Here is a 56,832-nt window from a genome sequence, read left to right on the forward strand (position 1 = left end):
AGGCGGCGCACCGGGCGCGGAAGTCGGCCTCGTCGAGGAAGTAGGCCGGGGTGCCCTCCCCGGCCACCGTGCTCACTCAACGGGTCTGCTCAGCGAGCTCAGATGCACCCGGCGGCGATGACGGGCGCGGTGCCGCCGACGATCTCGTCGAGCTCTTCGTCCGTGAGAGCATCGATTTCGACGGTCTCGAAGGAAACGTTCTCCATATGCCTACTCCTTTGTTGTGAAGGAATCCCCGATCGGTAATTCCGGGGCGCATGAAGAAAATATCAGCGCGGTGTCCGGGCCTTGCAGTCACGCGAGTTCGTGACACGCGGCCCGGAATACCTGACTCATCGAGTGACCTTCGCGTCGCGCGCGAGAATGTCCCGCTTGGACCGCAGGCGACGCATTGCCTCGGCGCGGGAAATGGGGTGCGCGTCGTCCCATTCGATGGTGCGGCGCATCATTTCACGCAGCGTCGGATGGACCGTTTCGAGATAACCGGGCTCGCGCATGAATCTCCACGAGGTCTGGCCGCCCACCGGTTCGTCCGCGGCCTGGAGGTTCATGTGGAGCGTCCGGCGCGGGCCGCCGTTCTCGCAGGAACCCCGGTGTACCGCGTGGTGGTTGAAGAAGAGGACGTCGCCCGCTTCGCACGGCACCCGCACCTCGCCCGGCAGCTCTCCGCTGCCCAGCCGGCCGATCTCCGCGCGTTCGGCGTCCGTGAGAGGCCTGCGGTGCGAGCCGGGCACCACCCGGAAGGCATCGTCCGCGGTGAGGCAGACGTTGAACTGGACATGGGTGGGCCGGCCCGACGCCTCGTAGTGCTCGTGCTCCTCGTTGTCCTTGTGCCAGCACAGCTCGTAATCCACGGTCTGGGGCGACCACAGCGCGTGCGCCGTCCAGAACCGCAGGCGCGGTCCGAGCACCTCCTGTACGAAGCCCAGCAGGCCCGGATGGGCGAGAACCTCCGCGAGCCTGTCGTCGTACAGCTCGGGCGTCATGATGTGGCTGACGCCCCACACGTCGATCGGGCCGGGCGGGCGCGAGCTGTAGCGGACTGCGTGCTTCTCGGGACCGGCCAGGACGGTGGCCCTGAGCTCCTCCAGGGCGGCCAGGGCCGGCGCCACCTCGGCGGGGGAGAACAGGCCGGGGACACGGACGAATCCGTCCCGTCGGAAGGCGTCCGCCTGTGTACTGGTCATCGGCTCTCCTCCTTGTCCTTGGTGCACACGAGCACCAGGTGCCGCGAGGTGGCGGTGCACGGCTCACCGGCGAATCCGCCGTGGCGTCGCGTCACCGTGAACCCGCCCTCGGCCAGCAGCCGTTCGGCCTGCTCCAGGGTGCGCATCCGGCTGTGCCTGGTCACCCGCTCGACGTGCTCGACGCCGTCCCTGCGGTACTCCATCTCGTCCACCAGGACCTGGCTGACCGGGTCGTAGTGCCGGGCCCGGCGCACCGCGACGCCCCGGCCGTCGCGCGGGTCGCGGTACTGGAAGGCGGGGCGCCACCGGCCGTCCGCCTCGGTCGTCAGGGCGGCCGCCGGGTTCACCAGGTCGAGGGCGAAGACGCCGTCGTCGGTGAGGTGTTCGCGCACCCGCGCCAGACACGCGGCGAGATCGCTGTCGTTCAGCAGGTGGCTGATCGAGCTGCACGGCAGCAGGACCAGCCGAAAACGCCGGCCCAGGTCGAAGTCGCGCATGTCGGCCTCGTGCAGCTTCAGCCGCAGCCCGGGGGTCCGCTTGTGCTCGGCCTCGCGCAGCATGGCGGGGGCGACGTCGATCCCCGTGACGTCGTGTCCGTCCTGTGCCAGCGGGACACTGATCCGGCCGGTACCGGCGGCCAGTTCGAGGACGTCGGGGCCGTGCCTGCGGGCCAGATCGCGCCAGAACGGCACGTCGTCGGCGTAGTCGGCGTAGCGCTGGTCGTACACCGCCCCGTCGTAGTACAGATTGTCGACCAGCGCGGCGGCCCGTACGGGGCTCGGCCGCCGCGCGCCCGGCGCGGACAGGAACCAGGCCAGCACCTGCTCGGAACCGGGAACGTCCAGGACCTTCTTGAGGTACTCCGCGCTCCCGGGCCTGCCGGGGTAGCGGTCGGGCAGCCCGATGCGGCGGAAGGGCACACCCCCTCCCGCCTCCGCGACCGTCTCGGCGACCGCGCTGCCCAGGCCACCGATGACCGAGTGCTCCTCGAACGTGGCGATCGGGCGTCCCTCCGCGACGAGTTCGGCCACCCGGGCGGTGTCCAGCGGCTTGATGGAGGGCATGCTGACAAGCCGTACGGCGAAGCCCTTGCGGCGCCACTCGTCGACCCAGGCGACCGCCTGCTCCAGCACGTGGCCGGTGGCGATGAGGGTGCCGAGGTCGCCCTCACGCAGCACCGTGGAGCGGCCCAGCCGGATGCGGGTGCCCGGCGGATGCAGGACCGGCAGCACCGTGCTCTCCGTCGGCAGGCGGATGTAGGCGGGCCCCGGCAATCGGTCGACCTCGGCCAGCAGGTCGAGGAGTTCGGTGCGGTCGCCCGGCGCGACTACGGTCATGTTCGGCAGGGCACGCAGGACGGCGATGTCCTCGACGGAGATGTGGGCGTTGCCGTACATCGCCCGGCTGAGGCCGGCGCTGGTGCCGATCAGCCGCAGCCGCGCGTTCGCGTGGGCCGCGTCCAGCCGGATCTGGTCGAACGGCCGGTACAGCAGGAACGTGCTGATGTTGGACAGGTAGACGTTCTTGCCGGACTGGGCGAGCCCGGAGCCGATGGACACGGCGTTCTGCTCGGCCATCCCCACGTTGACGAAGCGGTCCGGATACCGCCGGGGGAAGGGATCCGACTCGGACATGCTGTCCGCGGTGATGTAGTACAGGTCCTCGTCGACCGCCGCCCGGTCGGTGAGGAAACGCCCGAACAGGGCGCTGACCCCCTCCTCCTCCACCGCCGCCGTGGCGTCGGCCGCGGGTATCGCCGGGGCGCTCACCGCAGCTCCCGCAGGGCTTGCGCGAGTTCGGGCCTGGTGATCCTGCGACCGTGCCAGGTCACGTCGTTCTCCATGAACGTCAGTCCTTTCCCCTTGACCGTGTGAGCGACCACGCAGCGAGGGCCATGTCTGGGCCGCAGCAGGACGTCGGCGAGCGCGTCGCCGTCGTGTCCGTCCACGTCGTGGACGTCCCAGCCGAAGGCCGCGAACCGCTTGCCGGTGCCGGAGCGGGGCATCAGCGCGTCGGACGACGAGAACGCCTGGAAGCCGTTGTGATCGACGATGAGCGTGAGGTTGTCCAGCCCCAGCGCGGGGGCCAGCGTCGCCGCCTCCCACACCTGCCCTTCCTGGCACTCGCCGTCACCGGCCAGGACGTACACCTGGTACGGCCGCTCCCTCGACTGCGCGGCCAGCGCCATACCGATCCCCAGGGACAGGCTGCGCCCCATGGACGTGGTGGAGGCCTCGACGCCCGGCAGCAGTTCCGAGCGTTCCGTGACCGGGAACAGGCCGCCGTCGGCCTTGTAGGCGGACAGCCGCTCGGCGGGGAAGAACCCGCGGTCGGCGAGGACGGTGTAGAGAACGGCCGACGCGGTGCCCTTGCACACGAACCGGTCCCGGTCCGCCCAGTCGGGCCGGGCGGGGTCGACGTCGAGCACCTTCGAGTAGAGCGTGTGCACGATCTCCACCGCCGAGAGATTCCCGCCGATGTGCGCGCTTTCGGCCCGCGCGACCATCTTGATCATCGAGCGCCGGATGTCCTGTGGAGTGATCACACCATTCCTTTCTGTACGGTTCGGGGCCCGATCGGTCAGGGGGCCAGGTCGATCGGCTCGGCGGGCGCGCCGTCGGTGAGCAGGTCGACGAGCCTCGGATACAGGTCGTCGGGGACCAACCGGTCGGCTGTCGCGGCGAGTTCGGCGGGCGACCACCAGCGGTGACTGACGATGGAGGAGCGTTCGTTCTCGGTGAAGCCGTCGGTGCTGATGTCGAAGGCGGGGACGCGGGCCAGGTAGTAGCGCTCGTGGAAGAGGTAGGCGACGCCCCCCATCACTCCGGTCTTGCGGCGCCGCCACACCTCCGTCGCGAGGACGAGCCCGGTCAGCCCGGTCTCCTCCGCGACCTCTCGCGCACCGGCCTCCTCGTAGCTCTCGCCCTGCTCCACGCCGCCACCGACCGGGTACCAGAACGTGTGCCCGTCGCTCTCGTCCTGGCTGGAGAAGAGGAGCAGACGGTCGGCCTCGTCGAGCAGGAGCACCCGCACCGTGGGCCGCAGGACGAGATCCGCCTCTGCGGGCTCCGCGTGTGCTTCCTGCGCCGTTGTCTCGTGCATTCTCGAGTTCCTTTCCTTCACGAACCTGACGGTCTCGTACCTGACGCTCTCGTCCCGTGGGCCATGTCCCGCAAACGAGGGACGTCGTCCTCAGCGACGGTCAGGTCGGCCGTCCTGATACGGCGGGGGGTGTGCTCTGTGAACCCGGCCTGCGGTGGGCCCCCGAGCAGGGTGTGGCTCCACGGCGGCCGCGACGGGCCGTACCGGGGGAGGCGGCGGCCTGTGACAGGCGGGCCGCCCGTTCCGGGCCGAAGCCCGACAGGAAGTCGGCGAGGGGCCGGTCGAGGCGGACGTGGGCGCAGCGGGCGCAGACCTCGTCCGCCCCCTCCACCGCCACCCCCAGACGGCAAGCGGCCAGCAGACAGGCGTCGTTGAACGCGTCACCGAAGGCGGCCACCGCATCCAGGGCCGGTCGACCCGCCCGCTGCGCGAGATGGGCCGCGAGTCCGGACGCCTTGCACGTCCCCCGCGGACGGATCAGTAACGCGCCGAACGGGCCGACGCGGTCGGTGTCGTGCCGCGCCGCGCACCGCCGGGCGAGGTCTTCGGACGCGTCGAACGCCGTGACGGCCGTCAACTCGTCGCGAGCGGGGGTGGGGTGGGCGTCAACCGTGACGACGGAGCGGCTCAACGCGTACATGCGTGTGTACAGCAGGGCCGCACGCCGTGACGAGGCGACGAGCTCTCCGCCCGCCTCGGCCACGAAGTCCCGTGCGCCGCCGTCCGCCAGGGTGCGCAGGACGTCGGCCGGCAGCCACCGCAACGCCGTGACGCGACCGGTCGACCGCCGCAACACCACGGCGCCGTCCCCCAGCAGCACCTCGTCCGCCAGCACCGACGACGGCAGGCGGGCCAGTGCGAGTTCACGGAAAGAACGGACGGCCCGGCCGCTGACCACCAGCGGCGCCAGGCCGCTCGCGGCGAGTTCGGCAAGACGGTCGGCCAGGCCCGGCCGTAACCGGCCGCGTGTGTCGAGCAGCGTCCCGTCGAGATCGAACGCCGCGTAACGGACGGCGGGCAGAGATCCGGCTGCGGCGACGGCCATGGCGGGGGGACTCAGCCGATCCGGTACTGGCGCAGGACGCGCGTCGCCGCGTAACTGGCGGGCACCGGCCGTCCCGTCGACGGCGAGATGCTCGTGGTGCGGGCCACGCGCACCGGCTTGCGCCGGTCGGTGAGCAGGTGGTGACCGCCGAGCGCGCGGTCCAGCAGGGCGGCGCCGTCCTCTGCGCCGACGAGCAACCGGCCCGGCGGACGTTCCCCCGTGGAGTACGTGATGTCGCACAGGAGCGTGACCAGCACCGAGCCGCCCGCCCGGGTCCGGTCGGCGAGCAGCGCGACCGTCTCCTCGACGCGCTCGGGGTCGGCGCTGCTGTGGTGGACCGAGTCGAAGCAGACCACGGCGTCGAGCGTCGCCGGCGAAAGCCCGCGCAACCAGCCGAACGCGTCCCCCTGAAGGATGTCGCAGCCGTCGAGCCCCTCCTCGTCGACCGCGCCCCGCAACTCGGCGACGGCGTGGGCGCTGTGGTCGATCGCGGTCACCCGCAGGCCCTGGCGCGCGGCGTGCAGAGCGTGCCGCCCCGCACCGCACCCGAGGTCCGCCAGGTGGGGCCGCCGGCCGTCCGCCGAGGAGGCCAGCGCGTCGATCATCGCGCGCGCCGTGTCGGAGGGCGGCCGGATTCCCTCCTGGGCCCAGATGTCCCGGTACACCAGGTGGTCACGGGCCGTCTGGCTCGTCCCGGTCGGCCGGCCACCGGGCTCGGAGGCCGGGGCGGACCGGGCGGGGGTAATCAGCCGGGATTTTTCCATGGAAGTCCCTCGCATTGTGGGCTGAAAAGAGTGTGACGGTCTGCGTGCCTTCTGCCGAAGGGCCGTTCTCCTCGGCCTGGAATGACGGGGCCAGGAGATCGCAGCGGACGCCTTGCGTGCAATCTGCGGTGCCGTCGATTGTAGTCGGCGATGTGGAGCGGAACGCGCCGCGGGCCGTCACGAGATTTCGCTACTTCTGTGCCCCGTACCCCCTGTGACAGGCTGTTCGCCATAAGAAACGCGGTGTTGTCCGGCAGTCGCCCCACCGCGTGTGCCCCGGGACCGGGGCCGTCCATCGCGCCGCTCAGGCACCGTACTTGGGAGTGAAGAATGCGAGGGCTCGCGGGAAAGACCGTCATTGTCACCGGCGGTGCGCAGGGAATCGGGCGCGCCGTGGCCGACAGGGTCGTCCAGGAAGGCGGAAACGTGGTGATCGCCGACTCCCATGCCGAATTCGGAAAGTCGGCCGCCCAGGAGATCGACGAGACTGCGGGCCGGCCCGCCGCCCTATTCGTGCACACCGACGTGTCCGACGAGGAATCCGTCCGGAACATGACGGGACAAGCGGTCGACCATTTCGGCGGTGTCGACCAACTGGTGAACTGCGCCGCGGTGTTCATCATGCGCGGCCTGGAGGCCACCGTCGAGGAATGGCGCCGGATCATGGACGTCAACATCATGGGCCAGGCGCTGTGCGTGAAGCACGCCGCCCCCTACATGCGGGAACGCGGCGCGGGGTCCGTCGTCAACATCGCCTCGATATCCGGGCACATCGCGCAGCCCGGGTACCTCACGTACAACGCGACCAAGGCGGCGGTGGCCAACATGACCCGCTGCATGGCGATGGACCTGGCACCCGACCGCATCCGCGTGAACGCGGTCAACCCCGGCACGGTCTGGAACAAGAACAACGAACGCTTCCACCGCGAGCAGCTCGGGATGGACCGGGCCCAGGCCGACGCGGACCCGGAGATCGGCGGCCGGCACATGCTGGGCCGCACCGCGGACCCCGAGGAGATCGCGTCCGCCGTGGCCTTCCTCCTCTCGGACGAGGCCAGTTACGTCACCGGCGAGAACCTGATGGTCGACGCCGGCTACACGGCGATGTGAGGCGAGCGCGTTGATCTTCGATCTGCATACCCACCACCGCCGCTGCGGTCACGCCCGCGGCGAACTGAGGGACTATGTCGAGGCGGCGCTCGCCGCCGGCCTGGACACCCTGGGCTTCTCCGACCACTCGCCCTTCTTCGCCGAGGAAGCGGACCACCACAAACCGTGGGTGGCGATGGCCAGGTCGGAGTTCGGGGCCTACCTGGCCGAAGCTGCCCGGCTGCGCGAGGAGTACCGCGGCCGCATCCGGCTGCTCACCGGTGTGGAGTCGGACTTCTTCCCGGACCACGCGGAGCTCTACGCGCGGACGTACGCGGACCTCGAACTCGACTACATCATCGGCTCCGTACACGTGGTGGGCGACACGGACATCTTCCACCGGGACCGGTGGACCGGAGCCACCGAGGAACATCTGCTCGCGGAGAAGGAGCGGTACTGCGACCTCGTCGCGGCCTCGGCCCGGTCGGGCATGTTCGACATCCTCGGCCACATCGACGCCCTGCGGGGCAACTGCCCCCGCCTGGACGAGATCCGCACGCCGGCCGAGGACCGCATGGTCGAGGCCATCGCCGCATCCGGCGTCGTGGTGGAAGTCAACACCTCCGGAAGCACCAAGCGGTGCGGCGGCTGGTATCCGAGCGACCGTCTGCTCGGGCGGCTGCGGGAGCACGACATACCGCTGACCTTCGGTTCCGACGCCCACGACCCCGAACGCGTCGGGGACCAGTTCCATGAGGTCCGGCGGCGCCTGCGCGCCCTCGGCTACCGCGAATGGCACGTCTTCGAGCGCCGGGAACGCCGTGCGGTCCCCCTGTGACCGCACCCGGCACAAGGACGGGCACGACGGCCGGACGGCCGGTGGGCCGGTCGGCAACGGCCCGAACACCGGTGGAAACCCCCAAGAACTCTGCTTTCGCACTGAACGTGAGGTGTCTGATGACCAAACGCACCATCAGGGTCGCGCTCGCCGGAGCCGGCTCGTGCGCGTCGAGCTTCGTCCAGGCGGTGGCCGCCTCCGCCCGCACCCGCGATGAGGAACAGCCGGGCGTGATGTACGACCGGATCGGGGGCTACCACCTGTCCGACCTGACCTTCGTCGCGGCTTTCGAGGCGGACGCGAACAAGATCGGACGGGAGCTCGCCGACGCCCTGCGCCAGCGCCCCACCGTGGCCGTCCAGCACGTCCAGGTGCCCGACACCGGCGTGCTGGTCCGTCCCGGACCGGCGCTGGACGGCATCGCCGGACGGCTCGCCGGTGTCGTCGACGTCGCATCGGCCGCGCAGACGACGACGGTCGAGGACGTGACCGCCGAACTGCGCAGGACAGCCGCCGACGTCCTGGTGTGCTTCCTGCCCACCGGGGCCACCGACGCCGTGCGGGCCTATGCGCGGGCCTGCGCCGCGGCCGGCACGGCGTTCGTCAACGCCACGCCGGAGGCGGTCGCGGGCGACGACGGCCTCGCCGCCCTCTTCGAGGACAGCGGCGTCCCTCTGCTCGGCGACGACCTGCGCAGCCACCTCGGAGCGACCACGCTGCACACCGCGCTGCTCGATCTGCTCATCGGCCGCGGGCTCACGGTCAAGGACACCTACCAGCTCAACGTCGGCGGCAACACCGACTTCCTCAACCTCTCGGACCCCGCGCGGTCGGCCAGCAAGCAGGTCTCCAAGCGCCGCGCCCTGACCAACGCGGGGATCGACGCGACCGACGTGGCCGCAGGCCCCAACGGCTACGTGAAACACCTCGGCGACCGCAAGGTGTGCTTCCTGCGCATCGAGGCCGAGAACATCATCGGCGCGCCCGTCGCCATGGAAGTGCGGCTGGAGGTGGAGGACAGCCCGAACGCGGCGGCCGTGGTCGCCAACGCCGTACGGGTGGCGAAGGCCGCCGCCGACCGCGAACTCGCGGGCGTGATCGATCCGGTCTGCGCCTTCCTCTTCAAGAGTCCCCGTGAGGGCATGTCCGAGCCGCAGGCACTCGCCGCCTTCCGTGCCTTCGTCACCGCCGTGCGGTCCGAGCCCGGCGACGCCCACGCGCCTCTGCCCTTCACCGCTTCGGTGGACGACCACTCTCTTGTAAGGACGGCCTGACATGGACCGGAAGATCGTGCGGGACATCATCCGCACCGAGCTGGAGCGGCTCCTGGGCACCGCGGTGACGTTCGGTGACGACGAACCGCTCGTCGACCACGGACTCGACTCGCTCCTCAGCGTGGAACTCACCCTCAACCTGGAGGACGCCTTCGCCATCACTTTCGAGGACGACGAGCTGTCATTCGAGAACTTCGCCTCCGTGGGGGCCGTCGCCGACCTCGTCACGGCGAAGGACCCGGCATGACCGCCAAGGCCCCGGCCGGTTCCGACGCGGCGCCCGCCACGGCGCCACCGACCGCCCCCTCCGGGCCGGTGGACAAGACCGGCTGGCAGCCCTGCGCCGCCGACGACCCCGGCCCGGCGGTCCTGCGTACCGGCTGGGGCCTGGACGCCTCCCGCGCCGAGCGGCTCTGCCGCGAAAGCGTCAACGACCTCTGGCGGTTCCGCACCGACCGCGGTGAGGTCATCCTCAAGGCGCTCGGCCAGCCCACCACCGCCGCCTGGCTCGACTTCCAGAGGGCGGCCGGCGAACTGGCCGCCGAAGCCGGGCTCCCCGTCCCGCTGTCCGTGCCGACCCCCGACGGCGCCCCGGTGGCGCACCACCACGGCCGGCAGTGGCAGCTCCGCCCGTACCGGCCGGGACAGCCCTTCGCCCCCGACTCGCCCGCTCACCTCACGCAGACCGCACGGGCGCTGAACACCCTGCACCGGCTGCCGGTGACAGCGTTCGGGCACGCCCCGGCCAGCCCCGGCGACGAGACCGCGTTCTGGCGCGCCGCAGGCGAGGAGAGCTGGAACCAGCTCGACCGTGCGCTCGCGCCCGTGCTCACGGCGCCGCGGCGGACGAACGCCGTGGCCGCCTGGCGCGCCGTTCACCAGCGGGCCGTCGCCGAGCTGGACGGCGCCGGCTACGACACCCTGCCCGCCGTCCTCACCCACGGCGAGGTCGCCGGCTCCAACCTGGTCTTCGACCGGGAGGGCACACTGCGCGCGCTCCTGGACTGGGACGCCGTCCAGCTCCGACCCCGCGCGTACGACCTGGCGAAGGCGGCGCTGTTCCTCGGCCGCATCGCCCGTGGCAGCCTGGACATCGATCCCGACCGTGCCGCCACCGTGGTCGCGGGCATCACCGGCGGGCAGCCGTTGGCAGACCGTGAGGCGGCAGTCCTCACCCCGCTCCTCGAGCTGTACTTCGTGCCCACTCCCGACCGGCTGCGGCGCATGGCGCACACCGTCCCCCGGCACCTCGACTGGTACGTCCACTGGACCCTCGACGGAGCCCGGCGCGCGCGCAGCCTGCTGGACCCGGTGATCCGGCGCCTGTCCGGCGCCGGCACGTCATGACGGCCGTGCGCGGTCCGGGCCGGGCCGGCGCGCACACGGCGGTCCACCTGTCCGTCCCCGGCGCACGGGTACACCTGACGGGACCCGCGCGCCTCGTGAGCGACGCGGCGGTCCGGCTGGCTCCGTTCGTCGCCGTCTCGCAGCCGGACGCGCACCACCAGCCGGACAGCACCTGGTCGATCCAGCACTCGCCCGAGGCGGGGGCGGACCCGGCCGAACTCGAACACGTGACGATCACCGCCCCGACGGAGCCCACGGCCACGCTCACGGTGGACCACGCGCGCCGCCGTCTGCTCCTCGACCCCGCCTGCGCCCTCGACTTCGCCACCCACCTCGCCGCCCGGTACGCGAGAATCCTGCTCCGCCTGCAACGCGCCACGCGGGCCCAGGAGTTGTTCCTGCACGCCGGGATGGCGGCGCCCGCGCCGGACGCCGGCCGGGCCGACCGCGGCATCGCCGTGATCGGGCCCAAGCGTACGGGGAAGACCTCCACCGTCATGGCGGCCATGCGCGCCGGCGCCGCCTTCGTCGGCAACGACGACCTCAGCGTCACCCGGTCCCCGGACGGCTGGACCGGGCACGGCTGGCCCCGGTCGGTCTCGGTACGGTCCGACACCTTCACCGCCCTGGGTCTCGCGCCGCCCGAGCGCTCCGCCCACCCGGCCCGCCCACCCGGCCCGGGAGGACCGGCCGGGAGGGCCGCCCCCGTCATGCTGCTGCCCGCGGAACTCGCGAACCTGCTGGGCGCCCCCGGGGTCCGCCCGTCGGCACCGCTCACCGCACTGGTCTTCCCCCGCTTCGTCCCCGACGCCGCGGACACCGCACTGCGAGAACTGACCCCCGAGCAGACGGCGCGCCGCCTGCGCCGGGAACCCCCCGTCCAGGTGGTGAAGCAGGCCGACTTCCTGCTGCCCCACTTCCCGCGCCCCTCGCCCGCCGAGACGGACGAGGTGTGGCGGCTCCTCGCCGCCGAGGTACCAGGATTCGAGCTGGCCCAGTCCTTCACCGGCCTGACCGCGGGCGCCCAGCACCTGCGAAGCCTCTGGAACTGAGGAAGCCCGCCTCCTCCGCGACCCGCCCCACATGCGTTGCGCGCACCACCCGCACACGGTCGAGCCGGTCCACCGCCGAGCCCCGCACCGATCCGTTCCCGCCCCAGAACAGGGCCGTCCGGCCCACCCGAACGAGGAGCAGCCATGTCCGCAGCCACTACTCCGCACAGCGTCTCGGTCTACGCCGACCACGCCCAGCAGATCGAGGAGCTGCCCTACGAGCTCGTGGAGCGCAAGGGCATCGGACACCCCGACACGATGTGCGACGCGATCGCGGAGCGCGCCTCCCAGCTGTACTCCCAGTACTGCCTCGAACACTTCGGCCGGGTGGCACACCACTGGTTCGACAAGGTGATGATCTTCGGCGGGGAGGCCCACCTCGACTACGGCCGGGGCGAGCTGACCAACCCGTACACCGTGCTCTTCGCCGGCAAGGGCGCCTACCGGTGCGGCGACCGGCCCATCCCGCTGGAAGAGATCCTGCGACAGGCCGCCGCCGAGGTCCTCGACCGGGTGAGCACCGGCTTCGACGCCGAGCGCCACCTCGTCATCGACTGCCGGATCGTGGACCACCAGGGCGCGGGGCGCCGCAACTCCCGCTACCGCCCACGCTCCGCCGACGACCTGATCGCCATCGGCGACCCCGGCCTGGTGTCCAACGACACCAACCTCCTGCACGCGTACGCGCCCTTCAGCCGCCTCGAACAGGCCGTGCTGGACGTGGAGCAGTTCATCAACGGGCCCGACTTCAAGGACCGCAACGCGGACACCGGCTGGGACGTCAAGGTGTTCGGCAGCCGCAGCGGCGAGTCGTTCAACTTCGTGGTGAACATGCCCTTCCTCGCGGGCCGCATCACCTCCTTCGCCCACTACCTGGAGCGCAAGAAGGCGTGCCAGGCCGAGATCCTGGCGTTGCTCACGCGGAGCGTGGGCAGCACACCGACGCTCACGGTCAACCCCACGGACCGCAACGGGTTGCCCTACCTCACCGCCCTGGGTTCCGTCGCGGACACCGGCGACGTCGGCGCGGTGGGCCGGGGCAACCGCGTGACGGGGCTGATCACACCGATGCGATCCATGAGCATCGAGGCGCCGGCCGGCAAGAACCCGCTCGACCACACCGGCAAGCTGTACGGGGTGCTGGCCAGGAAGCTCGCACTCCAACTGCACGACCTGCTCGGCAAGCCGGTCGAGACACACATCTTCACGTCCAAGGAAGCCCCGCTCGACCGGCCCGACGAGGTGGTGGTCCGGGTGCACGGACTCTCGCAGGACCCGGCCGAGGAGGACCTCGTCCGCAAGACGGTGGACGACGCGCTGGCCGGCACCGCCGAACTGACCCGCGAGATCATCGTCACCGGGGTGACGATGTGGTGACGGCACACCCTTCGCTCGCCGCCGACCTCCTCGCCGCGACCGCCGCCGTCACCGCCGCCGCGGAAAGCGGCTGGGTCCGCCCCTACACCCCGCCGGACCCGGACGACGGCAGCCAGTTCCTGCTGATGCTGAAACCGGAACTGCTCGCCGAGGCCGCCCTGACCGGTGCGGGTCTGCTGGGCCGAGTACTGGACAGGCTGACCGCCGGCGGCCTGCGTCTGGGCGCCGCCCGCGTCGTCGGCGCGGCCGACATCACGGCGCGGCGCATGGTGGAGCACCACTACGCCGTACTCAACCGGGTCTCCACCCAGGGCCTCGACGCCCTGCCGCCCAACGCCCGGCCCCGGCTCGCCGAGCGGTACGCCCAGGACGCCGCCGAGCACCCGGACGCCATACCGGCCCGCATCCTCGGCGGACACCAACTGCTGGCGCAACGACCGGACTTGACGGCAGCAGCACTGGACGCGCTCGCCCGGAACCTGCCGGTCGTCAAGGCCGCTGCCGGGGTCTACACGACGGAACTCCTGCTCGACGGCGAGAGGTTCGTGGTCCTCAACGCCTTCCACCCCATGCAGCTGGCCCACTTCCAGCAGCCCGGCGGCGCGGTCGCCCTCCTGACCTGCACGACGCACCGGCCCACCGACCAGATGCGCCGCGACGTGATCGGCGCGACCGACCCGGCCCAGGCCCGGCCCGGCTCGGTCAAGCACATGCTGTACCAGGACCGCGCCACGTTCCGGACGTGGAAGGTCTGCACCCGGCTCAACGGCGTGCATATGTCTCCCGGTCCGGTCGAGGCGATGTTCACCATCCAGAAGTACTTCGCCGACGACTGGACACCGATGCCCCTCGCCCGTACGGCGTTGGGCAGGAGGCTGCTGGCCGCGGGCGCGGACGCGGACGCACTGGCGGCGCTCGGCGGCAACCCGGTGGTCGAGTACGGCGGCGGTGGGCACCTCTTCGACGTCACGGAGGACATGACCACGCAGGAGTGCGAGCACATGCTGCTGCGCCTGCTGGAGCGCCCGCGGGCCGTACGCCCGTACGCGGAACAGGAGACGACGGCGTGACGTGCGACCTCAGCGGCACGGACATGCCCGGACGTGCCCAGGCGCCCCGGCGGATCTGGCTGCTGGGGCCGCCCGGCGCGGGCAAGACCACGCTGGGCCGACGGCTCGCCGACCGGCTGGGCCACCCCCACCACGAACTGGACGCGCACTTCTGGCACCAGGGATGGACCCGTGTCGACAGCGACGCATTCCACGCCGTCGTGAGCGGACTCGCGGCGGGGGAGAGGTGGATCATCGACGGGCAGTACCAGGACACACACCCGCTGCTGGCCGCACGAGCCGACACCGTCATCTGGCTGGACGTCCCGCTGGGCGTCGCCCTGTGGCGGGTGACCCGCCGCACGCTGCGTCGTCTCCTCACCCGGACGGCGCTGTGGAACGACAACCGGGAAACCCTCGGCAGCGCCCTGGGACTGCTGGCGTGGACCGTACGCAGCCACCGCGCTGTCGCCGCCGTCAACCGGCCGCTGCTCACCCGCCTGGCCGCCCGCGACGTACGCACCCTCCGCGCCGCCTCGGTAAACGCCGCACTCACCGAACTGCTCGGCGCGCCCCCGCCGGACCGGCTCACCGCGCAGGGCCCGCCGGCCCCCGACGCAGCCGACCCCCTCCCACCCGGCAGGAGACCATGACCCCGCCCCCGCACACCACCACCCTGGCGCTCCTCGGCGGCGAACCCACGACCAGCAGGCTGCCGGACCCGCGGCCGAGACCGCCCACAGAAGAGGACCTGGCCCTCGTCACGGCGATGCTGCGCCGCGGCGAGGGGGCCTACGTCGGCGACGAGGGCCAGGTACACGAACTCGAGACCGAGTTCGGTCGCCTGGTCGGCGCCCGACACGCACTCGCCGTCAACTCCGGTACGTCCGCGCTGTACTCCGCGTTCTTCGGGATCGGCCTCGAACCCGGCGACGAGGTGCTCGCCCCCACCTACACGTTCCTGGCCACCGTGATGCCGCTGTTCGCCGTGAACGCCGTACCCGTCCTCGCCGACGTGGACGAGCGGACCGGGAACCTCGACCCCGCCGACCTGGAAAGGCACCTGACCCCCCGCACCAGGGCCGTCGTCGTCACCCACCTCAACGGCGTCCCCGCCGACATGCCCGCGCTGACGGCGTTCGCACGCCGGCACCGGCTCGCCGTCGTCGAAGACTGCTCGCAGGCACACGGCGCGATCTGCGCCGGCAAGCACGTGGGCTCGTACGGCGACGCGGCCGCGTTCAGCCTCCAGGCAAAGAAGACGGTGAGCGCCGGAACGGGCGGCATTCTGCTCACCGACGACCAGCGGATCCACGAACGCGCCGTGATGCTCGGCCACTTCCTCGACCGCGCCGAACAAGCCGTGACCAGCGACGAGTACGCCCGCTTCGCCGGCACCGGGTTCGGCCACAACCTGCGCATGCACCCCGTCGGTGCCGCCCTGGCCCGGGGCTCCCTGCGCGCACTCCCCGAGACACTGCGCCACCGGCAGGCCAACTACGACCTTCTGGACCAGCTGCTCACCGGCATCCCAGGCCTGCGCCCGCCCGCCCGCGCCCCCTACACGGACGCGCTCGGCTACTACAGCTACCAGCCGCTCTACGTCCCCGAGGAACTCGGCGGCCTCTCCGCCGAGTTGTTCGTACGCGCGGCGGCCGCGGAAGGGGTGCCGCTGTCGAGGCCGCGCTCGGCGCCCCTGCACTGCCAGCCCGTCTTCACGGACCGCAGCTGGCACTCCCGGACCTTCACCCCGCACGTCGGTGCGGGCCGGGGCTATCGGCACTACCACCCGAAGGAGTTCCCGGGCTCGCTGCGCTACCTGGAGCGCGCCCTGCGGCTGCCGGTGTACTCGACCGACATCCGCGACCACGTGGAGCGCTGGGCGCAGGCGTTGGCCAAGGTCGCCGCACAGGCACACGTGCTGCGTGCCCACGAGTCACGCTGAACCCGCGGCCCCGACCGCCGACGACCCCGGAAAGTCGGTGATAAGTACGGTCTTGCGCCCTATGTCTACTGTTCTTCATGCTGCCGGACCACTTGCTGAAGAGGAAGCGTGCTGGAGGCCGAAGTCGATGCGGTGACACTCTCATCGCATCGCACTGTCCCGAAGAACCAGGGAGCCACGGTGACTTCGACCGACTCGACACACGCCCCCATCACTCCTCGCGAGAAGCAGGTGCTCTCACTTCTCGCCGAAGGTCTCACCTACGGCAGCATCGCCAGAAGGCTCGGGATCAGCCCGCACACCGTGGACACGCACTTGCGGCGCCTGCGGGAAAAGACAGGGGCGGCCAACCGCATGCAACTCGCCGTCCTGAGTCACACCTTGGGAAACGACAGTATGCGGAGCGCCGGCTGACGGCACACCCCACGCAGGCGGCTGAGGTGAGGCACACACTTCTCACGAAACAGGAAACCCATGAATTCGACAGAGATGCATCGTTGGGTGGGCGATGTCGAGACGTTCGGCTCCACGTATTGGCGGCGGGAGCCCGCGGTCTTCGACACGGCGCCGCCCCCACCCATGGGCCTCGACGACATCGACGCCGCTCTGGCGCAGGGAACACTCAGGTCTCCGCACGTCGAAATGGTCCGAGCGGGCAAGGAAATGGCGCTCAAGGAGTACACGGAAGCCCGCGAAGTGGGCGCCAGACCGATCGTAGGTTTCGCCGACGGTCCAGCCATACTCGCCCATCTGCAGAAGGGAGCGACACTCCTCCTGCGGAACACCGAGCAGTGGCACCGCCCCACCGCCGAACTGGTGGCCCGCCTCGCGGACGAGACGGGCCGGCGTGTGGAGGCGTTCTTCTTCGTCACGCCACCGGGAGCCCAAGGGCTCGCGGTGCACCGGGACGACGCGGACGTGCTCCTCCTGCAAGTGGCGGGCAGCAAGCGGTGGACGGTCCGAAGCGGTCCGCCCGATCACCACTGGCAGGCGGGAGAGGTCGCGGGAGACGCCGGTCCCGTCCTGCTCCGAGCGACAGTGACCACGGGGCAGGTGCTCTACATCCCGCGCGGATACGCCCATTCCGCGGTGGGGGACGAGGGCTTGTCGGCCCATGTGTCCCTGACCGTCCGGGAGATCGGCGGGATCCACCTCACGCGCGCCGTCCCGCGCCTGCTCGTCGAGGGGGTGCGGCTGCCCGCGCGCCCCCTCGACGAGTCCGGACTGCTGGAGTCCGCGAGCAAGCTGCTCGAAACCGCACGCGAGCGACTGGCGGCCCTCGAACCGCAGGACCTGGTGCGGTACGCGCGAGCGATGCAGCGTGACCAGAAGCTCAACACCGCGGAACCCGCGTCTGTGGCCCGCTTCGCAGAACAACTGACCGCTGAGGCGGGGTGATGGCGCAGCCAGGACAACACGCGCCGGGCGCCACCCCTTGTCCGGCCCGCCCCTGACCGTGCGTTCCCTCTTCGGTCCCCTGATGGCGGCGCGCCGGCGGAGGAGGCGAAGGAGTCGGGGAGCGAGCCGGACGTCGTCACTTCACCACGACGTTGTCGCCGGACGAGGTCGAGGGGCCGGTGGTGGTGTTGCCGTAGTAGGCCCAGCGCCAGGTGCCCGTCTTGGTCGCCTTCACGGTTGTCCTGAGGGCGCCCGAGCCGTTTGCGTGCACCTTTTTCACCGTGGTGTAGGAAGAGGAACCGCTGGGCTTGAACTGGAGGCTCACCAGCCGGTCCGCATAGGTCGCGTACTTCTTGGTCTCCCAGTTGGCCCGCGTGACCTTGCCGGTCACGGTGATCGTCCTGCCCTTGACCACCGGTTCGGGTGCCGCGTCGACGGTCAGACGGCTGTTGCGCTTCAGGTAGACCGTGAGATCCGTGCCGTCGGTGTCACCGCCTCCGCCCGAGAACACCACCTGGGCCCCGACCTTCCAGGCCCCGGCCTGGCTGTTGAGCGTGTCCCACTCGCGGGGGTCGAAGTCCAACGCCCCGGTGAAGTCGCAGACGCCCGGACCGGCGTGGACGCAGTCGCTGGTCTCGACAGCGTGCCACAGCGTGTTGCCCGTGCTGCCCCGGTACAGGAACACCGCGGGCCACTTCCACTTGTGGGTGGTCGTCATACGGAACGAGGTGGGCGCACTGACCGCCCCCACGCCCATCACGATGGGCTTGCCGCCGTTCACCTTGATGCGGGTGAACGACACCCCGCCCTCGGCCGCGCCCGCCGGTGCCGCCGCAACGGCGGCGAACACTGCCGCCGCCCCGCCGGCCACAAGGACTCGCCAGACCTTCTTCCCCACCTGAACCCCAATCTCTGTACGGATACGTGCGCTGATCTGCACGGAAAGGCGCCGGAAGCCAATCGTCCGGCGCCTCTCTGACCATCAGACGGGGCGTGAAGTTGCGCAGCGCGGAGTCACGATCACGCATCGGCAGCGGGGGCGGTGGACCCGGGAGTGCTGGACCCGGCCGCAAGGTTGAGGGCCCGCTCGTGCTGCTGTGTCGTTCGGGGTCTCAGCAGGTCTGCCAGCGGGTGTCGAGTCTGGTTCGGGCAGGAGCGTTGGGGGCGTAGAAGGCGGTCCAGAGGTGGTCGGAGGAGCGACCACGGTAGGCGAGCTGGAGGCCGCCCTGCCAGGGGGTGAGGGCCACGCCCGCGCCGGCTTTGCCGTCGTTCTGCTCCGTGAGGAAGACGGGAGGCAGGGCGTGGCCGTCGCGTACCGCGCACAGGCCGATGCGGCGTTCGTCGTCTGCGTCGGACCAGGACAGGACGAGGTCGTCACCGAGACTTGCGAGGCCGGGCCCTTCGGCGGTCAGCGGCTCGACGTTCCAGGTCACAGCCCGGTCGTCGGACCATGTGGTGCCGTTGTAGGAGCAGATGCGCAGGTTCCCGACCCGCCCGGGCATGCGGTAGGCGAGGTAGAGGCGGTCGCCGTGCCGGGCGAGGGTCGGCCGGTGGCCGGTCGTCAGCTGCGACGGCGCCGTGAGCAGCACCGGCTGGCGCCAGGTCAGGGCGTCGGCGGACGTCGTATGGAAGAGGCGGGTGTCGGAGCCGTGCCCGCGATAGACGAGGTGGTGGAGCCCGTTGAAGCTCGCCAGGGCGGGTGCGGAGCCGGTGCGTGCCCCGACCTGCTCGGTGAGCGAGACCTCGGCGCCCCAGCGTCCCAGCCCGCCCCGGGTGACGTACAGGTTGCCGCGCTCGGAGCGGCCGGCGTACGCGAGGACGAGCGAACCGGCGTCCGCCGCGATCACCGGTGACCAGCGGCTCGCGGCGTCCTTGCCGTCGGGGCTGACACGCTGGGGGGTGGCCCAGCGGTCGCCGTCCTGGACGCAGGTGTACAGGAACGCGTCGTCGGAGATGCCGCGGAAGGCGGCCACGAGGCGAGGTGTCTCGATGCCTTCGGTGCGGGTGAGAGAGGGGGCGCAGGGGGAGCGGGCCTTGTTGTGGGCGGTGATCTCGGTCTGCGGTGACACCGCGTCCCAGCCGACCTGCCGGCGGCTGTAGGTGCAACAGCCGTCGGAGGTGTCGTGGGACATCAGGCACGGGATCTTGCGCCCCGGGCACGCGACGGAGTTGCAGTTGGCGGTGTGGAAGAAGCCGCTGCGGTCGGAGCAGGTGTTCCGCTTCATGTACTCGTCCTGCGCGTGGAAGGCGTGCATGCTTTCGTGCACGAACGTCTCGGCCAGCTTCTCGGGCGTGTAGCCGCCGTTCTCGTACGACATCACCACCCAGCTCGCCTCCTCCTCGGGCCGGCAGTATGCGATGACCGGGGAGGGATACGCGGTGAAGAACGTGAGGTAGGCGCGGTCGGCTCCGGCCTTTTTGCCGACGGCGGCGACGAAGTCGCCCATGGGATCCCGGCCGGAGTAGCCGAGGCGCTGCATCACGGGGCCGCGCCAGACCTTCTCGCACGCGATGATGTCGTCGCACTTCTTCGGCGGGGTGGTGATCGGAACCTCGACGAAGGAGAGGGCGAAGGTCAGCTCGCCCATCGGATTCAGCGTCTGGAAGCGGCGCAGACCGCGGAGGATCTCCGACCGCGCCTTGTGCCGCAGGGAAGATGACGGCGTCAGGTCGCCGGGCCCGAGCACCATGACGACCTTGAGGGCGACGAGACCGTTCATATCGGTGGCCCAGCGCGGACCGCGCGGGGCAGCGGAGACGTCCTCATCGGGCTGCTCTGTGACGGCCGCGGTCGCCGGTTCGTCGCCTTCCAGGCCGAGTTCGGCCCAGGAACGCGAGGGCGCGTCCGCGGGACGCGCCTCGCTGCGGGACGCGGCGTCCGACTCGGCCCGCAGCATGTCGTACCAGGCGCGGACGAGTTCCGCAGTCGGCGGATCGGAGCGGACGGAGTCCGCGGCCTCCCCGGCCACCGGCTCACCTGCCCGCAAGGCCGGGTCGCGGTCAGGAGGCAGCCACACCGCAACCAGACCGTGCTCCAGTCTCAGGCCGATCCGGCCACCGAGTGCGGCGACCTCCGCGGCCAGTGCATCCGGGTCACTGGTGACATACAGGACATCGGTCATCGCGGCACTCCTCACAGGGCCCGGTCGGCGGTACGCCCCGTCCCAGCGGGTCCGCTCGCGCCCAGTACCAGGGTGAACCACACCGCGCGTTTCGGCGCGCCGACGCGGGACGCGGCCCGGGTGTCGGCAGGCACCGTGCTTGGAAGAACCGAACGGGCCCGGCGCGCTGGTGGTGCCACCCGTTGCGGTGGGATGCCCGGAGTGACTGCTTCCCCGGGCCCTCATCAGCGCCTTGGCTGCTGCTGCGGACCGGGCAGAAACTCCGCGCCCGAGTTCGCCAGCTCTTTCAGACGTCGGCGTGCAGTGCGCCCTGGCCGAGACCGTCGACGGCTCCCGGGTGGACCTCGACGAGGCCCCGCTCTGAGCCACCCCTGAACACCCTCCGGCCGACGGGCCGGGACACCTTCTCCACCAGGGCGTCCCGACCTGTTTCCGTACGGCTTTGTCCCACCCATTGAGATGTGATGTACCGGATTTCGCCATCCTTCGCGCCCGTCGGCAATGTCGATACACGCGATATGACACGTTTTATGGTGAAAGAACATGGCTATAGCACCGTGATTTGTTCCGGAATGTTCTATTCCCGCCGGTGGTCACCTGGGGGTATCCGTGGAACTCCTTCGTCCGCCCCGACCGGATCCGCACGGGTCGTTTCGCGCCAGCCACAAGAACTCGCTCGTCGAACATGTGCACCCGGCCTAGGGTCACCGACGGACCATTGCGGTCCAACTGGACCTCACCGAGAGGGAGTTCATGAGACTCAAACACCTGGCAGCTGTCGGCGCGGTCGCCCTGGCGACCACCGCGGGCAGCCTCGTCCTCGCTGCGCCGGCCAATGCGGCCGTCTCCTGCAGCGTCGACTACGCCTGCCTGCACTACAACTCCAACAACGCGGGCGCCCTGTACAAGCAGTACTACGCGATCCCGGACTACGCCGGCCTCAAGTTCTCCGCAAGCACCAGCACCAACGGCGGAAACGGCGCCGGACTGGCGGTCAAGAACAACGCCGCGTCCGTCGACAACTGGGACTTCGACCTCGGTATCCGCATCTACTACAACTCGAACTACAACGCCAGCTTCGCCTCGCAGGCCATCGCCAAGGGCGGCTTCGCGAACCTGAACTCCACGATGAAGAACAACAACGCGTCCGGCGACTGGTTCTGAGCAAGCCCATCCGCAGAACCGCGTGACAAGAACCGTGCCCCGAAGCGTCCTTGAGGACGTGGACGAGATTCTCCGCACGGTTGCACGGGCACTCCGCTCGCCGGAATCGGGCGGAGTGCCCTTCTGCATGCTCAGGCCCCAGAAGCCCACTCATCAGCAAGGAAGTGCCGCTCGTGAAGCAGCTCCGCTCCCGCTCCCTCCAGGGCGCAGCCGTTCTGACCGTTCTGGCTGCCGCGTTGGCCACTGGTTGTTCCGGTTCGTCGACGGAGAAAACCGTGGCATCCGACGGCGCCCCCGAGGTCTCGTCGACCCCCAAGATCACCACCCGGGTGGAGACGCCGGTACCGGTCGAGGCCTACCTCCTCACCGACGAGCAGTCGGCCGCGCTCGGCAAGGCCGAGAACACCCTGCGCGAGCGCTGCATGCGGCGGTTCGGTATCCAGTTCCACGAGCCCACCACGGAGCTGAAGGGCCCGAAGTACGTCCTCTCGCAGTACCGGTACGGAAAACTCGACCCTGCCGTCACCGCCCAGTACGGGTTCCAGGTGCCCGGCCAGCACACCGCGTCCGACCTGGCCAAGGCGAAGAACGCGGGGACCGCCTCCCGGTCGAACCTGTCGACGGCCCAGCTCGGTGTCCTCAGAGGCACCACCGATCCCTCGGTCAAGTCCGGTCCCGGCGGTCAGGACTACAACGGCCAGAAGGTCCCCGCGGGCGGCTGCTACGGCGAGGCGAAGAAGAAGCTGGGCAACTACCAGGACGCCCCGGTCGCCGTCGACGTCAACATCAACAGCTTCCAGAAGTCGACGGAGGACAAACGGGTCAGGGCGGCTTTCGCCAAGTGGTCCGGCTGCATGAAGAAGGAGGGCTTCGACTACCCGACGCCGATCAAGGCCGACGGTGACCCGAAGTGGGCGGGCACAAGCGTGAGCGCCGAGGAGAAGAAGGTGGCGACGGCCAGTGCCACCTGCATGGAGAAGTACAACGTGGCGGGTATCTGGAACGCGGTCGACGTCGCCTACCAGAAGCAGGCCATCGAGAAGAACGCGCAGCAACTGGACGCCGTCAAGAAGGACATCGAGCACGACGTCAAGCTGGCCGCACAGGTCACCGGTGAGTGACATGACGACGACCGGTGACATGCCGACGGCCGAGGACGACAACGCGTCCGTACTCGCCAGGCGGCGGCGCTGGGTGGCCATCGTCGCCGCGGGGGCGGTGCTGCTGGCCGGGGCGGGCGTCGGCGCCTCCCTGCTGATCAAATCCCCGGCGCAGGCCGCCGCCGACGCGCGGGCCCCTTCTCCGGACATCCTGACCTCACCGGTCGAGCACCGGGTACTGAAGGACTCGGTGATCCTGCGGGGCACGGTCACCGCCGGACAGTCCGTCGACGTGACCCCGGCCGACGCGGGCGGAGAGGACGGCGGCCGCCCGGTCGTCACCAAACTGCCGCTGCGTCAGGGGCAGACCGTCGCTGCGGGCCAGGTCGTTATGGAGGTGTCCGGGCGCCCGGTGTTCGCGCTCAAGGGCTCGGTGCCGGTGTACCGGGACCTCAAGCCGGGCACCGAGGGCGACGACGTCAAGCAGCTCCAGAAAGCGCTGACCTCACTCGGACACCGCACCGGGAACGATCGCGCAGGACACTTCGGAGCGGGTACCAAGAGCGCCCTCAACGCCTACTACGCCTCCATCGGCTACGACCCGCTGCCCGCGTCCGCCGACGAGGCCGACCAGATATCGGCTGCGCAGAGCGCGGTGACAGCAGCGGAACGCGCCCACGAGGACGCGCTGGACACCCTGCACCAGGCGACGGCGGCCACAGGGTCCTCGACCGCCTCGGGGTCCACAGCCGCACCGAGCCCCTCGGCTTCCGCGACACTCTCGGCGGCCGACCGGGCCGACGGCAAGACGGTTCCCGGCTCCGCCGGTTCGGGCGGCGGCGACGGCACGTCCGGTGGCGCGGAAACCCGTTCACTGCGCAAGGGTGTCAGCCGCGCCGCGGAGGACCTCGCCACGGCCCGGGAAGCCCTCAACAAGGTCAAGCAGAAGGCCGGGCCGATGCTGCCGTCCGGAGAAGTGGTGTTCATCCGCAGCTTCCCCGCCCGGGTCACCCAGGTCTCCGCGGTGGTGGGCTCCGGCGCCGACGGTGCGGCGATGAAGATTTCGGCCGGTCAACTGGTGGTCGACGGCTACCTCCAGGAACAGCAGAAGGGCCTGATCCGATCCGGGCAGAAAGTGCGGATCGACATCGAGTCGGCCGGCCTCACGGTGCCCGCCACGGTCACTTCGGTGGCCGACTCCCAGGACAACGGCCAACAGGCGACCGGGCAGAGCGGCACCGACGGCTCCAACTCGGGCGACACCGCGGGCAGCGGCACGGGCAGCGGCACGGGCGGCGCCGCCTCCGTCCCGCAGGGCTATCTGATGGTGGTCCACCCGAACCGGCCGCTGCCGTCGAACTCCGCCGGCGAGGACGTACGGCTGACCATCGAGGCGGCCTCCACATCGGGCGCCGCACTGGTTGTCCCGGTCACCGCCCTGTCGTCGGGAGCCGACGGAAAGAGCGTCGTCACCGTCCTGGAGGCCGGTGACGGACAACAGAGCGGCAGGCAGCGCAGGGTCGCGGTGCGGCCCGGCACCTCCGGTGACGGCTTCGTGGCCGTGACGCCCGAAGCGGGCGCGTCCCTCAAGGAGGGCGACCTGGTGATCACCGGCGTCAAAAAGGGCGCGGGGAGCGGCTCGTGACGCTGATCCAGCAGGACGCCGAAGCACGGGCCCCGGGCGTACCGCCTCCGGTCATCGAGTTCCGGCAGGCGGGCCTCACCTACCCGGGACCGCCGCCGGTACCGGCCTTCAGACCCTGCGACCTGACGATCCGCCGCGGTGAGTTCGTGTCCGTCATCGGCCCCTCCGGGTCCGGCAAGTCGACGTTCCTGAACATCGCGGGGCTGCTCGACGCACCGACCCACGGCAGCTATCTGCTGGACGGCATCGACACCGGCGCCCTGCGGGACGCAGACCGCACCGCGCTGCGCGGACGCCGCATCGGCTTCGTTTTCCAGTCCTTTCACCTGCTGCCGCACCGCTCGTCGCAGGAGAACGTGGTCCTGGGCATGACGTACAACGGCGTCGCCCGCGCGGAGCGCTCCGCGCGGGCGCGCGACGCGCTGGTACGGGTCGGGCTCGGCCACCGGCTCAACGCGCTGCCCACCCGGCTGTCCGGCGGTGAACGCCAGCGCGTCGCCATCGCCCGCGCCGTGGCGTGCCGTCCCTCGCTGCTGCTGTGCGACGAGCCGACCGGCAATCTCGACACCCGTAACGCCGAAGCGGTGCTGGAACTGCTGGACGAACTGCACGCCGACGGCATGACGGTGGTCGTCATCACCCATGACCCGCTGGTCGCCGCCCGCGGCGCCCGTACCGTCGCGATCCGCGACGGCGTGCTGCACGAGGACCGGGAGAGGACCGCGTGAGCGACACCGAACGGCCGGACCGGGCCGTCGAACCGTCCTCCTTCAGCGTGCGTGACCTGCTCGCCGAATCACTGGCCGGACTGCTCCAGCGACCGGCCCGTTCCGCCCTGACCGCGCTGGGTACCGTCCTCGGTGTCGGTACCTTCGTCGCGATCCTCGGCCTGACCGCCACCACCTCCTCGCAGATCGATGCCCGGTTCTCCGTACTCACCGCCACCGAGGTCACGGTCGAGGACGTGGCACGGGAGCAGGACCCGTACGCGCCGATGGCCTTTCCCCGCAACGCCGACCAGCGGATCGAGGGACTCGCCGGGGTGGAGCACGCCGGGGTGTTCTGGTCCGTGCGCACCGGCCCCGACATGCGGGTACATGCCTCCCTGGGCGGCGGTTCGGCCGACGGGACCGGGGAGGACGCCGCGCTGGTGGCGGCCTCTCCCGGAGTCCTCGAAGCCGCCGTACCGCACCTGTCCCAGGGCAGGATCTTCGATGCCTACCACGAGAAGCACGCCGACGATGTGGCCGTGATCGGCTCCGGCCTGGCCGAGCGACTCGGCGTCACCACCCTGGAGACGCACCCGGCGATCTTCGTCGGCGAGCAGCCGTTCACCGTCATCGGCATCATCGACGACGTCCGGCGCAAGGCCGACCTGCTCTCGTCGGTCGTCATCCCGCGCTCCACCGCGCTCGGGCTGTACGGCGAGCCGCAGGACACCCCGGCGAAGATGCTCGTCTCCACCCGGATCGGCGCCGCCCAGCAGATCGCCGCCGAGGCGCCGACCGCCCTGCGCCCGGACCACCCCGGTTACCTCAAGGCCGTGCCACCGCCGGATCCCAAGTCGCTGCGCTCCCACGTGACCGACGACCTCAGCCAGCTCTTCCTGCTGCTCGCCTCGATCTGTCTGGTCATCGGCGCGGTCGGTATCGCGAACACCACGCTGGTCGCCGTCCTCGAGCGCACCGCAGAGATCGGTCTGCGCAGGGCGCTGGGTGCTCGCGGCCGCCACATCACCGTGCAGTTCCTCGCCGAGTCCGCCGCCCTGGGCGCACTCGGCGGCCTCATAGGGACCAGTCTCGGCACCGTGACCGTGGTGGCTGTCGCCGTGGCCCGCGACTGGACGCCGGTGGTGCACCCGTCGACCGTCGCGACCGCCCCGGTGATCGGCTTGGTCACCGGCCTGGTGGCCGGTCTCTATCCGGCGCTGCGGGCATCCCGCATCCAGCCGGCGGAAGCACTGCGACGCTGAGATCCGTATTTCTTTTCCGGATGCCGTGACAGGATCCGCACCCCGCGGCGTCCTTAAGGATGTGGAAGAACTCCGATCGGCTGAAGGGCTGGGGCACAGTGGCGTCTTCGGAGGACCTCGGGCAGTTCGAGGAGTTCGCCCGTGCCTGCAGCCCGCGCCTGTTCCGTACCGCCCTGCTGCTCTGCGGGGACTGGCACCTCGCCGAAGACCTGGTACAGACGGCCCTGGGCAAGGCGTACGCCTCCTGGCACCGGGTGCAACGGGCAGACAACCCGGAGGCGTACGTACGGACCGTGCTGATGCGCAGCTTCATCTCGCACACCCGGCTGCGCCGGTCCACCGAGCGCCCCGTCTCGGTCGTACCCGAAGGCACGGCCGTGGATTCGGACGCCGCGCTGCGGGTCACGCTCCTTGCCGCGCTCGCGAAGCTCCCGGTGCGTGACAGAGCCGTGGTCATCCTGCGGTACTGGGAGGACAGGAGCGTGGCGGACACAGCGCGTGAACTCGGCCTCAGCCAGGGATCCGTCCGCAACCGGAGCGCGGGCGGCCTGTCCCGGCTGCGCAAGCTCATCGGTGGCGAGCACGCCTCTTACTCTCCGCACTGATCATGGCAGTCCAACCGAACCACCCTGCCCGCCACCGAGAAGGACGGTGCTCCGATGCCGCTCCACGAACACGATGACCCAGCCGCAGACCTTTTCGGACCCGAGCTGTCCCGCGCCATGAGCTCGACGCTCAGTGACCTTCCGGTGCGGACCGAGACCCTGGTGAGCGGCGCCGTGACCCGGGGCCGCCGCACCCGGCGCCGCCGGCGGGCGGTGGCCTGGAGCACCGCGGGCACCGCGCTCTGCGCACTCACCGCCTTCGCCGTCACCACCGCGCTGCCGGGCAGCCACGCCGGCGACACCACCGCGACCAGCGTCAGAATCCCCGACTTCGCGGCCGTCGGCGCGCAGGCCTCCCCACCCGCGGGCAAGGAGGCCCTGACCGGGGCCGCGACCGTGGACATCCTGCGAGACCTGCTCCCCGGCGGGCCGGGCCCACAGCCCACCGTCCGCTGGCAGAACACCGATCCGCGCTTCACATCCGTCCAGACCATGGGAAGCATCACCACCCGCGACAAGACCGTCGTCGACGTCCGGGTCATGGGCGACTTCGTCTTCAGCCCCGCGGAGGCCGAGGCCGCTCCCGGCACCCCTCCCAGCGCGGACAAGAGCGGCGGCACGGTCGCCCCCGACAAGGAGGCCCGCAAGAAGGACGCCGCCCGCCGCAGCCACGAATCGGGCATCGCCAAACAGCGCCACGACACCAGCAGGAGTCAGCTGCAGCACCTCTACACCTGCGACGTCCGAAGCACCACGCCGCTCACCGACTGCCACGTGAGCACCCTCGAAGGCGGCGCCACGCTGCTCGCGTACACCACCACCACCGACGGCGTCCGCACCCGTACCGCCGACCTGCTGCGCCCCGACGGCACCAGGATCCTCGTCACCGCCACCGGGACATCGCTCACCGAAGCCCGGTTGCGTACGATCGCGGCCAGCCCGCGCTGGCAACAGTGGGTCGAACCGGCCGTGAACGACGAAGCCGCCGGGAAGACCCCGTAGGCGTACCGACGGGCCCACCGACCCCGTGGCCCCGCCCTATTCCGGAGGGCGGGGCCACGGCCACACACGACGAGTCCCCGGCCTTCTGCCGGTGGTCGAGATGCCGCCAACAGGTCGGCAGGAGCCGAACCCGGCTCCAGCGGCAGGAGTTGCCAGGCGATGTCCTGGTGCAGGACATACAGGATCGCCCAGTCAGGCCTCCGCTTGGGCGACCTTCGTATACGGCCGTCATGGTCGTCGGTCCGATCCTCGCGGAAGGGGGGATTCCTCGCGAGATCCTGGGTACGCGGAGTTCAGCACAACGCACGTACGAACGTGGGAGGTATCCACCATGGGCAAGCTGAGCGATGTCGCGAACAAGGCCAAGGAGATGGCCAAGGGCCATCCGGACCAGGCCGACAAGGGTGTCGACGGCGCCGAGCGTCTCATCGACGAGCGTACGGGCAACAAGTACGACGCACAGACCGACAAAGCCGCCGACGCGGCCCGCCGCAGCTACGGCAGCGGAACGGACCAGCAGCACTGACCGCGCTACTCTCTGCGCCCCCGGCCGGACGGCCGGGGGCGCGCGCATGCCGTCACAGGGGGACTGCCGTCTCCGCCCGCTCACGTTCTTGCGCCGCGGAGCGGGCAATCGATGAGTGACGGCTGATCGACTGAATCGCTTCACCCGCCGCGAGCCGTACCCGCAGGATTCCACCTCTGCCCGTAGCGTCGAGGATCTCGGCTTCGTCCCGACGACGTAAGAACAGCGACCGTGCATCCGTGCGGTGTCGGGGCCCACGCCGGCGGCGGGGAAACCGCGTCCGCGGCCCGGTCGCTCGCGTGTGCCCCGCCACCCGCAGATCCGCCCCGTGTGCCGGGGACGCGACGGCTCCGAGACCGAGCGCGCCGTCCCGGGGCACACGTCAACCGACCGAGAGGTGGCCTCCGTGGCCTGGTCCGTCCCCCAGTCACGCACGCGCAGGGACGCGTTGAAGCTCGCCCTTCCGGCTCTGAGCCTCGCGCTCCCCGCGACCCCGGCGCTGGCCGGCACCGCGCGGGACCCGTACGGCACGTCCGGGCCCACCACGCCGGGAAGCCCCTGGCTCGCCGGTGTGCGCCTGCGCTACGGCACCGTGCTGCAGTCCTTCGCCTTCGACGAGCCGCACAAGTGCCTGTACGCCTTGCAGATCGTGGGCGGCGGTGTCCGGCTGGCGGGAGAGAAGCGCGCCTATACGCACGCCGAGCGGGCCCTGCGCGGGGACCTCTGCCTGAACCGGCTGAGTCTTCGCGGCACGCTGACCGGCTCCATGCTGCTCAAGGGCTTCGGTCATGGCGGGGCCATGGGCGTCGAGCAGGACGGCAAGGGCAGCCGGCTGTGGACGGAGTGGTCGGCCAATCCCGCCTCCGGCTACGGTCGCGGCGTCTGTTCGTTCCAGTTCGTCAACGGCCGCGTCCTCAGCCGTACCAGCACCCGTTTGACCGTCCGCACTCCGGTGCCGGGCTCCACCAGCAACAGCGTCACCCTCGATCAGAGCCGCCCCCGCCTCCTGCTCCGTTACAAGGTCGACGGCCGCCCCCGCTTCGCGGTCCACGACCTCGCCCGCTTCGCCGCCGGCCGCTTCCGTCCGCTCGCCGACTTCGCCCAGCCCGGTGCCCGGTTCGATCTGCCCTTCCAGGGGATGGCGCTGCACGGCGATACGGTCTACCAGCTCATGGGCAGCGGCTACGGGTCCGACAACCCCCCGGAGTCCGGCGGCAACGTCTACCTCGGCCGCACCAACTGGCGCACCGGTGAAACGCACTACGTCTTTCCCGGGGACACCGCCGCCCACCTCAGCCCCCGTGAACCGGAAGGACTCGCGGTCCGGCCCGCCGATCAGCGACTCTATGTCGGCTTCACGCAAGGGGCGTCGGGTCACCGGCGGTTCTCGCTCTACTCCGAGGAATTGCGCTGAGCCCGGCCTGACCCCGGGCCGCAACGGGCACATCCGGTGAGCCTCCGTCAGGAACCGTCATCGGCTCCTGTGATGCGGGCGCTGATGACGACGTTGCCGTTGTACTGCCCGCGTCGGTGCTCGCAACCGCCACCACGGGTGATCAGACGTAGGTCGGGGTGGCCGGTGTCCGCGTACACCTTGCCGTGCGGATGGTCGGTCGCGTCGTAGACGTTGATGGCATCGACGGTGACGTGCGCGCTGACCCCGTCGCGGCGGGGCGCGTCGATACGCATGCCGTGTTTGAGGCTGCCCAGGTCGTAGGAGACGGCACGGCCCGACCGGCTGACCGGGCCCAGGCCGTGGTCTTCACCTGCGAGGACGGTCTTGTCCACCCCGGCGGCTCTGGCTGAGCCCGCCCTCAGGGGCCGCTCCGGCGAGGAGGCGGAAGAGGGCGACAGTGCTGGACCGCTCGTGGTCTCCTGCCGTCTCGGCCTGGCCCTCTGGCTGTCGGCGGGTGTGTTCTGGCGCCCGCGCACATGGCGTGTTCAGGGTCGACAGCGGCTTGTCCCTCGAAGGCACGCAGCGAGATCAGCCCGTCCGGGAACCGTTCAGACCGCCGCGCCGGGGTCGCGGTACACCTCGTCCAGGGCCAGGTACGCGCCGCCGCGGGCCGCCGCCGTGAAGCCCAGGGCGGAGAGGACGATGTCGCAGCCGCCACCTTCGGGGGCGATGACGCGTTCGTGGACCACCGCGCGGACGCGGTCGAGCATGAGGTCGCCGATGTGCGTGAAGTAGCCGCCGAGGACGACGCGGCCGGGGTTGAGGACGTCGGCGAGCAGGGCGATGCCGAGGCCGAGGGCGTCGGCCACGCGGGCCAGCGCGTCCAGGGTGCGCGCGTCGCCGAGCGCGGCGCGGTCGTGCAGCGTGGCGAGGCGGTGCTCCAACTCCACGCCCGGGTCGTGCACTTCGTCGTCGGCGTCGGCCGCGAGGCGCAGGATCGCGTCCAGGCCGACCATCGTCTCCCAGCAGCCCGTGCGCCCGCACACGCACGGGCGCCGCCCCGGGTCGAGCGGCATGTGGCCGACCTCGCCCGCGAATCCGGCGGAGCCGCGCAGCAGCCGCCCGTCGCTGATGATGCCCGCGCCGATGCCGCGTTCGCCGGTGATGCACACCATGTCGGGGACCTGCCCGTGGACGTGCTCGGCGACGGCGCCGAGCTTGGCGTCGTTCTCGACGGCGAGCGGCAGCGCCGTGGGGCGGAGGCGCTCCGAGAGCCCGGCGGTGACGGGTACGTCGCGCCAGCCCAGAGCGGGCGCGTAGCGGACGACCCCGGCGCGGGTGTCGATGACGCCGGGCACCGCGAGGGTCAGACCCACCGCGCGGGCCGTGGACCGGTCGAGGGCGGTGACGCAGTCCCGTACGACGGCGGCGGTCAGGTCGAGGACGGCGGCGGCGCCCGCCCCGGCGACCGCGACGGGTACCCGGTGTTCGAAGGCCGTCCCGCCGCCGAGCGTGAGCGCGAGGACGTGGACGTAACTGCTGCTGATCTCCACGCCGATGCCGCAGATGTGCGAGCCGTCGATGCCGACGAGCGTGCCGGGGCGGCCGACCGCGCCCTCGCGTCTCAAGGGTCCCTCGGAAGCAAGGCCGAGAGCGACGAGTTCGGCGACGAGGCTGGTCACCGTGGGCTTGGGCAGGCCGCTGTCGGCGGCGATGCGGGCCCGCGACAGCGGACCCTTGTCGCGCAGCATGCGCAGCACCAGGGCGAGGTTGGCGCGCCGGATGGAACCGCGGTCGCGGGCCGCCGACGGCACGGTCAGATCAGCCTTCACTTCACCCTCGTCTCTGGGGGAGCCCCCGGTCTGCCGGCCCGCTGACCCTCATCATCGCAAGGACTCTTGACACCTCCCACACCCGTGCAGATAGTTCGGATCGTAGCCGAACTAATTATGGATCCCGCTACTTCCCATCCCCGCGTCGCCGTGATCCGGAGGAGCTCCCTGTGTCACCAGACCGTTCCCGCACCAGAACCTCCGCCGCGCTCGCCGTAGCTGCCACCGTGCTGCTCGGCACGGCCCTGACCACCCCCGCGCACGCCGCGGTCGGCGACCCCGCATACACGGTCACGATCGGCCAGAAGGGGCCGTGGTCGAACCCCGACGACTCCCCGGCCGCCCCGTTCATCGACAAGGACGGTTCGTTCCACTACCAGTCCGCGCACGCCCTGTACGGGAAGACCGACCCGCGCGAGTGGAAGTTCTGGTCGGGCAAGGACTTCGATGCCGCGAAGCCCGACACGAAGCTCGACTCCGCGGTGAACCCGGCGAGGCCGGCCGATCGCAATGACAACACGACCTGGCGGTGCAACAACTCCCCGACGGGCCGCGAGGCGACGTTTCCGCCCGCCGGGTCCTCGTACTCCCAGAAGAACTTCTGCGACCTGATGGGCGTCTGGGTCGACCCCGCTTCGGGCGACTGGTACGGCCTGGTCCACAACGAGTTCACCCCGGCCCCGTTCGGCGACGGGCTGCACTACGACGCGATCGACTACACCGTCTCGAAAGACCGCGGCAAGACGTGGACGATCAAAAGCCACATCCTGACCTCGCCGTACAGCACCGAGCGCGGCGACAGCGCCGCCTTCCCGAACGACACGTACTACTACGGCGATGGAGACCCGCGCCTGTTCGTGGACACCGCCTCCGGCTACTTCTACGTCTATTACAACTCGCGGGCCATCCCCAAGCCCGGCTCACCCGGCGGCTGGACCGACGCGAGCCTCGCGCACGTCGCCCGCGCGCCCATCTCCGGGAAGATGGCGCCGAGTTCGTGGCGCAAGTGGTACGACGGCTCGTGGTCGCAGCCCGGCATCGGTGGCAAGGAGAGCAACATGCTCCCCGTCGACTCCGCCGACGACACCGGCTACACGCCGGTGGGCAAGGACTACGACCCGGCGACCAAGGGTTCGATCGCGCAGCAGCAGGCAGCCGGTGAACTCCCGGCCAAGGCGGACCTGTTGACCATGAACATCGCCTGGGACGCGTACCTGGGCCGCTACATCGGCACCCCCGAGGCCATCCACCAGGACAGCACCGAGCCGCAGCGCTTCTACGCCACCGACAACCTCGCCACGCAGAAGTGGCACCTGCTCGGCGACTCCGGGGAGTACCGCACCGGCTCCTGGTACCGGTGGTTCCTCGACCCGGTGAACAGGACCAGCTCGCAGATCGTCGGCAAGACGTTCCGCAACTACTGCTCGTTCCAGTGCTCGGGCGGCGCGGACGGCGAGTACTACGACGCCACCATCGACCGGGCATCGGGCACCGCGGCCGCGCCGGTGCGCGCCGGGGCCTCCTACTCCGTACGGGCGGGCGGCCGCACCGCGCAGGGCCGTTGGGTGTTCACACCGAACGGCGACGGCTCGTACCGTGTCGCCGACGCCGCCTCGCACCGGCTGCTCGGCGTCGACTCCTCGCGGGACGCGGGCCGCGCCTGGTCGGCGCGGGCAGCGGTCTCGGCGGCGCCCGGCGCCGGGCCCACCGTGGGGCAGCAGTGGTGGGTGATCCCGGGGCGGCACGGGGACGGCACGACTGACGGCACCGTCCGTCTGGTCAACCGGTACAGCGGCCTCGTCCTCGGCGTCTCCGAGGCGCACGGCTGGTCCATGAACCCGACCGGGCGCGCCGCGGAGCAGCAGGCACTTCGGCTGACCAAGGGTTGACCGGGGGCTGACCCACCTCATCGCCGCAGGAGCGTTCTCCTGTCCCGCGCGTCCGGCCGCCGTTCGTGACCGGACGCGCGGCTCCCCGCGCCCTCAAGCATGCGCTGCGCGCGGCTTCCTCACCCATGCCGACGGCATCACCCGAGCGCACGAGAAGGCCCCGACCCCGAAGGAGCCCGATGCCGGCCCGCTACCACCTGCGCTTCCAGCTCGCCCCCGGACCGCACACCGAACGCCGCGCGCACGAACTCGCCGTGTTCTGCGCGCGGTCCGGCGTGGACGAGGTCGTCCTGCTGCTGGCGGCGGAGGAGTTCCACCCGGGCCACCCGACCCCGGACGAGGAGGACGCGTGGTACGACACCGCGGCGACGGCCTCGACGATCCTGCGGACCGCAGGGCTCGACGTGAGCCTCAACCCGTGGGTCACCACGGGCCACGCCGACCGCGGGCGACGCGGCCGGCAGGGGTTCGCGCCCATGGTCGCACCGGACGGCACCACGGCCACCGCACAGGCCTCCTTCGCCTGTCCCGTCTGGCGCACCTGGCTGACCTCCCACTACGGCCGCTTCGCCGGACTCGGCTTCCGTGTGTTGTGGTTGGAGGACGACTTCCGCTACCACAACCACGCGCCGCTCGGCTGGGGCGGCGGCTTCGAACCCCTCATGCTGGAACGCTTCGCGCGGGCCGCCGGCGAACCCGTCACGCGGCAGCGCCTCGTGGCCGCCGTCACCGCCCCCGGCCCGCCGCACCCCTGGCGCGCCCTGCTCCAACGGGTATGGACCACGGCCCAGTCGGAGGTCGCGTCCCTCGTCGCCGAGGCCGTCGACAAGCATTCCGAGGGCCGCTCACGGCTCGGTCTGATGAGTTCGGTACCGGGCACGCACAGCGTGGAGGGGCGCGACTGGACGGACCTCTTCGAGCGGCTCTCCATCGGCGGCGAGGCGGTCCAGCGCCCCCACTTCGCACCCTACGGCGACGCTCCGGGCACCACCCTGAGCAGCTGTGTCTGGCTGCTCGAGGAGCAACGGTCACTGCGCACCGCCCGCGTACGCAGTGAGCCGGAGATCGAGAACTGGCCGCACACGGCGTGGTCCAAGTCCGACACCCAGACCTGGTCCGAACTCGTCGCCGCCCAGCTCAGCGGCGCTGACGCCCTGTTGCTGAACCTCCACCCGACGTACACCGGCGACGCGAGCCGCCACCCCCGCATCGCCGACCTGCTGCGCCGCTCGCGTCCCGCCCTGGACCTGGCGGCCGAGCGCGCCGCGACCGCCGTCGGCACGGCGGGTGTCTGCCTCGTCACGCGCCCCGACGCGGCGGCCCACACCCGCACCGTCCGGGCGGGCGCCCTCGGCGACCTGGCGGTCGACACGACACCGGGCGCTGACTTCCTGCTCCGCTACGGCGTTCCGGTGACGGCCGAGGACGCCCCGGTACGCGCCCTGTTCGGGCGAACCGCCCACGCCGTGAGCGATGCCGATGTACATCAACTGCTGCGCGGCGGACTGCTGTTGGACGGCACGGCCGCGTACGTCCTCGCCGAGCGCGGCTTCGCGGAGCTGCTGGGCGTCGAGATCCCCGAGGTCATCGACCGCGAGGCGGCGGGCCCGTACCCGTACGCGTACGAACGCACCGGCGACGGCACCGTCCTCAGCGTCAACGTCCAGCCCGCCCTGGCCCGCCTGCGCCCGCTCGACGGCACCACGGTCCTGAGCACCGTCCACACCCCGGACGGCGGACCATGGGGCGCGGCCCGCACCCTGCACACGAACGCTGTCGGCGGGCGGGTCGCCGTCCTCGCCGCCACCGCCCCCGACCGGCTCCCGTACGACGATGAGGGGCAGCGCCTGCTGCACGCCCTGGTCCGCGCCCTGGAGGGCCCGCACCCGTCGCTGCCGCTCGTGACCGGCGGCCCGCACCTCGTGCCGCACCTGCTGCGCACCCCCGACGGCCGTCATCTGGCGATCGCCAACGGCAGCGCCGATCCGGCCCGTCCGCGGATCGCGCTGCCGCACCTTGCCCCAGCCCCGGCGACGGCCCGGCTCCTGACCCCGCTGAGCCCGCCCGTGCCCGCGTCGCTCACGCGGGGCGGGACGCACCTCACCCTCGCCGCGGACCTCCCGCACCGGGGCTGGCTCCTGCTCGACCTGCCGTGAGACGTGGGCCGCTCAGGGGTGGGTGGAGACGACGAAGACCATGGGGCGGTCCGGGTCGGAGCGGTTCACGACGACGCTCTCGGTGGGGGACGGCTTCTTCCGGGCGTGGGTGAGGCCGTACCAGGGCCCGCGACCGCTGAACTCCCGGTCGGCGACGGAGCGGTCCCGGGCGGCGATCGCGCGTTCGTTCCGTTCGAGGGCGGAGCTGTCGGCGCCGATCCGCTCCGGGAACGTGTCCAGCCTGGCGTTGCTGGTGAAGCACCACCCCGCCGCGGTCGAGGGAGAGGGCACGCGCCGCTCGTGCGTCGGCCACCAGGGCGGCGAGCTCCTGGTACTGGGGCTCGCCGACGGTCACGTCTCTGATCGTTCAGGAAGCGTGGCGGACTTGCGGCGGCGGTAGGCGGTGGCGTTGGCCCGGCTTCCGCACGACAGTTTGTCGCACCAACGGCGGTTGCCCGCGCGCGAACGGTCCAGGAAGAGACGGGTGCACTGCGCGCCGGCGCACGGGCGTACGAGGTGGCGGTCGTCACCGCCGAACAGTTCCCCGGCCTTGGTCGCGACCGTGGCCAGCACCTCGTCGATGCCACCGCTCCGCTCGACCTCACCCAGTGACTTGAGGGCCACGACGACCTGAGGGCCGCGGGCGCATTCGCGGATCAACCGTACGTCGGCCGCCGCCGCATCCGCGCCCCGCTCCGCTGCGACAGCCGTTCGGTGGACGGCCTCGCGCAGCAACTGGGCGCGGTCCAGCGCCGCTCGGGACACGTGGCCCGGACGGTCGGTCAAACGAGCCTGAGTCGCCCATGCCGCGAGATCCGCCGGCTCCGCCAGGAGGTCGATGGGATAACTGGTGCGCCAGGTCAGGGTCGCGGCGAAGTCCAGGGCGAGGTGATCGCTGACGAAGGAGAAGTCCACCACCCCAGTGTGGCGCTCACCGGCATGGAACAGCAAGATCGTGGAATCATACCCTTGACCGATGACGTCGTGGCGAAGCCCGCCGGGTCGGCCCGGCGCCTCGCCGCAGCCACCCCGCGGCCACCGCCCGGCAGGAGGGCACATGACCACGAACGCCGCACCCGTCACCGCCGCTCCCCGGCTGCTCCACTACCTCGGGGTGGCCGTCCCCGCCCGGCTCGCCGACGAAGGCGCCCGGATCGGCCTCGTCCTGTTGGCTCTGGAGCGCACGCACAGCGCGGGGCTCGGCGGCGCCCTGGTCGCGGCACTGATGATCCCGCACGTCGTGGCGGCACCGGTCCTCGGCGCCATGGCGGACCGCGTCCGTCGCCGCCGCCTCTTCCACGCCTCGTGCCTGATCACCTATGGGCTGGGGCTCGCCGGCACGGCGGTCGTGGTGGGCCGCGTACCGGCGGGGTCGGCCCTCGCTCTCGTCGCGGCGGCCGGATGCTGCGCACCGCTCGTCACCGGAGGTCTGACCAGCCTCCTTGGTGAACTGGTCCCGGCCGACCGCCTCGGCAGGGCCTTCAGCATCGACTCCACCTCGTACAACCTGGCAGGCATCTGCGGTCCCGCCCTGACGGCCGCACTGTCCGCGGCGGCGGGCCCGGACACCGCTTTGACCGCACTCGGCGCCGCAGGGGTGGTCGCGGGTCTCGTCATGCTCACACTGCCACTGGACCCCCGGACGGAAGGGGCCGGACACGGAGCGCACCCGCGCCCCGCAGACCTGGCCGCCGGACTGGTGGAACTGCTCAGGAACCCACCCCTGCGCGCGGTCACCTGGTCCAGCAGCGCCGGCCAGATCGGCGTCGGCGCGCTGCCGGTGCTGACCGCGCTGCTCGCCCGGCAGTACGGGGCGGGCTGGGCGGCGGGCGGTCTGATGACCGCGTTCGCCGCGGGTGCCCTGGCCGGGTCGCTGATCTACGCCATACGGCCATGGACCGACACGCACCCCGAGCGCGTCGTGCTGGGCTGCTTGGCGGCGACCGGACTGCCGCTGGCCGTGGCTGTCTCGAAACCGGCACTCAGCGCGACCTTGACGCTGTTCGCACTTGCTGGAGCCTGCACCGGGCCCCTTTTCAGCGCACTGCTCGCCGCCCGGGAACGGTACGCGCCGGCCGAGATTCGTACCCAGATCTTCACCCTGGGTGCCGGGCTGAAAAGCACCGCCGCCGCCGGGGGTGCGGCGGCCGCGGGGGTCGCCGGCGGTGCCGGCACCACTGTCATTCTGCTCGCGATCGCCGCGTGCCAGGTTCTTGCCACTGTGCTCGGAACCGCCCTGCTCACCAGCCGCGGAGCCGTCGGTGCACAGCGCGCCGAGGGGCCGGGCGAGGACGCCGTCCTGCATGCAACCTCTCGTACAGGCCATCCATGAAGCCCCGCCCCCGGGGCAGCGACGGCCGTCCTACCCCTCCCGTACCTCCCTTGGAATGCACATGAGGATATTCCTCGAACCACGGGGCGGCCCTGACCCTGCTCGACGAGCCGGGCCCGAGGTTCTGACCGAAGCGGCGGAGACCCTCCTCACCGGGAACGCTGCCCGGCAAATGGCCCGTCCGGGCGACCTGCTGCGCCGGCACCGGGGGCTGCGTTGGTGGTCGAGGCACTGGAGTCAGCGGTGTCGAACCATACCGGTCAGCCACCGTCGGACTGACGCGCTCGGCCGTGCGCCCCAGGACGCTCACCGGCCCTCGATGCCCTCGATCGACAACCGCCCAAGGCTGTCCCCCTCTCTCGTACGCCCTGCACCGATGGAGCGCACATGTCCCGCGACACGACCACCCCTCTCACGGCCGCAGCGGCGCTCTTCGACCTCGATGGCACCCTCATCGACTCGGAGCCCCGCAGCCAGGAACTGTGGCGAAGGCTCTTCGCCGCTCATGACCTCGCCATCACGCCTGCGCTGCTCGCCTCGTTGAGCGGGCGGCGCAGTGCGGATGTCATCGCCGAACACCTCCACCGTTTCAGCCCCGGCCTTACCCCGGACGACCTCCGTCGTGACCTGCGCCGACTCGATGAGGAGACCAGCCTGCCCGAGGCGCGGCTGATGCGGGGCGCCCGCACTCTGCTGAACCGGCTCCGAAACGCCGGGATCCCCACCGCTCTGGTCACCTCGGGCGGCCTGAAGTACGCGACCCGCCACCTGGCCCGGCTGGATGTCGCCGACCACTTCGCGACTCTCGTCACAGCGGACGACGTCACCCACGGCAAACCCGACCCCGAGGGCTACCTGCTCGCCTGTAGCCGCCTCGGTGTGGACCCCCGCCAGGCCCTGGTCTTCGAGGACTCGGCGGCAGGCATCCGGGCAGCCAGGGCGAGCGGAGCGGCCTGCATCGCGGTCGGCAACCCTCCACCGGCTACGACGTCGGAGACGCTGGCCGTGGTGCACGACCTGGCCGACACCCCGGAGATCCGGCGCGCGGATGGAAAGGCGTATCAGGATCAGGCGACACCCCGGCGCGGTGAGGCGAGCCCTTAGCAAAAGGCCACGGCGCACGTAGCGCGCCGGCCAGGGCGGCAGCCTCCCCGGGCGTCCGGCCTGCGGGTGACGATCGCCCCGCCATGGCGGGGATGAGCGGTGCGGGCGGAGCGGGTGAAGGCGCCCGGCCGGGGACGGCGCCGGCCGGGGCGACGGCCGGACAGGCGCTCAACAGGAAGGCGGCGACGACGCCCGCGAACACGGGGTGCCGCGCACGCGTCCACCGTGCGCGGGAAACGATCTGACGATGCATGACAGGCAGAGCCTTTCGCGGGGGAGGACCCGAAGGAAGGCCGGTGTGCCCGTCAGAGTGACGCCCCGCCGCGCGGCATGGCATCGGGGAAAACCCTTGTCCGCCACGCCACGCGCGCAGCCGGCCGCGTCCCTGACCGTGCATGGGCTCGTCAGCCGCTGCCCGGACCAAACCACCTTCATCGTGACGCAGGAGCGTTGTGCCGTGGATTTCCAGTGCTGTGGCGCTTCGGCCATGGCTTGATTCGAACGGCCCGATACCGGCTGGCACATGGCGCCGGGGTGATGGTCGAATCGGCGCCGGGTCCGCCTCGTCGAACATGCGTGCATTTCCGGGGTCGTGTGCCCCGCGTGGGGTGGTCGAGGGGAAGCGCAGACGCGTCGTCGGGGTGGCGGAAGCGGCAAGCTGAACAAGGGGGATGAACAGCAGAATGAAGAGACCCACGGGCATGATCTGTGCCGCTGTCGTGTGCGCGCTGCTCGGTCTGCAGGCGGGTACCGGCGGCGCGAGCGCCCAGGTGCGCGGCGAGCCGGTCATGGCCGCCACCGCCGCGGAAGCGGTCACCGAGCTTCCTCAGGTCAGCGGCGTAGCTCCCGAGCACGCGGCAGACGGTGCGGCGCGCGCGGCCACCGTAGGCGCAGGTGCTGAGAGGAGCCCCCGTCACGACTACAACCGTGACGGCCGGAGCGACCTGGTGTCCTGGTACGACTACTCAGAGGGCGAAGACGCCCTGCACACCTTCGCGGCCGGCCCCGACGGCAGCCTGTCCGCGCCCATCAAGGGGTGGGATGCGGCCAAGGGCAACTACTGGGCCGAGCACATGAAGTACGTCACCGGTGACTTCAATGGTGACGGGACAGGTGACGTCGCCGCCTTCTACGGCTACGACGACGGGAAGGTCTCCCTGTTCACCTGGCCGGGCAAGGGCGACGGGACGTTCGGCACCCGCCTCACCTCCTGGACCGTGGACCCCGGCAACTGGACCTTCGACGCCATCACCGCCGAGGCCGGTGACTTCGACGGTGACGGCCGCGACGACATCGCCGCCTGGTACGACTACCGCAACGGTGACGACAAGCTGTTCACCTTCCTCGCCAAGAGCGACGGTGGGTTCGCCAGCCCCTTCTCGTCCTTCGCGCGCACCGCGGCCGACGGGTGGGAGGTCGGACGCATGAAGTTCGCCACCGGCGACTACGACGGCGACGGCCGCGACGACCTGGGGGTGCTGTACGGCTATGCCTCCGGCACCGTGACGCTGATGTCCTTCACAGGCCGGCCCGGTGGCGCATTCGCCGAGCCGGTTCGCGGCTGGGAGTCCGCCACCGGCTGGACGTTCAGCCGGACGACCGTGCACTCCGGGGACTTCGACGGCGACGGTCGTGACTCCCTCGCCGCCTGGTACGACTACGCCGACGGACACGACGCGCTGATCAGCTTCGACTTCGACGCCGCAGGCAAGTTCGGCAACCGCCGCGAGATCCTGAACCGGCCGGCGGGCTGGTACGAACGGTCCCGTATGAAGATCGTCACCGGCGATTACAACGGGGACGGCCGCGACGACCTCGCCACGGTCTACGGCTACACCGACCTCCGCTCGGACACGGTGAAGACCATCACCTTCACCGCCCAGGCGGACGGAACCCTCACCGGCGACCTGCACGGCTGGGAGACCGAAGAGGGCTGGATCTTCGACCGGATGCGTCCGATCGAACGCCATTCGCAAGGACTGCCGGTCTGCCCCACCATCTTCGGACACGGCGGCTACCCCACGGCAGCGAACGGTTATGAGCGGGACCAGATCCGCCAGCCGAACCACCCCGCGGGGCTTGCCCAGCACAAGAGCTGGGGAGCAGGCGGTGTAGAGGCCGACCTGCAGCTCACCCGCGACGGCACCAAGGCCGTGATGTGGCACAACACGTCCACCAGAGGCCTGACAGGACCCTATGCCGCCCACGTGAACACGCTGTGGTGGGCCACCGGAACCGACCAGCTCAAGGGCCGGACCATCGACCGCGGCCCGTACAAGGGCGAGACCGTGTACACCCTCCGGGAATGGCTCGACAGCGCCCGCAGCCAGAACATGGCCGCCTTCATAGAACTCAAGAATGAAGCCGGGCAGTCACTCCTCAACGACGATGCCTCCATCCGCGAGACCGCGTGGAACGAGGTCATCGCCCCCATCAAGGAGCGGATCGCCAATCAGCAGATCATGATCTACACGAAGACCGAAAACGCCACCCTGAAGGCCGAACTCGACAAGCGCATCGAGGCAGCGGGCCTTGGTGTCACGCTCAAGAACCACCCTCGCTGGGTCGATGGGATCGGCTGGGAAGAGCCCGCCCCGGCGGCCTCGGGCAACTATGCGACCTGGCTGAACAGACTGAGCCGTTACGGCCTGCCGACCACCTCGGTGCCGATGGCCACCACCTGGCCGAAGGAGCTGAAATCCTGGCTGAGCGGCAGGTGCATCTGACGCTCGCAACCCAGCACGAGGCGGGCCGGCTCCGCGTGCTCGCTCCGCCCGCCCCTGGAGGGTCCTCCAGGGGCGGGCGGTTCACGGCCAGGGTGCGCCGCGCCGCTGACGCTCAGCCGTGCCCGGGCGCTCCACCTTCCGGACCGAGCCTGGCGTTCATGGTCTTGCCCCGGTGCCTGAGTCGGGGGTGAGGGCCGCGGGTCCGATGCCGTGGGGGAACGTCATGGCTGGCGGCCCTCGGACACAGCCCTGCCCCGTGGTACTGGTGCCCACGCTCATCCTCACTCCCGCGAGTGACCCGCCCCCGGTGGCAGGCCGCTCCATGTCCGTCCACATCCGGTACGAGCGGTCCTGGGGAAGCCCTGTCGCTCTTGCCGCGCCAGATCGAACGGGAGTTTCGACCGGGTGAGCTAGCCTGTGCGCCGTGGACCACGCCGCCGAGCCGCTGAGTTGCCCTGACTGCAGGCGCGTGATGAAGAGCCTGGGCCTTCTCCTGTCTCTCCGCGATGAGGACAGGCAGCGTGTGTGCCGACGCGCCTGGAGGTGCCCGGAGGGTCACACCTGGTGGCACTGGGCGGATCGGCCGGCTGAGCACCTGGATGTCTGCCACTGCCCCCAGCTGTTCGGGTGGCTGCGGCGGCCGGCGCGCATGGGAACAGGGCCTGTTGGTAGCTCGGGGTGGCGAAGCCGACCGAGATCCAGAGACCCTGTCGCCGCAGTTGTACGTGCTCGCGCCGGTGGGGTCCAACTCGGCCGCCCTGTCGTGTGATTGTGCCGCTCACCGGTTCGGGAATGCGGCGGCCGATCACTTCGAGCGCGTTGGACGGGACCCCTCGGACATGAGGGACGCGGAGTGGGCCGTGGTCCGGCCGCCGCTGCCGGTGCCGGGTTGGATGCGGGGACGGCAGGGTGAAGTAGCAGAACACTGCTGACCAGGTGGGGAGATCATGGGGCAGGTATTGCCCCTGACATCCCGTCCGGGTTCTGGGTAGAAGATGACGTTCACGATCTCCCTCGGGTCCCAGGAACCGGGGGCGCCCGTCGCCGAGCGGCGCAACCGCTCCTGCTTCCACGCGGTGATGGCCGGATCGATGGGCACCCAGCGTTCGTCGGACAAGTCGCTCGGGTACGGTTTGCGCTTGTTCATACGGCGGACCCCGCTGAATGGAGCAGCCCTGCCAGGGTGGCGTAGGAGTGGTCCCAGGTCCATTGCGTCTGGACCCAGTGGCGGCCCTTTTCGCCCATTGCGTGGCCGAGTTCGGGGTTGCGAAGGAGTCTGGCCAGACGGTCTGCTGTCGCCGCCACCGAACGCCCGTCGACGACGTGGCCGGTCTCGCCGTCGCGTACCGCGTCGGGGGCGCCGCCCGAGTCGCCGGCCAGGACGGGGAGTCCGGATGCGGCGGCCTCCAGGTAGACGATGCCCAAGCCCTCCACCTCTAGGCCGCGTTTACGGGTGCGGCATGGCATGGCGAACGCGTTGGCGGCGGCGTAGAAGGAGGGGAGGGCGTGGTGGGGATGGCCCCCGGCGAAGACGACCGAGTCCAAGACACCCTCCGACAGCGCCAGTTGGCGCAGTTCGCGGGCGTTCGGGCCGTCACCGACCAGGAGGAGCATCGCGTCCGGAACCACCCTGCGGATCCAGGGCAGAGCCCGGATCAAGGTGTCCTGGCCCTTGCGCGGGACCAGCCGGGCCGCGCACAGGATCACCGGGCGGCGACTCAGGCCGTAGCGGTCGCGCACCGGACCGCCGTCCAGACCGGGACGGAACGCTGTGGTGTCCACGCCGGGGACCAGGCGTGCGGTGCGGGTCCCAGGGGCCAGGGCCGCCTCGATCGGCCGGCGAGTGCTCATACTGAGCCAGGTGAGCGCGTCGGCCTGCGTGCCGATGCGGCGCAGCAGTGTCCGGGCCCCAGGGGTGCGGGCCCACCAGACTTCGTGGCCGTGCGTGGTGGCGACGACGGTGCGGATGTGCGTCGTCCGCCGCAGTCGCCCCGCCATCAGGCCGAGCGGCGCCGCCGCGCCGAACCACACCCGGTCACAGTCGTACTGGCGGGCAACGGATGCGGCGTGCGCGGTGGCCCGTGGGGTGGGCAGGAGCGTACATGCCTGGTGGCGGATCACCGGGTACGGGAAAGACCCGTCGGACGCCGATGATGCCGTGGCTGGATGCGGCGACGAGGTGAAGACGACCACCTCGTCGGGTGGGAAACGGTCGGCCATTTCACGGACGAACGTCTCGATGCCGCCCTGCCGGGGCGGGAAGTCATTGGTGACGATCAACGTGCGCCGGCGGGAGTCGTTCGTCATACGAGGGTCTTCTCCCAGGAAGGTGCGACAGGAATGGCGGGGGAGGTGTCAGGAGTGCCTTCGCGCTGCGGTCTGCTGGCCGCCAGAGCCCCGAGCACCAGCGGATAGATCAGGTAGCCGAAACGGGTCACGGGCATCAGGCTCATCGCCAGGCCCAGGCCGAATGCGAGCCGGGCGGCCGCCGTGCGCGTCCTGCCCGGCGGCCGCACCACCAACGACACCGCGATGAGCAGCACGCTCATCGCAAGGAGCGCGAGCGCGATCATCTTGCCGCCGGGGACGTAGGCGGCAAGCAGATGGCCGGGCAGCGGGCTCGCGGCCGGCGAGGCGGTGTCGGTAAGGCCCAGCGGGAAGGCGATGGTGCTGCGGTAGAAACCCGCTGGGTCGGCCAGGGCGAAGGGCAGCACTGCCGCCGTCGTCGTGGCCAGGGCCAGGCCCGCATACCGCAGCGCGTACCTGTGGCCCCGGCGCACCGCGATCAGTGTCAGCGCCACGGGCAACGCGGGCCACGCCGTCCATTTGAGCGCGGCCGCGACGCCGAGCACCAGGCCCGCCCGGCCCGGTCGCCCCTGCCCGGCGAGCACGACACCCAGGCACATCAGACCGACCACCGGGAGATCGACCCCGCCCACTGCGAGCGGCAGCGCAACCACAGGGCAGGCAAGCAGCCAGGCACGATGCAGGCCGGCCACGGCGAGGGCGGCGACGAAAACGCCGCCCATCCACCAGCGCGCGTCCCCGGGCAGCACACCGAAGAGCGCCATTCCCGGCAGGTAGGGGTTGAAATCGGCGATGCCCGTGGGGTCGGTGACATACGGGCTGCCGGTCGTGAGCAGCAGTTGCCCCGACCGCTCGACGACCGCGATCTCCAACTGCCCGCGCCCGACCGTGACCAATGAGACGAGCGGCACCACAACGGCCCCCGCCACCGCGACCGTCCGCGCGACGGGGCGGGAGCGCACACCGCACGCCAGCATCGCCGCGACCGCGTAACCCGCAGCCGCCGGCGCCCCCCAGGCCCGGTGCGGCCCCAGGTCCGAGACCAGGGCAAGGGCCAGCGCGACAAGCGCGCACCCGGCCCACACCCACCGTTCTTCGCGTACGTACCGGACATGCCGCACGTACCGTTCAAGACGCTTCGTCATGCTCATCGACGGTAGGAATCAGCAGTTCGGAGGGCGTCAACCGGCACTCCGCACCTGGGACTCAACCCCAGGCATGACATCGGACCCCAGACTCAACCCGTGCGGTGACGCGCACTGCCGTGCCACCACGGATCATGGACGCATGCGTCCGTCCCTTCAGCAGCGATTCCGCGCCTGGATCGCCGCACCCGCCTACCCCTGGGTCACCGGCGGGGCCCTGACCATCGGTGCCGTGGCCGAGCTGATCGCCTACCCCGGATCCCTGACCACCGTGATCGGGGTCCTCGTCTCCTCCGCCTCGCTGATGTGGCGACGGTCCTTCCCGCCCGTGGCGGTGGTGACCGTCGCCGCCGGGCTGTTGGGGTTCGCCGGGGACGTCAGCCTGTACATCGCGATCACCGCCAGCGGGCTGATCGGCCTCTACACCCTGGGCCGCTACCGGGTGTGCCACCCGGCGGCGATCGTTGTGGGCGGGGCTCTGGGGGCCGTGTGCGTGAACTTGGTGCACATCAACACCTGGTCGCACATGAACCTGCCGGTGCCGCCGCTGTGGCAGAAGGATTCGCTCAGCCTGTTCGCCGAGTCCTTCCTGCTGACCGTGGTCATCTTCGCGGCCGTGATGATGGGTGACGCGGTGCGCTCCCGCGAGCAGAGCCGCCATGAACGCGACCTGGCCCAGGCGCAGTTGATCGCTATGGAACGGCAGCAGGCCGCCGAGGCCGAGCGGGCCGCCATCGCCCGCGAGCTGCACGACATCGTCTCGCATTCCGTGTCGATGATCGCCGTCCAGGCCGAGAGCGCCACCTACACCGCCCCCGGACTCACCCCCGAGGCCCGTGACGGCTTCCAGCAGATCGCCGGCACCGCCCGCTCCTCGATGACCGAACTCCGCCGCCTCCTCGGTGTCCTGCGCACTCCGCAGGCACAGGGGGACACGAGTCTCACTGCCCCACAGCCGACCCTCGACCATCTCGCCGAACTGATCGAACAGCACCGGGCCGTGGGCGGCGAAGCCGAGCTGGAGATCACGGGGGAACGGGTGTCGCTGCCCGCCGCATGTGAACTGTCCGCCTACCGGATCACCCAGGAGGCACTGACCAACGCCCGCAAGCACGCGCCCGGCGCACGTACCGTGGTGGAGATCGAATACGGCACCGGCCGGCTGCTCACGCTGCGCATCCACGACGACGGCCCCGGCCCTGAGCCCCGGCTGGACTCCGGTGCGGGCCACGGCCTGACGGGGATGCGCGAGCGGGCGGCCCTGGTCGGCGGCCGACTCAGCGCAGGAGCGGGCCCAGGCGGAGGATTCCTGGTGGAGGCCGTGCTTCCCTGGGGGGCCGGATGATCAGCACGGAGAAGGAGTTGAGTGTGATCAGAGCACTGGTCGCCGACGATCAAGCGGTCGTCCGCACCGGCTTCGTCAACCTCCTCAACACGCAAGAGGACATCGAGGTCGTAGGCGAAGCCGAGGACGGGGCACAGGCCATCCGCATCGCTGCCATGACCCGGCCCGATCTCGCACTCCTCGACATCCGAATGCCCCACAAGAACGGCATCGACGCAGCCCGCGAGATCCTGGCCGCGTCCGACGGCGCGACGAAAGTCCTGATGCTGACGACCTTCGGTCTCGACGAGTACGTGTACGACGCCCTCGCAGCCGGGGCGGGCGGCTTCCTCCTCAAAGACGCCACCTTCCCCGAACTGCTGCACGCGGTGCGGGTGGTGGCCGCCGGGAACGCACTGCTCTCGCCCGAGATCACCAAGCGGGTGATCGGCGAGTTCGTGCACGCTCGGGCATCACGGCTGCCGGCCCACTCCGTCGGAGAGCTGACCGCGCGTGAGGCAGAGGTACTCACCTTGATCGCCCGGGGACTGTCCAACGCAGAGATCGCGCGTCGACTCACCATCACGGATCACACCGTGAAGACCCACATCAACCGGCTGTTCGCGAAACTGGAGCTGCGGGACCGAGCACAAGCCGTGATTGCGGCCTACGAATTGGGCCTGGTACGGGCGAGAGACAACGCCGGCTGAGCGCGTCTGTCCATGACGGATGTGATCCGGCACCCTCGCCCTACTCTTTGGTTGTGTACAGGCTACGAACGGCGTCGTCCGCGGTGGGCTGGAAGGTGAAGATCTGATCGAGGCCGACGATGCGCAGGACGTGCCTCAGATCCTTGTTCAGCCCGGCGAGAACCAGAGGCGAACGGGCTTGCTCCGCACGGTTGTGTGCCGTGATGAGCACGGTGATTCCGGTGGAGTCGCAGTACGTCAGACCGGTCATGTCGATGACGACGGGAGTGTCGGGGGCGAAGGAGATCTCCTGGACGACCTGGGTGAGTTCCGAGGCGGTGTGATGGTCCAGCTCACCGGTCACCGTAACGATGACAGCTCCTGAAGCGTGTTGGTGATGGTCGGTGGTCAGGGTGCGGTCAGTCACCTTTTCTCCTGTGCTGGAGGGACGCTGGTGCGGGGGACGGGGCGGACAGGGCGAGCAGTGCGATGTCGTCGCTGACTCCTGTGCCCAGGTCGGTGAAGAGCGTGTGCACGGTCGCCAACAGGCCGTCGGCGGTCCGGAGGGAGTGTGCGGACAGGTGGCGCGTCAGTCCGTCCTCGCCGAGCCTGCTGCCGTCGGCGGTCCGGGCCTCGGTGAGGCCGTCGGTGTACAGCAGCAGGGCCTCACCTGGGGCGAGGCGGGTGGTGGTCTGGACGAAGCGGGGCCTGGGCAGGAGCCCGATGAGCTGGCCGCCCGAGGTGCTCAGAGGCTCCACCGGACCGTCGGCGCGAAGGACGAGGGCCGGGGGATGGCCTCCGCTGGCGAGCGTGACGGAGAAGGTTCCGTCCGCGGCGCCGTCGAGGACACCGAAGACGGCGGTGCAGAACCGTGGACTGTCACCCTGGTACTCGCCCTTGAGGACGGCGTCGAGGTTGGCCAGGGCCGCGCACGGGTCGGGATCGTAGATGGCGGCGGCGCGCAGGGTGTAGCGGGTCAGGGAGGTCAGGGCCGCGGCGTCGGCGCCCTTGCCGCACACGTCGCCGAGGAAGAACGCCCAGCGACCGTCGTCGAGGGGGAACAGATCGTAGAAGTCGCCACCGACCTCGTCCGCGGAGGCGGTGTGGTAGGCGGCTGCCGTGCGGAGACCGGGGACCGTGGGCAGCACGGGAGGCAGCAGGGTGCGGGCCAGACGTTCGGCCTCGGTGCGCCGTTGGCGTTCGGCGGTGACGGTCTGCTGGGCGGAGCGGCGCATCTCCAGTTCGTTCATGACGAGCGCCGCCAGATCCTGCAGGGTCTCGAGCTGCTCCTGCGTCGGAATGCGGGGGCGGACGTCGAAGACGTCGACGGTGCCCAGGCGCTGCCCGTCGGGGGCGGTGATGGCCGCGGCGGCGCAGAAACGTGCGCCCAGTTCACGGACGAACGTGTGTGCGGCGGTGGGCGGATCGGTGAGGGCGTCGCTGACGACGTGAACTCCGCCGTGCGTGACGGCCGCGGTCCATGGATTCGGCTCACAACGCATCCGGTCCGCTGCGAAACCGTAAGCCGCTACGGTCCAGGCGCGGCTGCCGTCGGCCATCGTCACGCAGGCCATCGGAGCATCGAAGATCCGGGCGGCCAGTGACGCGATGCGATCGAGGCCACCGTCAAAGGCGATGTCGTCCATACGGTAGCGCCGTACCGCCCCTGCCTGGCGGTGCTCGTCGGTGTCTCCGTAGACCGCGCCGTGCGGAGCGGATTGCTGGATCGCCGACATGGTCTCTTCCCGCCCGGTACGTGAGGTGTCCGACCGCCGCCGTCCGCGGTCGGTCTATCCTACGGAACGCGTCGGCGTATTTCCCCGGACGGGCGCAGAGACGGTCACCACACTGTCCCGTCCAGGGGCGCACTCGTGCGCGGCGGCACGGTTGGGCAGCCCACAGGCGGCTCGTCCACGGGCGGGGCTGGGGCGAACGAAGGAGATGTGCAGTGACGCATGCGAACGACGGCGAGCTCACCGTGCCGTCGGGGACCGGCGCCGGCGTGTTCGCTGTGGAGACGAAGGTCGGCGCGGACCTGGCCCGCGTGGACTGGGCGGCGACCCCCCTGCGAGGGCCGGAGCACTGGCCGCAGAGCCTGCGGACCGCCGTCAGCATCCTGTTGTCGTCGAAGTTCGCGATGTGGATGGCCTGGGGTCCGCAGCTGACGTTCTTCTGCAACGACGCCTACCGCCGTGACACCCTGGGTCAGAAGTACCCGTGGGCGCTGGGACGCCCGTCCAGCGAGGTGTGGGCGGAGATCTGGGACGACATCGGTCCCCGCATCGACGGGGTGCTGAACACCGCGGAGGCGACGTGGGACGAAGCGCTGCTGCTCTTCGTGGAACGCTCCGGTTACACGGAGGAGAGCTACCACACCTTCTCCTACAGCCCGCTCCATGATGACGACGGAGCAGTGGTCGGCATGCTGTGCGTGGTCAGTGAGGACACCGAGCGCGTCATCGGCGAGCGCCGGATGGCCACTCTGCGCGACCTCGGCTCCGATCCGAGCGTGGTCCGTACCGAGCAGGAGATGCTCGATTTCGCCGGCGCGCAGCTCGCCCGCAACCTGCACGACCTGCCGTTCACCATGACGTACCTGTTTCAGGACGACGGCAGCGCCCGTCTCTCCGCGACGAGCGGTATCCCGGACGGCCACCCGGCCGCGCAGGCACTCCTCCCGGCCGGAGCGGACACGACATGGCCGGCCGCGGCCGCGGCGCGGGGTGAGAGCGTGGAGACCTCGCTGGAGGAGTTCCCGTTCGGGGAGTTGCCCTCCGGTGCGTGGGACGACCCGCCGGTCAAGGCGCTCGTGGTGCCGCTGCTGCAGCAGGGCGGTGACCCGTACGGGTTCATGGTGGCGGGCGTCAACCGCTACCGGGCACTCGACGAGGACTACCGCGGCTTCGTGCAGCTGGTCGCAGGGCACGTCGCCGCCGGGATCGCCAGCGCCCGCAGCTACCAGGCTCAGCAGCGCCGGGCCGAGGAACTCGCGGAGCTGGACCGGGCGAAGACGACGTTCTTCTCCAACATCAGCCACGAGTTCCGCACCCCTCTCACCCTGATCATGGGGCCGTTGCAAGAGCTCCAGGGCGAACTCGCCGAAGTGGCGCCGCAGTTGCGTGAAGAGGTGGAGGTCATCCACCGCAACGGCCTGCGGTTGGGCAAACTCGTCAACACCCTGCTGGACTTCTCCCGCATCGAGGCGGGCCGGATGCAGGCGAGCTACGAGCCGGTCGACCTGGCCACGGTCACCGCCGAACTGGCCAGCGTGTTCCGATCCGCCATCGACAGGGCCGGACTGCACTTCGACGTCGACTGCGCACCGCTGCCCGAGCCCGTCCACATCGACCGGGGCATGTGGGAGAAGATCGTCCTCAACCTCCTCAGCAATGCCCTGAAGTTCACCTTCGACGGCTCGATCCGCGTCAGTGTGCGGGCCGAAGGCGCCGAGGCGGTGGTGAACGTCCACGACACCGGCATCGGCGTGGCCGCCGGGGAGATGCCGCGGCTGTTCGAGCGGTTCCACCGCATCGAGAACGCCCGCTCCCGCTCCAACGAAGGCAGCGGCATCGGCCTGGCCCTCGTCAAGGAACTGGTCACCCTGCACGGCGGCACCATCACCGCCGACAGCACCGAGAACCGAGGCACCTGTTTCACCATCCGGCTGCCTTTCGGCGCCGCCCACCTGCCTGACGACGCCGTCCGGACCGACGAGGGCACGGATGTGGCACTCCTCGCCGCCGACCCGTTCGTGCAGGAAGCCCTGCGCTGGCTGCCGGACAGGCAGAGCGCCGCGACACCGCGCGAGGACCCCGCTGCCGCACCGCCGGCCACCGCCACGCAGACGGTCTGCCTCGGCCGGGTCCTGGTCGCCGACGACAACGCCGACATGCGCGAGTACCTGAGCCGCCTGCTGCGCGGCGCCGGCTACGAGGTCCACACCGTGGACGACGGCCGCCAGGCTCTCGACACGATCCGGGACGACGCCCCCGACCTGGTCGTCAGCGACGTCATGATGCCGCACCTGGACGGCCTCGCCCTCGTCGGTCTCCTGCGCAACGATCCGCGCACCGCATCCGTGCCGGTCCTGCTGCTGTCCGCACGGGCCGGTCAGGAGGCGTCGATCGAGGGGCTGCAGGCCGGTGCCGACGACTACCTCGTCAAGCCGTTCGCGGCCGCCGAGTTCCTCGCCCGGGTCCGCGCCAACGTCGAGCTGGCCCGCCTGCGCAACCACCACGCCCGATGGCGCACCGCGCTGGTCGACTCCCTCCAGGAGGGTTTCTTCGTCTGCGACGAGGAAGGCGCCGTCATCGAGATCAACGCCGCCTTCACCACCATCCTCGGCTATGACACCGACCAACTCCCTTACCAGCCGATCCACCCCTGGTGGCCCGACGCCACCACGGATCCCGAGGCCCACCGCCAGGTCGCCGACGCCTTCTCGACACTGCTCGACCAGAGCCGCGGCAGCTACACCATTCCCGTCACCCATCGCGACGGGCACCGCCTGTGGGTCACCGCCACGTTCAACCAGGTCCAGGACCCCGACACCGGACGCTCCGTCGTCGTCGGCACCTTCCGCGACGTGAGCGCCGAGCACTACGCCATCCAGCGCGAGAGCGCCCTGGCCGCTCTGAGCACGTCCCTCTCCACGGCCACGTGTCTCTCCGACGCGGTGACCGGCGCCCTGGACGAGCTCAGGAACCTGTGGCGAGCCCAGCGCGTCACGGCAGCCGTCTTCGACCGCGGGGACGAACCCACCCTCACCTCCACCGATCCCGCCCTCACCTGGCAGCAACTGTCCGGCGAACGCCGCCGCGCCCTCGCCGAACTGCGCCGGCAGACGCCGCTCACCCTCACCCTCGACCAGGGCGGAGCGGGCATCCTCCTCGAATACCCCGACGGCCCGCTCGCCCTGTGGATCGACCTCGGTGAGAACCGCCCCTTCACCAGCGAGGACGAACTCCTGCTCTCCTTGCTGGCCGGGCACCTCGCCCAGGGACTCGCCCGCGCCCACCAGATCGATCAGCAGCGCGAGACGGCCATCGCCCTGCAACGCGCCATTCTCGGCCCCTCCCACCTGCCCGCCGGCTTCGCCGTCCGCTACGAACCCGCCACCCAGCCCCTGGAGGTCGGTGGCGACTGGTACGACACCGTCACGCTCCCCGACAGCCGCATCGGCATCGTCGTCGGGGACTGCGTCGGCCGCGGCCTGGAGGCCGCCAGCGTCATGGGACAGCTGCGCAGCGCCTGCCGCGCCCTGCTGCTCCAGGACGCCAGCCCGGCCCAGACCCTCAGGGCTCTCGACCAGTTCGCCGCCGGCGTTCCGGGCGCCATGTGCACCACCGTCTTCTGCGCCGTCCTGAACTCCGAAACGGGACAGCTCACTTACTCCAGCGCCGGCCACCCGCCGGGCATCCTTGTCCACCCCGATGGCGCCAGGCAGCTCCTGGAGGACGGGCGCTCCCTGCCCCTTGCCGTCCGGCCCGGCAACCCACGCCCCGAAGCGACCTGCATCCTCCCGGCCCGTTCGACCCTGCTCCTGTACACCGACGGACTTGTCGAACGCCGCCGCCGTCCGCTCAGCGCCGGCATCGACCAGGCCGGCGAAGCTCTTCAGGACGGCCGCAACACCGCGGTCGACGAGCTCGCCACCGATGTCATGTCCCGCCTGGCCCCCGCCGACGGCTACGACGACGACGTCGCCCTCCTGCTCTACCGGCACCCGGCACCGCTGGAGATGTCCTTCCCCGCCGAATCCGCCCAGCTCGCCCCCGTCCGCAAGGCGCTGCGCGGCTGGCTCGACCAGTGCGACCTGCCCCCGCGCACCGTGCAGAACATCCTGGTCGCGGCAGGCGAGGCCTGCGCCAACGCCATCGAGCACGGACACCGTGACGCCCCCGGTGACACCGTCTACTTCCGCGCTGAGGCGTACGTCGACAACCTCCACCTCACCATCGCCGACACCGGCCGCTGGCAGACCCCTCAACCCGAACGCAACGCCCACCGCGGCCGCGGGATGGGACTGATGCGTGCCCTGATGCATCACGTCACCGTCACCCCCGGACCAGCCGGCACCACCGTCGACATGCACACGAGGATCGCCTGATGACCACGCCCCTGACCCTCACCCACAGCAGACGATCCGACGGAGCCGTCGTGCTGACCGCGGTCGGCGAGATCGACATGAGCAACACCGCCGACCTGGCCGCGGCGCTGGAGCGCATCCCCGGCCGTCTCGTCCTCGACCTCGGCGCTGTCGAGTACCTCGACAGCGCCGGTCTCAGCGTGCTCTTCCCGCACGCCGAGCGCCTCGAACTCATCAGCAACCCGCTGCTGGACCCGGTCCTGGACATCTCCGGCCTGACCGAACTCACGGCGCGTGACGGCTCGTGAGCTGAACCACCCACCGATCCGACGGACCGGCGGACCCCCTGTGAACCGGTCACGTCGACCACCAAGTTCAGACAAAACGGCCCAGGGGGCCGCGCTTCAGCGGTCCTACGATCGACTGCCGGGGGGCGGTGCAGGGCGTGTGGTCGAGGTGATGGAACAGACCGTCAGGGAGCGCCGGGTCCACGACATGGACCAGGGTGACCACCCGTATTTGGCGTTCGCGGACGACGACGAGCAGCGCCGGGTGGTGACGTCCATCTGCTTGCGAGGGCTCGATCGCGGCGAACGAGTGGTCTACTTCGCCGACCAGTGCGCTCCCGAACAGGTGCTGACATGGCTGCGTGCGGCGGGCACCGACCCCGCCACCGCGCTGGACAGCGGCCGGCTCCAGGTCACCACGGCCGCCGACAGCTACCTCGCGGCCGGCCCCTTCGACCCCGACGCCATGGTCGCCGTGCGTCAGCGATCTGCCAGTACGAGGCCCGCCGGTTCGACGCGGCCGCCCTGCACTCCGTCAGCCAGGACCACCCCGGCGTCGTCGAAGCCCTGCCCCTGCACCACAGCTCGACACTGCGGCTGATACCGGCCTTCCGCCACGGCCGACGGGTGCTACGCGTGGTGGGCGACGTGGACTACCGCACCGCGAAAGCGTTCATTTCCGCGCTTCATACCGCGGAAGGATGGCCGGGGGCATCACGGTCGACGCGAGCGCTCTGCAGTTCCTCGACCTGGCCGGCATGCGTGCGCTGGTTCGCACCGTGTCGGGGCTGAGAGATCAAGCCTGACCTTTCGGAGGGCGCGGAGCGGCCGACTGACCCCGTGGGCGGACGAGGACAGAACAGACCCGCAGCAGCTGTGCTGGACGGGAGTTCGGCTCGCGGCCACCAGCGGGTGCAAGGCGTGCAACTGGGTATTTCGCCCGGCGTCGCCAGTGAAATCTCGGACTTCTGGCCTGGCGTGCGATTTTGGTGTAGACCTTTGACCGGTCACCGAAATAGCATCACGTGTAGCTGATGGTGAGGGAGAGTCTGGTGGAGTCAACTCGGAAGGCGCGCCCCGCGTACCAGCGGATCGCGTCCGTTCTCGCGGACGACATACGGGAGGGCCGGGTGGAACCGGGACAGCGCCTGCCGTCGGAGCGGCTGCTGACGGAGCGGTTCGGCGCGGCGCGCACCACTGTGCGCGCCGCACTCGAACTGCTCCGTCAGCAGGGGCTCGTGGTCACAGGCAAGCGCGGCACCTACGCCACAACTGACCGGCCGGGCTCGCCCTACACGCTCACCGCCGCGCTGCCGAGCCCGTTTCTGGAGCCGGCGGGCCGCGAGCCGCTGAGCGGGGACCTGTTCCTTGCCGCCGTACCGCCCACGCTGGCGGACCACCTGCACCTGCCGCCGGGCCGGCCCACGCTCCACTACCGGCACCACACCGACGACCCGCTCACCCGGTGGCGTCGGCGCGCGGTCACCTACTTCACCCAGGAAGCCCTCCTCCACGTCCCCCAGCTGACGGCGTACCTGACGCGACTGCCCGTCGTCGACCCCGACCTGGCCGCGTTCCCCGCGTGGTGCCGGCAGGCCGGCCTCGAAGGTTCGCTGAGCGAGACGGTGACGATCAGCCCCGCCCCGCCGCACCTGCGGACCAGAGCTCCGCAGCTCGCCGTGCGCCGCTGGTATCACGACCAGTGGGAACGGCTGCTGTGCTTGACGGATCTGACGCTTCCTCTGGCTCGTACCGAGACCACCCTGCTGTACAGCGGCGCGGCCCGGAACCTCAGCGTGTGGCCCGGCCGATACCCACGGCCGAACCGTCCGGCCGAGATGTCATGACGGCGTGCGGCGAAGACCCTGCCCTGGGTCAGAGGGTGATGAAGGGCGAGTGCTCGATGAGTAGGAGCTTGCGCAGAGACGTAGGGATACGCGACAGGACACTGCGACGCCGCGGTGCGGGTGCAGACATGACTCCTTCAGCAGACGGGTAAGGTCGGCCGGACGAAGAGCGCCTGTGCGCTTCCTTCAACCCGCCGGTGGGCAAGTCCAGTTGCACCCGTCACAGGCGAGTACTGCGCGACGCGGGCCTGGTGTACCAACGCGACGCCGGGAACGGCCTGTTCATGCGCCTCCGCAACGAGGGCTTGGACCGCCGGTTCCCGGGCCTGATCCAGGCCGTGATCACCGCGGGCTGACCCACGCAATCTCGTCAACCCGCCGCAAGGCGACTCAGTTCGCCCGCCTACCCGGTGGTGTGGACCAGTGGTTGCGGAGGGGCTCGATCTCCTTGCGGGCTATGCGAGCGCCGGCCCGTGAGGGCCCAACGACCCGCCCCCTGCCTGGCCGGGGATGCCGTCGTTGCCGGGACGGTACCGCTCCCTACGGGGTTACCGCGGCGTCCGGTGGGCGGGACTGTGCCGGGGCGGGGTGCGCCGCACGCAGGGCGCTTTGGTGGGGCAACCGGCCGAGCACCTGTCGGCGGTCGGTGTCCAGGAGCGGCAGCCCGGTGCCTGGCGCCGACCCCAGCGCATGCAGAGCTGTGCCCAGCGGCATCTCCGCAGTGACCGTGTGCGACACCTCGACAAGGTCGCCGTCGACCATGGCGGGCGCCCCCGCGACGTCGTCGATGCTGTCGGCGAGGGCCTCAACGACAGCTATGGCCGTCACGGTGCCTCGGTAGCGGCCGTCCCGGTCGGCCACAGGCAGCACTCCGTTCGTCGAGAACCAGTAGTTGCGGGACGAGGCACCGACCTGCGGTCACGGACCGGAATGAGGGTGCCGTCTAAGATCCACAGCCGTTCGGTGTCCGTCACCGGCCGCGGAGCCCGCTCGAGCGCCAGCAGCGGACCGAGCCGCTGGATGACCCGGCACACCGTCGCCGGCGAGATGCCGAACAGCGGCGCGAGCTGCCGCATCGTGAGGTTCGTGCGGTAGTACACGGCCACC

The 56,832-nt window shown here is 70.8% G+C and carries 49 protein-coding genes and 1 pseudogene; 32 read left to right on the plus strand and 18 right to left on the minus strand.

Annotated elements, in window-relative coordinates; translation table 11 throughout:
- Window positions 1-332: 332 nt before the first annotated feature.
- The 6 genes from ABZY33_RS26370 to ABZY33_RS26395 form a co-directional block, all read right to left on the minus strand.
- Entirely contained in the window at window positions 333-1,187 is an 855-nt protein-coding gene (locus ABZY33_RS26370) for a phytanoyl-CoA dioxygenase family protein (RefSeq protein ID WP_356494159.1), read from the minus strand.
- Entirely contained in the window at window positions 1,184-2,956 is a 1,773-nt protein-coding gene (locus ABZY33_RS26375; protein ID WP_356494160.1) for a transketolase C-terminal domain-containing protein, read from the minus strand. The genes ABZY33_RS26370 and ABZY33_RS26375 overlap by 4 nt, the downstream gene beginning before the upstream one ends.
- On the minus strand, window positions 2,953-3,732 hold the full coding sequence (locus ABZY33_RS26380) for a transketolase (protein ID WP_356494161.1): 780 nt from the start codon (window positions 3,730-3,732) through the stop codon (window positions 2,953-2,955). Before ABZY33_RS26380 ends, ABZY33_RS26375 begins: the two co-directional genes overlap by 4 nt.
- 35 nt (window positions 3,733-3,767) lie before the next feature.
- Window positions 3,768-4,289 (minus strand): NUDIX domain-containing protein, encoded by a 522-nt coding sequence (locus ABZY33_RS26385; protein ID WP_356494162.1) that lies wholly within the window; start codon window positions 4,287-4,289, stop codon window positions 3,768-3,770.
- Between the two features lie 100 nt (window positions 4,290-4,389).
- Window positions 4,390-5,334, minus strand: coding sequence for an HAD hydrolase family protein (locus ABZY33_RS26390; RefSeq protein ID WP_356494163.1), 945 nt, complete (start codon window positions 5,332-5,334; stop codon window positions 4,390-4,392).
- An 11-nt stretch (window positions 5,335-5,345) separates the two neighbouring features.
- Window positions 5,346-6,098, minus strand: a complete 753-nt coding sequence (locus tag ABZY33_RS26395) for a methyltransferase domain-containing protein (protein ID WP_356494164.1) — start codon at window positions 6,096-6,098, stop codon at window positions 5,346-5,348.
- Window positions 6,099-6,428: 330 nt separating this feature from the next.
- Here ABZY33_RS26395 and ABZY33_RS26400 point away from each other — a divergent pair, with 330 nt between their 5' ends.
- From ABZY33_RS26400 to ABZY33_RS26455, 12 genes are all read left to right on the plus strand, one after another.
- Window positions 6,429-7,208: a glucose 1-dehydrogenase gene (locus ABZY33_RS26400; RefSeq protein WP_356494165.1), complete on the plus strand. Its 780-nt coding sequence runs from the start codon at window positions 6,429-6,431 to the stop codon at window positions 7,206-7,208.
- 10 nt (window positions 7,209-7,218) lie between these two features.
- Window positions 7,219-8,025, plus strand: coding sequence for a histidinol-phosphatase (locus ABZY33_RS26405; protein ID WP_356494166.1), 807 nt, complete (start codon window positions 7,219-7,221; stop codon window positions 8,023-8,025).
- A 119-nt stretch (window positions 8,026-8,144) separates the two neighbouring features.
- Complete coding sequence (locus ABZY33_RS26410; RefSeq protein WP_356494167.1) at window positions 8,145-9,299, plus strand: inositol-3-phosphate synthase; 1,155 nt, start codon at window positions 8,145-8,147, stop codon at window positions 9,297-9,299.
- Between the two features lies 1 nt (window position 9,300).
- Window positions 9,301-9,546: a phosphopantetheine-binding protein gene (locus ABZY33_RS26415; RefSeq protein ID WP_356494168.1), complete on the plus strand. Its 246-nt coding sequence runs from the start codon at window positions 9,301-9,303 to the stop codon at window positions 9,544-9,546.
- Entirely contained in the window at window positions 9,543-10,646 is a 1,104-nt protein-coding gene (locus ABZY33_RS26420) for a phosphotransferase (protein WP_356494169.1), read from the plus strand. The genes ABZY33_RS26415 and ABZY33_RS26420 overlap by 4 nt, the downstream gene beginning before the upstream one ends.
- Window positions 10,647-10,741: 95 nt before the next feature.
- Window positions 10,742-11,698, plus strand: a complete 957-nt coding sequence (locus ABZY33_RS26425) for a hypothetical protein (protein ID WP_356494170.1) — start codon at window positions 10,742-10,744, stop codon at window positions 11,696-11,698.
- A 144-nt stretch (window positions 11,699-11,842) separates the two neighbouring features.
- A complete protein-coding gene (locus ABZY33_RS26430) occupies window positions 11,843-13,075 on the plus strand; it encodes a methionine adenosyltransferase (RefSeq protein WP_356494171.1) in 1,233 nt (410 codons plus the stop codon).
- Entirely contained in the window at window positions 13,072-14,145 is a 1,074-nt protein-coding gene (locus ABZY33_RS26435; RefSeq protein ID WP_356494172.1) for a hypothetical protein, read from the plus strand. The genes ABZY33_RS26430 and ABZY33_RS26435 overlap by 4 nt, the downstream gene beginning before the upstream one ends.
- A complete protein-coding gene (locus tag ABZY33_RS26440) occupies window positions 14,142-14,777 on the plus strand; it encodes an adenylate kinase (protein ID WP_356494173.1) in 636 nt (211 codons plus the stop codon). Before ABZY33_RS26435 ends, ABZY33_RS26440 begins: the two co-directional genes overlap by 4 nt.
- The gene (locus ABZY33_RS26445) at window positions 14,774-16,069 is read left to right on the plus strand and encodes a DegT/DnrJ/EryC1/StrS family aminotransferase (RefSeq protein WP_356494174.1); all 1,296 of its coding nucleotides are present in this window, start codon (window positions 14,774-14,776) and stop codon (window positions 16,067-16,069) included. Before ABZY33_RS26440 ends, ABZY33_RS26445 begins: the two co-directional genes overlap by 4 nt.
- A gap of 108 nt (window positions 16,070-16,177) precedes the next feature.
- On the plus strand, window positions 16,178-16,483 hold the full coding sequence (locus ABZY33_RS26450; protein WP_356494175.1) for a helix-turn-helix transcriptional regulator: 306 nt from the start codon (window positions 16,178-16,180) through the stop codon (window positions 16,481-16,483).
- Window positions 16,484-16,543: 60 nt separating this feature from the next.
- Window positions 16,544-17,467: a cupin domain-containing protein gene (locus ABZY33_RS26455; protein ID WP_356494176.1), complete on the plus strand. Its 924-nt coding sequence runs from the start codon at window positions 16,544-16,546 to the stop codon at window positions 17,465-17,467.
- A gap of 136 nt (window positions 17,468-17,603) precedes the next feature.
- On the opposite strand, the gene ABZY33_RS26460 is transcribed toward ABZY33_RS26455, so the two are convergent.
- Together ABZY33_RS26460 and ABZY33_RS26465 are read right to left on the minus strand one after the other, a co-directional pair.
- On the minus strand, window positions 17,604-18,365 hold the full coding sequence (locus ABZY33_RS26460) for a hypothetical protein (protein ID WP_356494177.1): 762 nt from the start codon (window positions 18,363-18,365) through the stop codon (window positions 17,604-17,606).
- Window positions 18,366-18,579: 214 nt separating this feature from the next.
- Window positions 18,580-20,589: a sialidase family protein gene (locus tag ABZY33_RS26465; protein WP_356494178.1), complete on the minus strand. Its 2,010-nt coding sequence runs from the start codon at window positions 20,587-20,589 to the stop codon at window positions 18,580-18,582.
- A 753-nt stretch (window positions 20,590-21,342) separates the two neighbouring features.
- Between ABZY33_RS26465 and ABZY33_RS26470 the strand changes: the two genes are divergently transcribed.
- The 9 genes from ABZY33_RS26470 to ABZY33_RS26510 all read left to right on the plus strand — a co-directional run bounded on the left by ABZY33_RS26470 (window position 21,343) and on the right by ABZY33_RS26510 (window position 30,017).
- Entirely contained in the window at window positions 21,343-21,753 is a 411-nt protein-coding gene (locus tag ABZY33_RS26470; RefSeq protein WP_356494179.1) for a hypothetical protein, read from the plus strand.
- 275 nt (window positions 21,754-22,028) lie between these two features.
- Entirely contained in the window at window positions 22,029-22,874 is an 846-nt protein-coding gene (locus tag ABZY33_RS26475) for a hypothetical protein (RefSeq protein WP_356494180.1), read from the plus strand.
- A gap of 1 nt (window position 22,875) precedes the next feature.
- Entirely contained in the window at window positions 22,876-24,498 is a 1,623-nt protein-coding gene (locus ABZY33_RS26480; protein ID WP_356494181.1) for a peptidoglycan-binding domain-containing protein, read from the plus strand.
- Window positions 24,495-25,226, plus strand: coding sequence for an ABC transporter ATP-binding protein (locus ABZY33_RS26485; protein WP_356494182.1), 732 nt, complete (start codon window positions 24,495-24,497; stop codon window positions 25,224-25,226). The genes ABZY33_RS26480 and ABZY33_RS26485 overlap by 4 nt, the downstream gene beginning before the upstream one ends.
- Window positions 25,223-26,470 carry an ABC transporter permease gene (locus ABZY33_RS26490; protein ID WP_356494183.1) on the plus strand — a complete coding sequence of 416 codons (1,248 nt, stop codon included), beginning with the start codon at window positions 25,223-25,225 and terminating at the stop codon, window positions 26,468-26,470. Before ABZY33_RS26485 ends, ABZY33_RS26490 begins: the two co-directional genes overlap by 4 nt.
- Before the next feature lie 98 nt (window positions 26,471-26,568).
- Complete coding sequence (locus ABZY33_RS26495; protein ID WP_356494184.1) at window positions 26,569-27,075, plus strand: SigE family RNA polymerase sigma factor; 507 nt, start codon at window positions 26,569-26,571, stop codon at window positions 27,073-27,075.
- Between the two features lie 117 nt (window positions 27,076-27,192).
- Window positions 27,193-28,077: a hypothetical protein gene (locus ABZY33_RS26500; RefSeq protein ID WP_356494185.1), complete on the plus strand. Its 885-nt coding sequence runs from the start codon at window positions 27,193-27,195 to the stop codon at window positions 28,075-28,077.
- 331 nt (window positions 28,078-28,408) lie between these two features.
- Window positions 28,409-28,603 carry an antitoxin gene (locus ABZY33_RS26505; protein ID WP_356494186.1) on the plus strand — a complete coding sequence of 65 codons (195 nt, stop codon included), beginning with the start codon at window positions 28,409-28,411 and terminating at the stop codon, window positions 28,601-28,603.
- A gap of 406 nt (window positions 28,604-29,009) precedes the next feature.
- A complete protein-coding gene (locus tag ABZY33_RS26510; RefSeq protein ID WP_356494187.1) occupies window positions 29,010-30,017 on the plus strand; it encodes a teichoic acid biosynthesis protein C in 1,008 nt (335 codons plus the stop codon).
- Window positions 30,018-30,064: 47 nt separating this feature from the next.
- Here ABZY33_RS26510 and ABZY33_RS26515 read toward each other — a convergent pair whose 3' ends face one another.
- Window positions 30,065-30,391, minus strand: coding sequence for a class F sortase (locus ABZY33_RS26515; protein WP_356494188.1), 327 nt, complete (start codon window positions 30,389-30,391; stop codon window positions 30,065-30,067).
- Window positions 30,392-30,607: 216 nt separating this feature from the next.
- A complete protein-coding gene (locus tag ABZY33_RS26520; RefSeq protein ID WP_356494189.1) occupies window positions 30,608-31,831 on the minus strand; it encodes an ROK family transcriptional regulator in 1,224 nt (407 codons plus the stop codon).
- Window positions 31,832-32,001: 170 nt separating this feature from the next.
- Between ABZY33_RS26520 and ABZY33_RS26525 the strand changes: the two genes are divergently transcribed.
- Both ABZY33_RS26525 and ABZY33_RS26530 read left to right on the plus strand, forming a co-directional pair.
- Entirely contained in the window at window positions 32,002-33,720 is a 1,719-nt protein-coding gene (locus ABZY33_RS26525; RefSeq protein WP_356494190.1) for an RICIN domain-containing protein, read from the plus strand.
- A 179-nt stretch (window positions 33,721-33,899) separates the two neighbouring features.
- A complete protein-coding gene (locus ABZY33_RS26530; RefSeq protein ID WP_356494191.1) occupies window positions 33,900-35,876 on the plus strand; it encodes a hypothetical protein in 1,977 nt (658 codons plus the stop codon).
- A 12-nt stretch (window positions 35,877-35,888) separates the two neighbouring features.
- Here ABZY33_RS26530 and ABZY33_RS26535 read toward each other — a convergent pair whose 3' ends face one another.
- A complete protein-coding gene (locus ABZY33_RS26535; RefSeq protein WP_356494192.1) occupies window positions 35,889-36,167 on the minus strand; it encodes a hypothetical protein in 279 nt (92 codons plus the stop codon).
- 60 nt (window positions 36,168-36,227) lie between these two features.
- Window positions 36,228-36,791 (minus strand): ABATE domain-containing protein, encoded by a 564-nt coding sequence (locus tag ABZY33_RS26540; protein ID WP_356494193.1) that lies wholly within the window; start codon window positions 36,789-36,791, stop codon window positions 36,228-36,230.
- A gap of 142 nt (window positions 36,792-36,933) precedes the next feature.
- Here ABZY33_RS26540 and ABZY33_RS26545 point away from each other — a divergent pair, with 142 nt between their 5' ends.
- The 3 genes from ABZY33_RS26545 (at window position 36,934) to ABZY33_RS26555 (ending at window position 42,038) form a co-directional block, all read left to right on the plus strand.
- The gene (locus ABZY33_RS26545; protein WP_356494194.1) at window positions 36,934-38,208 is read left to right on the plus strand and encodes an MFS transporter; all 1,275 of its coding nucleotides are present in this window, start codon (window positions 36,934-36,936) and stop codon (window positions 38,206-38,208) included.
- Window positions 38,209-38,595: 387 nt separating this feature from the next.
- Window positions 38,596-39,312: an HAD family phosphatase gene (locus ABZY33_RS26550; protein ID WP_356494195.1), complete on the plus strand. Its 717-nt coding sequence runs from the start codon at window positions 38,596-38,598 to the stop codon at window positions 39,310-39,312.
- Window positions 39,313-39,995: 683 nt separating this feature from the next.
- Complete coding sequence (locus tag ABZY33_RS26555; RefSeq protein WP_356494196.1) at window positions 39,996-42,038, plus strand: FG-GAP-like repeat-containing protein; 2,043 nt, start codon at window positions 39,996-39,998, stop codon at window positions 42,036-42,038.
- A 1,143-nt stretch (window positions 42,039-43,181) separates the two neighbouring features.
- Here the strand turns inward: ABZY33_RS26555 and ABZY33_RS26560 are convergent.
- Together ABZY33_RS26560 and ABZY33_RS26565 are read right to left on the minus strand one after the other, a co-directional pair.
- The gene (locus ABZY33_RS26560; RefSeq protein ID WP_356494197.1) at window positions 43,182-44,345 is read right to left on the minus strand and encodes a glycosyltransferase family 4 protein; all 1,164 of its coding nucleotides are present in this window, start codon (window positions 44,343-44,345) and stop codon (window positions 43,182-43,184) included.
- Entirely contained in the window at window positions 44,342-45,490 is a 1,149-nt protein-coding gene (locus tag ABZY33_RS26565; RefSeq protein ID WP_356494198.1) for a glycosyltransferase family 87 protein, read from the minus strand. Before ABZY33_RS26565 ends, ABZY33_RS26560 begins: the two co-directional genes overlap by 4 nt.
- Window positions 45,491-45,632: 142 nt before the next feature.
- On the opposite strand from ABZY33_RS26565, the gene ABZY33_RS26570 reads away from it, so the two are divergent.
- Window positions 45,633-46,835 carry a histidine kinase gene (locus ABZY33_RS26570; RefSeq protein WP_356494199.1) on the plus strand — a complete coding sequence of 401 codons (1,203 nt, stop codon included), beginning with the start codon at window positions 45,633-45,635 and terminating at the stop codon, window positions 46,833-46,835.
- The gene (locus ABZY33_RS26575) at window positions 46,832-47,524 is read left to right on the plus strand and encodes a response regulator transcription factor (RefSeq protein WP_356494200.1); all 693 of its coding nucleotides are present in this window, start codon (window positions 46,832-46,834) and stop codon (window positions 47,522-47,524) included. The genes ABZY33_RS26570 and ABZY33_RS26575 overlap by 4 nt, the downstream gene beginning before the upstream one ends.
- A gap of 40 nt (window positions 47,525-47,564) precedes the next feature.
- Here the strand turns inward: ABZY33_RS26575 and ABZY33_RS26580 are convergent, their stop codons facing one another.
- Complete coding sequence (locus ABZY33_RS26580) at window positions 47,565-47,930, minus strand: STAS domain-containing protein (protein ID WP_356494201.1); 366 nt, start codon at window positions 47,928-47,930, stop codon at window positions 47,565-47,567.
- Window positions 47,923-49,239, minus strand: a complete 1,317-nt coding sequence (locus ABZY33_RS26585) for a SpoIIE family protein phosphatase (protein ID WP_356494202.1) — start codon at window positions 49,237-49,239, stop codon at window positions 47,923-47,925. Before ABZY33_RS26585 ends, ABZY33_RS26580 begins: the two co-directional genes overlap by 8 nt.
- Window positions 49,240-49,451: 212 nt before the next feature.
- Here ABZY33_RS26585 and ABZY33_RS26590 point away from each other — a divergent pair, with 212 nt between their 5' ends.
- The 4 genes from ABZY33_RS26590 to ABZY33_RS26605 all read left to right on the plus strand — a co-directional run bounded on the left by ABZY33_RS26590 (window position 49,452) and on the right by ABZY33_RS26605 (window position 55,725).
- Window positions 49,452-53,612: a SpoIIE family protein phosphatase gene (locus ABZY33_RS26590; RefSeq protein ID WP_356494203.1), complete on the plus strand. Its 4,161-nt coding sequence runs from the start codon at window positions 49,452-49,454 to the stop codon at window positions 53,610-53,612.
- Complete coding sequence (locus tag ABZY33_RS26595) at window positions 53,612-53,899, plus strand: STAS domain-containing protein (RefSeq protein WP_356494204.1); 288 nt, start codon at window positions 53,612-53,614, stop codon at window positions 53,897-53,899. Before ABZY33_RS26590 ends, ABZY33_RS26595 begins: the two co-directional genes overlap by 1 nt.
- Window positions 53,900-54,050: 151 nt before the next feature.
- Complete coding sequence (locus tag ABZY33_RS26600) at window positions 54,051-54,479, plus strand: MEDS domain-containing protein (protein ID WP_356494205.1); 429 nt, start codon at window positions 54,051-54,053, stop codon at window positions 54,477-54,479.
- A 451-nt stretch (window positions 54,480-54,930) separates the two neighbouring features.
- Window positions 54,931-55,725, plus strand: coding sequence for a GntR family transcriptional regulator (locus tag ABZY33_RS26605; protein WP_356494206.1), 795 nt, complete (start codon window positions 54,931-54,933; stop codon window positions 55,723-55,725).
- Between the two features lie 540 nt (window positions 55,726-56,265).
- Here ABZY33_RS26605 and ABZY33_RS26610 read toward each other — a convergent pair.
- Both ABZY33_RS26610 and ABZY33_RS26615 read right to left on the minus strand, forming a co-directional pair.
- The gene (locus ABZY33_RS26610) at window positions 56,266-56,553 is read right to left on the minus strand and encodes a hypothetical protein (protein ID WP_356494207.1); all 288 of its coding nucleotides are present in this window, start codon (window positions 56,551-56,553) and stop codon (window positions 56,266-56,268) included.
- 45 nt (window positions 56,554-56,598) lie between these two features.
- Window positions 56,599-56,832, minus strand: a pseudogene (locus ABZY33_RS26615) (transposase family protein); the annotation flags it as partial.

Source organism: Streptomyces sp. NPDC006552, from assembly GCF_040611655.1.
Classification (GTDB): domain Bacteria; phylum Actinomycetota; class Actinomycetes; order Streptomycetales; family Streptomycetaceae; genus Streptomyces.

Bases quoted from the DNA above. Each gene is read 5' to 3' on its own strand.
- ABZY33_RS26370 (WP_356494159.1), bottom strand. From the start codon at position 1,187: ATGACCAGTACACAGGCGGACGCCTTCCGACGGGACGGATTCGTCCGT.
- ABZY33_RS26385 (WP_356494162.1), bottom strand. From the start codon at position 4,289: ATGCACGAGACAACGGCGCAGGAAGCACACGCGGAGCCCGCAGAGGCG.
- ABZY33_RS26390 (WP_356494163.1), bottom strand. From the start codon at position 5,334: ATGGCCGTCGCCGCAGCCGGATCTCTGCCCGCCGTCCGTTACGCGGCG.
- ABZY33_RS26395 (WP_356494164.1), bottom strand. From the start codon at position 6,098: ATGGAAAAATCCCGGCTGATTACCCCCGCCCGGTCCGCCCCGGCCTCC.
- ABZY33_RS26400 (WP_356494165.1), top strand. From the start codon at position 6,429: ATGCGAGGGCTCGCGGGAAAGACCGTCATTGTCACCGGCGGTGCGCAG.
- ABZY33_RS26410 (WP_356494167.1), top strand. From the start codon at position 8,145: ATGACCAAACGCACCATCAGGGTCGCGCTCGCCGGAGCCGGCTCGTGC.
- ABZY33_RS26415 (WP_356494168.1), top strand. From the start codon at position 9,301: ATGGACCGGAAGATCGTGCGGGACATCATCCGCACCGAGCTGGAGCGG.
- ABZY33_RS26420 (WP_356494169.1), top strand. From the start codon at position 9,543: ATGACCGCCAAGGCCCCGGCCGGTTCCGACGCGGCGCCCGCCACGGCG.
- ABZY33_RS26430 (WP_356494171.1), top strand. From the start codon at position 11,843: ATGTCCGCAGCCACTACTCCGCACAGCGTCTCGGTCTACGCCGACCAC.
- ABZY33_RS26445 (WP_356494174.1), top strand. From the start codon at position 14,774: ATGACCCCGCCCCCGCACACCACCACCCTGGCGCTCCTCGGCGGCGAA.
- ABZY33_RS26455 (WP_356494176.1), top strand. From the start codon at position 16,544: ATGAATTCGACAGAGATGCATCGTTGGGTGGGCGATGTCGAGACGTTC.
- ABZY33_RS26465 (WP_356494178.1), bottom strand. From the start codon at position 20,589: ATGACCGATGTCCTGTATGTCACCAGTGACCCGGATGCACTGGCCGCG.
- ABZY33_RS26470 (WP_356494179.1), top strand. From the start codon at position 21,343: ATGAGACTCAAACACCTGGCAGCTGTCGGCGCGGTCGCCCTGGCGACC.
- ABZY33_RS26480 (WP_356494181.1), top strand. From the start codon at position 22,876: ATGACGACGACCGGTGACATGCCGACGGCCGAGGACGACAACGCGTCC.
- ABZY33_RS26500 (WP_356494185.1), top strand. From the start codon at position 27,193: ATGAGCTCGACGCTCAGTGACCTTCCGGTGCGGACCGAGACCCTGGTG.
- ABZY33_RS26505 (WP_356494186.1), top strand. From the start codon at position 28,409: ATGGGCAAGCTGAGCGATGTCGCGAACAAGGCCAAGGAGATGGCCAAG.
- ABZY33_RS26530 (WP_356494191.1), top strand. From the start codon at position 33,900: ATGCCGGCCCGCTACCACCTGCGCTTCCAGCTCGCCCCCGGACCGCAC.
- ABZY33_RS26545 (WP_356494194.1), top strand. From the start codon at position 36,934: ATGACCACGAACGCCGCACCCGTCACCGCCGCTCCCCGGCTGCTCCAC.
- ABZY33_RS26550 (WP_356494195.1), top strand. From the start codon at position 38,596: ATGTCCCGCGACACGACCACCCCTCTCACGGCCGCAGCGGCGCTCTTC.
- ABZY33_RS26555 (WP_356494196.1), top strand. From the start codon at position 39,996: ATGAAGAGACCCACGGGCATGATCTGTGCCGCTGTCGTGTGCGCGCTG.
- ABZY33_RS26560 (WP_356494197.1), bottom strand. From the start codon at position 44,345: ATGACGAACGACTCCCGCCGGCGCACGTTGATCGTCACCAATGACTTC.
- ABZY33_RS26565 (WP_356494198.1), bottom strand. From the start codon at position 45,490: ATGACGAAGCGTCTTGAACGGTACGTGCGGCATGTCCGGTACGTACGC.
- ABZY33_RS26570 (WP_356494199.1), top strand. From the start codon at position 45,633: ATGCGTCCGTCCCTTCAGCAGCGATTCCGCGCCTGGATCGCCGCACCC.
- ABZY33_RS26575 (WP_356494200.1), top strand. From the start codon at position 46,832: ATGATCAGCACGGAGAAGGAGTTGAGTGTGATCAGAGCACTGGTCGCC.
- ABZY33_RS26585 (WP_356494202.1), bottom strand. From the start codon at position 49,239: ATGTCGGCGATCCAGCAATCCGCTCCGCACGGCGCGGTCTACGGAGAC.
- ABZY33_RS26595 (WP_356494204.1), top strand. From the start codon at position 53,612: ATGACCACGCCCCTGACCCTCACCCACAGCAGACGATCCGACGGAGCC.
- ABZY33_RS26600 (WP_356494205.1), top strand. From the start codon at position 54,051: ATGGAACAGACCGTCAGGGAGCGCCGGGTCCACGACATGGACCAGGGT.